This is a genomic window from Parabacteroides chinchillae, from assembly GCF_900108035.1.
GTDB lineage: Bacteria > Bacteroidota > Bacteroidia > Bacteroidales > Tannerellaceae > Parabacteroides > Parabacteroides chinchillae.
The window spans coordinates 57,040-114,710 of sequence record NZ_FNVS01000014.1 but is presented as its reverse complement, the minus strand read 5'-3'; the positions used below and the strand labels follow the sequence as shown (position 1 = coordinate 114,710).

The window sequence follows — 57,671 nt, the reverse complement described above, 5'->3', positions numbered from 1 at the left end:
ATGAATTTCCAGATGGAAGGGGTAGTTATGGTTCCGTGTGATCGTTGTCTGGATGATATGGAATTGCCTATTGATACCCACAATCGTCTGGTTGTGAAATTTGGCAAAGAATATGCCGAAGAAAGTGATGAAGTGGTAGTGATACCGGAGGAAGAAGGAGCTATTAATTTAGCTTGGTTTCTATATGAGTTTATTGCTTTAGCAATTCCTATGAAGCATGTACATGCTCCGGGTAAATGTAATAAAGCCATGTCATCGAAATTAAAGAAACATACCGCCAGAAGTGCGGATGACTCGGAAGAAGAGTTTGAAGAGGAAGTTGGTGATGAAGACATCACTATGGAAGATGAAGTTAATGTTGACACTTCCGATCCTCGCTGGGATGCTCTGAAAGGCTTAATCGAAAATGATAACAATTAAATAAATAAAAACATGGCACATCCTAAAAGAAGACAAGGTAAGACAAGAACAGCCAAGAGAAGAACTCACGACAAGGCTGTAACCCCAACAATGGCTATTTGCCCAAACTGCGGCGCATGGCATCTTTATCATACTGTATGCGGCGAATGCGGCTATTACAGAGGTAAGTTAGCTATCGAAAAAGAAGCTGCCGTTTAAACGTTTGTCGGGACTTGAGCGGTTTTTGATAAACTAAAGAAATAGCCCTAAAAGTATTTTTAGGGCTTTTTTTTAATCAGAAGACGTGTTGTCTTTGTTTTATGCTTGAAAATAATGGATAATATGAATGCAGTAATAACAGGTGTTGGAGGATTCGTTCCGGAAGATGTATTGACAAATGAGGATATTTCCAGAATGGTTGATACAAATGACGAATGGATAATGACGCGTGTCGGTATTAAAGAGCGTCGCATATTAAAAGGAGAAGGGGTAGGTACTTCTTATATGGGGATAGGTGCTGTGAAGCAATTGCTTGAAAAAACAAATGTAAACCCGGAAGAAATCGAAGTGATTTTAACGGCTACTACTACGCCGGATCATCATTTCCCTACAACTTCTTCTATTATAGCTTACCATACAGGTTGTAAGAATGCTATGACATTTGATTTGCAAGGAGCTTGTGCCGGATTTTTATATGCTCTTGAAACAGGAGCTAATTATATACGTTCAGGACGTTATTCGAAAGTGATTGTAATTGCCGGAGATAAAATGACGTCAATAACCAATTATCAGGACCGTACTACTTGCCCTCTGTTTGGAGATGCATGTGGTGCTGTTTTACTGGAACCTACAACCGAAGAAATAGGGGTGATGGATACGATTCTTCGTACAGACGGAGTTGGATATCCTCATCTGATTATGAAATCGGGTGGTTCGGCTTATCCTCCTTCCCATGAGACGGTGGATAACCGGGAGCATTTTGTTTATCAGGATGGCAAGGTTGTATTTAAGTATGCCGTATCATATATGGCTGATGTTGCAGCAGAGATAGCAGAACGCAATCATCTGACACATGACGATATTTCTTGGATTGTACCCCATCAGGCTAATTTGCGTATCATTGATGCTACGGCAAAACGTTTGGGCGTGGATATGGACAAAGTAATGATCAATATCCAGAAATATGGTAATACCAGTGCCGGAACAATCCCTATTTGTTTATGGGAATGGGAAGATCAGTTAAAGAAAGGCGATAACCTTATTCTTGCGGCTTTTGGAGCCGGTTTTACCTGGGGAGCTATTTATTTAAAATGGGGATATGATGGAAAGAAAGCATAAATCCGGATTTGTGAATATTGTCGGTAACCCGAATGTCGGTAAGTCAACTTTAATGAACCGGCTTGTGGGCGAACGTATTTCTATTATTACGTCGAAAGCGCAGACTACGCGCCACCGTATCATGGGAATTGTGAATACCGAGGATATGCAAATAGTCTATTCAGACACCCCGGGAGTTCTGCATCCGAATTATAAGTTGCAGGAGTCTATGCTTAATTTTTCCGAATCGGCGTTGGGAGATGCCGATGTTCTGTTGTATGTGACAGACGTTATTGAAACAGTAGATAAGAATGAAGAATTCCTTCTGAAGGTTCAGAAAGTGGATTGTCCTGTTCTTTTATTGATAAATAAGATAGACCAGACAAATCAGGCAGACCTGGAAAAACTGGTTGCCCAGTGGAAGGAATTGCTTCCGAAAGCCGAGATTATACCTATATCTGCGCTTTCGAAATTTAATATAGATTACGTGAAACAACGGGTGGAGGATTTGATGCCCGACTCTCCCCCTTATTTCGAAAAAGACGCGCTGACCGATAAGCCTGCCCGTTTCTTTGTAACGGAGATTATTCGTGAGAAGATACTTCTTTACTATCAGAAAGAGATTCCTTATTCGGTGGAAGCCGTAGTGGAGCTGTTTAAAGAAGATGATGAAATGATCCATATCAAAGCTCTTATCATTGTGGAGCGTGATTCCCAGAAGGGAATTATCATAGGGCATAAAGGACAAGCATTGAAAAAAGTAGGAGCTATGGCCCGGAAGGATATCGAACGCTTCTTCGGGAAGAAAGTTTTCCTGGAAATGTTTGTTAAGGTAGAGAAAGACTGGCGTAACCGTGATAACATACTGAAGAATTTTGGTTATCAGTTAGACTAGGAAAATTTTGATTATGGGAAATATAGTAGCAATAGTTGGTAGGCCCAACGTAGGAAAATCCACTCTGTTTAATCGTTTAATAGGCACACGACAAGCCATTGTAAACGAGGAAGCAGGTACAACCCGCGACCGTCAATACGGTAAAGTGGAGTGGGGAGGTAGAGAGTTTTCGCTTGTTGACACGGGCGGATGGGTAGTTAATTCGGAAGATGTTTTTGAAGAAGAAATAAATAAACAGGTAGGCATTGCAATTGAAGAAGCAGACCTTATCTTGTTTGTGGTAGATGTATTAAATGGTATCACAGACTTGGATGTGGAAGTTGCAGAAATACTTCGTCGTTGTAAAAAGCCTGTTATTGTTGTATCAAACAAGGCTGATAACTTTGAAATGCATGCGGCGGCGGCCGAATTTTATTCTTTCGGATTAGGTGACCCTTACTGTATTTCTGCTATCAACGGATCCGGTACCGGAGATTTACTAGACAAGATTATTGCTTCTTTGCCTCAGGATACCCCTGATGTTTTAGAAGAAGATTTACCCCGTCTTGCTGTAATAGGACGCCCGAATGCCGGAAAATCGTCACTTATAAATGCTTTTATCGGAGAAGATCGCCATATCGTGACTGATATAGCCGGAACAACCAGGGATTCTATTTATACCAAGTATAATAAATTCGGTTTGAACTTTTATCTGGTCGATACGGCCGGAATCCGTAAAAAAGGGAAAGTAAACGAAGATCTGGAATATTATTCTGTGATCCGTTCTATCCGTGCTATTGAAAATTCGGATGTATGTATTTTGATGCTGGATGCAACCCGTGGTATCGAAAGCCAGGATATGAATATCTTTTCTTTGGTACAGAAAAATAAGAAAGGTTTGGTTGTCTGTGTAAATAAGTGGGATTTGGTGGAAGATAAGAGCCAGAAGGTAATTACCTCATATACCAATGCAATCCGTGAACGTCTGGCGCCGTTTACCGACTTTCCTATTTTGTTTATTTCAGCTCTTACCAAGCAACGTATTTTAAAGGTACTGGAAACAGCCAAAGAGGTATATAATAATCGTAAGAAACGTATTTCGACAGCCAAGTTGAATGAAGTTATGTTGCCTATCATCGAGAATTACCCGCCTCCGGCATGGAAAGGAAAGTACATCAAAATTAAATATATTACCCAGTTGCCTGCAGGAAGTATACCATCGTTTGTATTCTTCTGTAATTTGCCGCAATGGATTAAAGAACCGTATAAACGTTTTCTGGAAAATAAGATACGTGAAAACTGGGACTTTACCGGTACGCCGATCAATATATTTATTAGGGAAAAATAGCAAAATAATATAATACGGAAGGCTCATTTATCTGTCATAGGAGAATGAGCCTTTTTTTATATAATCAGTCTAGTGATAGGCGGACTGTATATATCCATAAAGCGTGGGATCATTGTTCTATTATTGAAGAGTGGGCAGTCGAGAGCCTCAAAGCGGTAATAGACGATGGCTCCCACGCTTCTTCATTTGTTAACGCCGAACGGCGGGGACAGGGAGGTAAAGATTTTTTACGATATGAAAACTACTTTATTCCTGCTTTTTCTGTGCACGACAAGTATTTGTGCACAAAATATCCAAAGATTGGAAGAAAATCCAACATTTAAAGGTATTACATATTGAATATGAAATATATACGTGAATTTACTATCGTTTTAATTATGTCTATTGGGTTATGTTTGAATATTAATGCTCAATCTGTAAATTCTTCTGTTCGATATCAAAGAGGATATGTGAAGAAAGATGGAACTTATGTTCAAGGGCATTATAAAATGCGCTCGAATAAGACAAACTATGATAATTATTCTACTCAATCCAATGTAAACCCTTACACAAAGAAATATGGGGAAAGAGCTAAAGATTATTCAAAGGATGCATATAACTATGGTCAAGGGAAGACGATACATACGGGCCCTAAAGGTGGGCAATATTATACAAACAGTAAAAAGTTTATGTCCCTAAAAGAAAAAAGTAAATGTTTATAAAAAAATATATTTCTTATTATTCTTATTGTTGTTTACTTGTTCTGCATATTCTTAACAACTTCAGAATACAATTTGGGGATGCAAGTATGGATCGAGTAGAGAAGATGTTATTTCCGCAATTAATAAACAAGGATTTGAATATATTGATATGGGACTAAAATAGAGTTAAAGTCCCCTATTTGGGGAGGAATATCATTTGATTATGGATATGTAAAAATACTTATCATGATGGAGCTAAAATGACTTTATATGATGATAATATAAATACTATACGATTGGATCAAGTAGAATTTGATTTTAATAATAAGTCTTTTTATGGAGTTAATATGGTCTATTGTAATTGGTCTATTTTGAAGGAGGTGACAAATGAAATATGAATACGAGATATTTTTGTATAGACTTTTGAAATCTTTTGAAGCTAAAAGAGGGATCATCAAATGCTCTGCATAAATATAACTCCAATGATTTATCAAGAATGGCTAAAACTATTCCTGATAAATCCTCAAAGGTAAATACATTCTTCTTGTTGAATGAAAGTAGTCGTTATTTGTCTGATTCATAAATCCATTTTTGCAGTAAAACTTGTTGGTAGCCGGATTATTCAGCGAATCGACAGTAATAAATTGGCAGCCTGACATTTTGTATTCAATAAACGTGCCGATCACGAAATTAAGGACAAAAGTTCCGATCCCTTTCCCCTGTATATCGCTTCTTACTGTCAGATGTCCGATATTGATTGCCGGAAAAGCAGACTGTCCTACAAATGTTTCAATATATTCTTTATTGATTAAGCCACACGATTCTTCAATGAAATCATCTTTATCTTCTGAGGATTGAAAAACGACCGAATCATGCGCCAATGTGAATAAAGCCAGTATATCATTTTTCTTATTTTTTACAGAGTAAGTGGAAACATATTTATATTTAACACATAAATTTACTTCTTTATGAAAGAATAAGTCGAGTTCTTCGCAACCACAGGAAAACGAGGATAAATCGTCGTAGTCAGTTAATAAGCTTATGGTAAAATCAATATCCGAGAATTGGGTTCTTTCCGCCATTATTACGTCGTATAATTTTTTCAACACGTTTCATTTCTTGTTTACGATTTTGGATTTGGGTTTTTTCGGCGGCCGTAAATTCTCCTTTGACGCATTTACGCATCATTTCACGAAAACGGATGACATCTTCGCGGCTAGTTTCTGGATTTGGAATGGTTCGTATCATCTTTTATTATTAAATAATGAATGAATTTGTCACAAAGATAGGCAATTCATAATAACTTTCCCGGATTTTACTTTAAAATATTCTGGAAGTAAGTTGTTCTAATTTATATTCGTACATTTATCCTGTTAATATTAAACTAATACACCATGATCACCCCATACATGACCGACGAAGAACTGTGGGCTGCCGCCTATAAGGACTTTCAGGAGATAAAAATGAAAGTCGGGATTGCGCTCGAACAGTTTGCACATAATTTGAAACTCCATTCAGGGCAGTACAGAGCGATCCATTCGCTGATGGAAACGAAAACGATTCGTAACAAGACGAAAAATACGTGGAATATCTGCTTTATGAACGATACTCATTGCCTGATGCAGATTGACAGGCACAAAAAACGCAGATAATTTAAACAGTCTTTGCTGTAGATAAATTATCTGCGTTTTTCTGTCTCTGTTCGTTTTTTATCAGAATGAATTCAGAACCTTTCGGGCTTCTTCAACCATTGCTGTGGGGTCTTTCTGTGTTTCGGCAAGACCTTCCGGAGTAAACTGTGAAACCAGTTTGTTGAGTTTGTCCAGTTTGCTTTTATTATTTTTAGTGGCTAGCTCTTCGCGTAAAATACGGATCTTTTCGTAATCCTGAATGCCTTCGATAAGATGTTCCATACGAATGCTGCTACGTTCGGGATAAACAATGTAGCAATCTCCGGCAGCCCAAGTACGGAAGCGTGAATCGCGTAACGGATCGGCTGTCCAGCTGTTATAAGCCCAGCGAAGGTAACCGTCATAATTGCCTGCCATAGCGTGCCAGCCAATCCAGGTTGCTTCGGCTGGTGCCGAAAACGTAAAGGTGTTAGGGAACGGTTCGGCACAACAGGTATAAACTGTACTGATTTTTCCTGCTTTTTCGCGGGTTGCTTTTATATCGGCGGGGAAATTGTTTCCATAACCGAGGCAGTAATCATACAGTTCCGGTTCTATTTCTTTATGATAGTTGCCGGCTAAAGATATTTTGAATTCGGGGTCTGCGTTACGAATAACTTTGATAGCTTCCTGCATAGCTTCCAGCCCACGTTCGTCCATAGCGATAGTTGTTTTATCAAACCAGCCTTTCTGGCGTAGGTGGCGTGAGAAGTCTTTCAGGAAACTGCCCCAGTAATCTTCATAATCGGCCTCGCCAGGTTTGGCCTCTACAAATTGAATACGGTTGGTTGCCTGATCGAAATAGTCGAATTTAAGTGCCCACGGGATCATTGTATAGCAGTTGATCTGCTGGTCGATACCGATTTCGTTCATCATATATTCCACCCATTTGTCGAATATTGTATAATCGAATGTCCAGCTGCCGTCCAGGTTTTTCATACGGAAAACCATGCTGTCAAAATGGTCTTCGGTTTGTCCTGCCCATGGCTTGTGCATGATAGAGGTGGTGATGATTTTTTGTCCTGCATCAGCCAGCATCTTCATTACCGGACGCATAGCATCGAAATGCTCTTTGCTCCACAACGGTACATTATAGAAACGGGCTACCGCATAAGGGTTTTGCCACAGGTCGAGATGAAAGGCCCAGTCTTTAGGGGCAGGCAGAGTGCGGTTTAATACGTTAACTTCAATCTGCAGATTTACGGGAGCAATATCTTTTCCGGAAACAGTAAGGGTTCCTTTGTATTTGCCTGCTTTTGCATCCTGAGGCACCCAGATATTGACCCAGACAGGCTGTGTAGTGCGGGCTTTTATATCACGTACTTTTATTATGTCCAACATATCCGCAACAATGGACGAGTCCCATTCTGCTTTGTTAGCACGTCCGCCGCAAGCTCCTTTACGGTCTTTATTCAATTCATCAGTCATTACATAACGTACAAAATTTGTAGTGATGGCTGATGAAGGAATTACAGTTGAACCGTTTTTCAGATCGCTGACGTTTACTGTTACGTCTTCAATGTTTGTTTTTGTCCACAGAACAGCTTGCGCATTTATTCTTTCACCTTTCCATGCATCTGTTTGCCAACGGATGCTTTTTGTTACATCAGGGATGCTTAATTTGGGATAACGAACGTTTGTATTCCCCCAGCTAAATTGGAGAGTAGCCGGTAGTTTATTCCAAACAGCTTCGTTGTCATGAGGCTTTGTGTCAGTTAACTCCGTGAAATCGGTAGTAGTAGGAAACTGGTTGTTTTGCGCCGCTATGGAACTGCTGAGCGTCAGCATGGCACAAAGGATCATTAAGTTTTTCATGTGCGGAATGTTTAAATTTATATTATTCTTTTATAGTGACAAACTAATAGCTTTCCGTCGTCATCATGCAGATGCATTCCGTTTCCTTCGCAATAACGAAACATATTGCAGTCTGCGCATTCGCCTTGCTTTGCCCATTTACGGTCTCTGTAAGGCTTGAACTTGTTATTCCATACATCTATAAATTTATCTTTGTAGATATTGCCCTGGTGATAATTGGCTCTTATACTCGGACATCCTGATATGGAACCGTCGGCTAATACAGATGCGGTGTTGATACCTGCCGAACATTGGAATAAATGATCCCGTACTTCGGCTTCATAGTTTCCTAAGAAACCTTCGCATCCGTAGCTTGTATGTATCTTTCCTTCCTGGCGACAGTAGCGGATAAAGTTAAGTACCCATGAAAATTGTTCGTTGCTTAACTGCAATTCCGGTATGTTGGCTGCTCTTCCTACAGGAAAGACTGTAAATATACGCCAATTTTTCACACCGATTTCAACTAAGAAGTCTTTAAATAATTTCAGGTCTTTAAAATTGTGCTGGTTCACGCAGGTCACTACGTCCCAGACAATATCTTTTTCTTCGGCTAACATACATATGGCATTCAGCGCGTTTTCAAAACTTTTCGGATGTTGGCGCAGCCAATTGTGAGCTTCCTCAAAACCGTCCAGGCTGATTGTAATAGAGTGGAGGCCGGAAGCCAGTAACGAATCCAACCGTTTACGGGTAAGTAGCAGTCCGTTGGAAACAATTCCCCAGGGGTATCCACGCCGGTATAGTTCCAGTCCGCATTCTTCTATATCTTTGCGAACGAGTGCTTCTCCTCCGGTAAAGATAACCAGTACTTTGTTTGGTTCTACATAAGGGGTGATGTCGTCTATTACTTTTAAAAAATCTTTTACCGGCATATCTGCTTGTTTTGCTGATACATGGCAATCACTTCCGCAGTGCCGGCAAGCTACATTACAACGAAGCGTACACTCCCAAAAAAGTGTACGCAATTCGTGTAGTTTTGCTCGGTTCCGCTTTAAACTTCTGAATAATTCCAGTGCTATACGTTTTCGAAATCCGGGACGTTTATCCATTTTATTATTATTTATAAGCTTTGTCTCTAAGTACAAAATTAAGTTCTTTTTTTCCTTTCCCTATCAGTAAATCTTTGCCTCCCGATAATGGAATATCTGCAAAATTGATGGTAACCGAATCGCCGTAATGGGCTTCCCTATTCCACCAACCCATATATAAAGATGCATAGATCGTATGTTCTGTAGCAGTTGCTTTGTCGTATGTGAGACTATAATTACCGTTGTAGTCGGTTATGGCAGGGTATGAATACGGATCATCCGGATTATTGAATGTGTATGACGGCAAGCTTGTAATCAATATACCTGCTAATGGGTATCCGTTCTTGTCTGTTACTCTGCCATAAACTGTATATAAAGTATACGGTGAAGTATGTGTGTCAACATATTTTTTCAGTGTTATTTTTATATCTTTCTCGACATTCCCTTCAAACCAGCGTTCTCCGTCTTTGAAATCTTCGCGGCTGAATGATACCAGTGTTGTATCATTAGCAAGAAGGCGTTCTTTGCCTTCTTCAGCAGAAGTGATAAAACGGTATTTGCTGACCGGAAAATCACTTTTTTTCAGTTCAAACGCACCTTGTTGGTTTGTATAAAGAGTATCACACTGTAGCCATTCATGGTTTGTATCAGGAGATTTTACCAAAATCTGGGCGTTAGATACAGGATTATTTTGTTCATCTGTTACTTTTCCTTTGATGTAGAAATGAGCATAAGGGCTTCCGTATTCGCAAATTATAATATTCTGATCATCCTCATTAGAGCAAGAGAATCCGAGTATGGTAAGGAGTCCGATTAATATGCTATTGAACGTCTTTAATATGATATAGGATAGATTTTTCATGTTGTTGTGTTTTTAAGATGTCTATTTCTCTTTCATTGTAATCGTGATGTCTTTTGTAACAGTGCCTTCAAACCAGCCCTTACTGCCTTTGTAGTCATCATTTGTTATTTTCATATCTACGGAATCTTTCTCAAAAGAACCATTGTTTATGCCATCTGTATCGGTAGCAATTACAGTAAGGCCGGAGATGGATTCATAACTGAAATTTGTGTCAAATTTTCCCGATTCGTTAGTTAATTCTGTGGCTAATGTATCAGTGTAACTTCCTTCTCCGTAGGGATAGTTGATTGTGCAATCGACTCTTATTCCTGATACCGGTTTACTATTACTGTCCATGACTTTTCCTTTTATTTGGAAGTGAGCATAGGGTGCTCCATATTCTACTACGTTGTTGTTACAAGAGTTAATTCCCATTAATGTTAACAACAAAGCTAGCAAATTACCGATTTTTATCAGCCATGTGTGTTGGAAATTTTTCATGATTTCTCCTTTCATTATAATTAGTATATAATGATAAATACAAATGTAGATTAAATACTGCATACAAATCTTCTTTTTTTCTGATATTTTTATCCCTTAAAATACGTAACTTGCGCCCTCAATTATCCAGTTTAAATTTTATGAGAGATTTTCTGCGCGTATTAAGGCGTTTTGTGCCTCCTTACAAGAAGTTTATGGTAATGAATATCCTGTTCAACTTCTTATCTGCTATTTTGAATTTGTTTTCTTTTGCTCTGATTATTCCGATCTTGCAGATTCTTTTTAAGATCAACAAAGATACCTATGCATACATGGAATGGACATTTAATCCAGCGTCTCTGGAATCGTGGAAAGCAATGCCGGAAATATTGAAGAATAATTTCTTTTGGTTTGTTTCTGATATTATAGAAGTGCATGGAGGGTCATTTGCGTTGGTTATCCTCGGGCTTTTTCTAATTTTGATGACTTTCTTCAAAGTGGCAACAATGTGTCTGGCGTTCTATACCATGATTCCCATTCGTACGGGGGTAGTTCGTGATATACGTAACCAGATAAACCGGAAAATTACCCAATTGCCTTTAGGTTTCTTTTCGGAAGAACGCAAGGGGGATATTATCTCCCGTGTGTCAGGTGATGTAAACGAGATAGAGGCCTCTATAATGAGTTCGCTTGATATGTTGTTTAAGAATCCGATCCTGATTCTGATATACCTTGTCGGTATGGTTATGATTAGCTGGCAGCTTACTTTATTTGTACTGATATTGCTTCCGTTAGCCGGCTATGTGATGGGGCTGGTAGGTAAAAAGCTGAAACGGAAGTCGTTGGAAGGCCAACAGCAATGGGGATTTTTGATGAGCCAGATAGAGGAAACATTGAGCGGACTTCGTATCATAAAGGCTTTTAATGCTGAAAAGAAAATTCAGGAACGTTTCGAGAAAAGCAATGATATCTTTCGCCGTACTACCAATAAAATATATCGTCGCCAGCAAATGGCACATCCGATGAGTGAGTTTTTGGGTACTGTAACAATTGCTATTGTTTTATGGTATGGAGGTACATTGATATTGAGTGCCAATAGTCCGATAGATGCGCCTACCTTTATTTATTATCTGGTTATATTTTACAGTATTATAAACCCAGCCAAGGATTTGAGCAAATCTGTTTATTCTATACAAAAAGGATTGGCCTCTATGGAACGCGTGGATAAGATCCTCAAAGCTGAGACAGATATCCATGATCCTGAAAATCCGAAACCTATAAAACTGAATGAGCGTATTTCTTATAATGATGTTTGGTTCAAATACCAGAATGAATGGGTACTAAAAGGCATTGATCTGACAATAGCGAAAGGAAAGACGGTTGCCTTAGTTGGGCAGTCCGGTTCGGGTAAAAGCACATTGGTAGATCTGTTGCCTCGCTTTTATGATGTAAACAAAGGAGGTATTGAGATTGACGGTGTCGATATACGTGAAGCCACATTATATGATTTGAGAGCTTTGATGGGAAATGTAAATCAAGAAGCTATTCTTTTTAATGATACTTTCTTCAATAATATTGCTTTTGGTGTTGCCAATGCCACTCTGGCACAGGTGGAAGAGGCTGCCAGAATTGCCAATGCACACGATTTCATTATGGCAAGCGAGAATGGATATGATACGAATATTGGTGACCGGGGAGGCAAATTGTCGGGAGGCCAGCGTCAGCGTATCAGTATTGCCCGTGCCATATTGAAAAATCCTTCTATATTGATCCTGGATGAAGCTACTTCAGCTTTAGACACTGAATCTGAACGTCTGGTGCAGGATGCTTTGGAAAAACTGATGAAAAACCGTACTACTATTGTCATAGCCCACCGTCTCTCGACAATACGCAATGCAGACGAAATTTGTGTGATGCATGAAGGACAGATTGTGGAACGTGGACGACACGAAGAACTTTTGGAACTGGATGGTTATTATAAGCGCCTGTGTGATATGCAAAGCTTCTAACTTAAAATCCAACTTAAAATAAAAACGCATGAAAACAAACTACTTCCTGGCATTGATCACAATCTTTTTGCTTTTGTCTTGCGACCGGCTTCCCGAGGTAAGCAAGAATAAATCTTTGTCTTATCATTTTGATCAACCGGCCTGTATATGGGAAGAAACTTTTCCGTTGGGCAATGGCCGGTTAGGTATGATGCCGGATGGCGGGATAGATAAGGAGAATATTATATTGAATGAGATTTCGATGTGGTCCGGAAGTAAGCAAGATACGGATAACCCGGATGCATATTCGTCTTTGGCCGGTATTCGTAAGGCGTTGTTTGAAGGCCGGAATGATGATGCGCAAGAATTGATGTACAAATCATTTGTTTGTAAAGGTACGGGAAGTAATTATGGTAAAGGTGCTGACTCTCCTTACGGGACTTACCAGTTACTTGGGAATCTTTATTTGAATTACAATTATGCTAACAATGATACAGTTTCGGTTTATAGGAGAGAATTGAATTTGAACGATGCGATAGCTTCCGTTTCGTTTCAACGGGGCGGTGTCAATTATTTGCGCGAAGCTTTTACTTCTTTTGCCGGAGATATAGGGGTTGTCCATTTGGTTGCAGACGTTGATAAGGCATTGAATTTTACACTGGCTATGTCGCGCCCCGAACATTATAGTGTTTCAACGGAAGGCAATGATCTGGTTATGCGTGGCCAGTTGCCGGACGGAATAGATACTGCCGTCATGCGTGGAACACAATATGAATCACGCGCCAGAGTTGTTTTACCTAAAGGTGGCCGGATTGTGGCGGGAGATTCTACAGTAACAGTGCAGAATGCGTCGGAAGCGATTATTCTGGTAAGTATGGCAACCGACTATTTTGATAAAGGCTATCGGAACCAGATATCGACTTTGTTGGCAAATGCAGAAAAGAAAGACTATTCGTTATTGAAGAAGGAACATTTGGCTTCTTACCGTAAATTGTTCGAACGTGTGGAGTTGGATTTGGGTAATTCTGTGAATGAGAAACTGCCAATGAACGAACGTTTGCAGGCATTTGCCGCAGATACGGGCAAGACGAAGGATACGGCACTTGCCGCTTTGTATTTCCAGTTCGGGCGTTATTTGCTGATATCATCTACGCGTCCCGGGTCTTTACCTCCTAATTTGCAGGGGCTATGGGCTAATACGATAGATACTCCCTGGAACGGCGATTATCATTTAAACATAAACTTTCAGATGAATCACTGGCCGGCTGAAGTGACGAATTTGTCAGAGTTGCACCTTCCCTTGATAGAATGGACAAAACAGCAGGTTGCCAGCGGCGAACGTACGGCAAAGTCTTTTTACAATGCCCGTGGTTGGGTGACACATATTTTAGGCAATCTCTGGGAGTTTACCGCACCGGGCGAACATCCTTCCTGGGGAGCTACGAATACTTCTGCAGCCTGGTTGTGCGAGCATTTATATACACATTATCTCTATACGAAAGATACCGCCTATCTGCGTGAAGTTTATCCTGTAATGAAGGGAGCGGCTCTTTTCTTTGTCGATATGCTGGTGCAAGACCCGCGTTCCAAATATCTGGTAACCGCCCCTACTACTTCTCCGGAGAATGGCTATAAGTTACCGAATGGAAATGTCGTAAGCGTTTGTGCCGGTTCTACAATGGACAATCAGATATTGCGTGAGTTGTTTACCAATACAATGGATGCTGCAACAATCTTGAACATAGATACTGCATTCGTACAGGAACTGGCCGAAAAGCGTGCCCGGCTGATGCCGACGACGATTGGTGCCGACGGTCGTATCATGGAATGGCTCGAACCTTATGAAGAATCGGAACCGCACCACCGTCATGTTTCCCACCTTTACGGGCTATATCCGGCCAATGAGATTTCAGTAACAAAGACTCCGCAACTGGCGGAAGCCGCCCGTAAGAGTTTGGCTGCCCGGGGCGACCAAAGCACCGGCTGGTCGATGGCGTGGAAGATCAATTTCTGGGCGCGGCTGCATGATGGCGATCATGCTTATAAACTGCTGGGCGATTTGCTTCATCCTTGTGTAGACCAGGGAACCAATATGGTGAATGGCGGAGGTACGTATCCTAATTTGTTCTGTGCCCATCCTCCTTTTCAGATCGATGGTAATCTGGGTGGTTGTGCCGGAATTGCAGAAATGCTGGTACAGAGCCAAAACGGCTATATAGAATTGCTCCCGGCTTTGCCGTCTGTCTGGAAGAATGGCAGCTTTAAAGGTCTGAAAGTACTCGGTGGCGGTGAAGTTTCGGCTAGATGGGTTGAGAACCGGTTGGCAGAAGCAAGCCTGAAAGCCGATGTTGCAGGAATATTCCGTATTAAGCTGCCTGCCGATTCGTCAAACCTGAGCATAAAGAAGAATCAAAAAGCGGTTTCGCTTCCTGTTGTTGATGGCATGCTGTCTGTCGATTTGCAGGCAGGTGATAATTTGCTCTTGGCCTTTTAATACAGAGGCAGGCGGTAAATAAAACCTATAGAAAGGCGTGCGGTGTTTTCGGGAGAGGCACTAAGCGCCTTTGCTTTTTCCGTCAGATTGTAAGCCCGTCCTATTGCGGTAAGGAAAATATGCAAGTTGTCGTCTGCCATCGGATAAAACTCGATTCCTCCCTGATACCCCCATGCGGTACGATATTTCCCTTTTTCAAGCCCTTCGCTGGATTTGTAGACCGAACCTGTTTCATACATCCCCTTGGCAAATAGCTTCCACTTCGGATGGAGACGGCATTGCACTTCGGCTACCAGCGAGAGATAGTCGCAATTCTTAGCTCTTATGGGGATTTCATCTTCTTCATCCGTTGGCGTCAGCTCCGTAATTAATCCTAAGGGATCTAATGCTCCACGTGAATACATTACGTCAAAGTAGGCATAGAAAGGCTCTGCATCTATATTCTGCCCGGCAAAGAAGTTGTACATGTATTTGCCTTGTGCCTGCTGGGCTGCCGAAACGGAATAGCGGAGGTTGATTAGTTCATCCAGATAACTGCTGTCCCAGTTCAATGTATAATACAAGGGGACTTTCGGTTTCTTTATTCCGTCGGGCAGGCGGCCAAAGTCGTCTTCCATTGATCCCAGGCGGCTATTGGTTACCTGCAGCCTGATTTCTTGCGACCGGCTGGCTTCGTACCCCAGGCTTAAGCCCGTAAAGTAGCAAGGCAGGTATTCGTTTATGTCGCTGTATTCATAAATCAGTAAAGGGTTTTCGTCATATTCGTAGCCTCCGAAGAATATTTCCTGCTTGCCGGCTATCAACGTGAACTTATCGGATAGCTTGTAACCGATTAATGCATATTCGATAGATTCGTTCAGGTTTTCGAGTGGTTGGTTTTCATATCCGGCGTTTAACTTCTGGCGGTACCAGTAAAAAAGACGGTCGTTTACCTCACCGTTTATATCCACTTTAATATCTTTCATGCCGAAAGCGGCTTCGTCCGGCTTGCCGGACAAGAAGTCTGCATTGAACCCGGCGTGTATTTCAAGGTCGAGGTTGAATGCGTTGTTGCGTTTTGGTATTTTCGTCGCATACTCGAAAAGAGAAACAGTTGTGGAATCTCTTTCCGGAATTGGAGCTTGTGCCTTTGCCGGCATTACTCCCATGCCTGCTAAAAGGACCGGGAGAAGAAGGACGGATAGTCGTATCATTGTACCTTTACCTTGTTTTCTTGTTTTGTTTACGGGGGCAAAGGTACTAAATAATGTGGGAACTCTTCCTGCTTATAAGGTGACCGTGTCCCACCTTACCGCGTGGCAGTGTCCCACCTTACCGCGTGACAGTGTCTCACCTTACCGCGTGACAGTGTCCCACCAAAAATAGTCTTGTTTCTGCTTTGCGGTGCGACTATTTTTCGGTCTCTTTCTCTGTCTTTCCCATGTGTTTCATCACCTTTGCATCCAGATAGAAGATGAGTTCTTCGGCAATGTTTGTACAATGGTCTCCGAAGCGTTCCATTTTGCGGATGACGCCGGCCATATATAGTCCTGCCAATGCACTGCCGGGATGTTGTTCGATATATTTGGCAATGGTTGTAGTGGAATGGTGGTTGATTTCGTCTATCAGATTATCTTTTATGAAGATGCGTGAAGCGATTTCGGAGCTTTCCTTGTCGAATGCTTCTTGTGCCAGGGAGATCATTTCGAGAAGTTGGTCGAGCATTTCTTGTACGCGTGTCTCTTTGATAAGTTGCGGATCGATAGGCTCACTCTCGGGCAGGTTGCAGGTAAAGCGGGCAATGCTTTCGGCAAAGTCGCCCAGGCGCTCCAGGTTTGTATTGATCTTGTACATGGCAAGCACAAAACGTAGATCTATAGCTACCGGTGCATAAAGGGCAATGATGTCTTCGCAATCGCTGTCTATCTTCAGTTCGAAGGCATTTACGCGGCGTTCGCGGCTGATTACTTTGTAGGCCAGTTCTTTGTCGCCGGTCAGCATGGCTTCGCCTGCATTGTAAATCTGTTGATGAACAAGGCTCCACATTTCGCTGACGCTATTCTTTAATGATACTATTTCATGTTCTATTACTTTCATATCCCATTTAATTATTACTTAACTACTCTCTGACTGCTAAACTCCTCAGACTCCTCAGCCGCCGGTTACCCGAAACGTCCGGTTATATAGTTCTGTGTCGATTCCTTTTCCGGATTGGTGAATATTTTACGCGTATCGCCATATTCGATTAATTCCCCCAGGTAGAAGTAGCCGGTTTTATCGCTTACACGGGCTGCCTGTTGCATGTTGTGGGTAACAATTACGATGGTATATTGCTCTTTCAATTCATGTATCAGGTCTTCGATCTTGCCGGTCGAAATAGGGTCGAGTGCCGAAGTCGGTTCGTCCATCAGCAGAATGGATGGCGAAATGGCCAGGGCACGCGCAATACAAAGGCGCTGTTGCTGGCCTCCCGAAAGTGCGAATGCCGATTCGCGCAGTTTATCTTTTACTTCATCCCAAAGAGCTACTTGTTTGATGGTCTTCACAACAGTTTCCTCGATGTACGATTCATCATTGATGCCATTTACACGAAGACCGTATGCCACGTTTTCATAAATAGTCTTTGGGAAAGGGTTGGGTTTCTGGAATACCATACCTACGTTTTTTCGCAGTTGGTCTACTTTTTCACTCTTATCGTAGATGTTCCGCCCGTCTATGAAAACATTTCCGGTAAGGTGCGTATCGGGTATCAAATCGTTCATCCGGTTAAACAGGCGGAGGAAGGTAGACTTGCCGCAACCCGATGGGCCGATAAAGGCTACCGATGTGTGTGCTTCAATCTGCATCGAGATATGTTTCAGTGCATGAAAGTCGCCATAATAAAAGTCTACGTTTTGAGCATCAATCTTTATCATAATCTTGTTCTTAATTCATTTTTACTTTCTTGGCAAAATAGTTGCGTAAGGCATTTGCCAGCAGGTTTACAACCAATACAATCGCAATCAGTACCAAAGCCGTTCCGTATGCCATTCCGCGCGAAGCTTCGATATCGGTTCCGCTGGTTGAGATCACATACAAATGGTAGGGCAAAGCCATACACTGGTCGAATATACTCTTGGGAAGATGGGGCAGGAAGTAAGCAGCTACCGTGAAAAGGATAGGAGCCGTTTCGCCCGACACACGTCCGATCGAGAGTATCAGCCCGGTGATGATATTAGGGAAAGCCATAGGAAGAACCACACGGCGGATTGTCTGTAATTTGGTTGCTCCCAGAGCCAGGCTTCCGTGACGGAAGGAATCGTCAATGCTTTTAAGAGCTTCCTCCGTGGTGCGGATAATGAGCGGCAGAGACATCAACGCCAATGTGAATGAACCGGCTATAATGGAGTCGCCCCACCCCAGCGTGTTCACAAACAATGCCATGCCAAACAAGCCGAATACTACCGAAGGCACACCGCTCAGGTTATTTGTCATAATGCGGATAAAACGTACGATCTTGCCGTTGGTTGCATATTCGTTCATATAGATACCACTCATAATGCCAATAGGGAAACTGATAAGGCTGCTGCCTAATACCAGATAGAGTGTACCTGCAATAGCCGGGTAGATTCCTCCGGCAGTCATGCCTTCTTCCGGTGCGGTAGTGAGGAAATCCCAACTGATAACACTGGCTCCTTTAATAATGATGAAGCCAAGAATCACAAACAAAATCGCAACTACAGAATAACTGAGGAAGGTGAAGGAACCGAAAGCTGTCTTTTGCGACAAACGTTTCTTGCGGTCTATATTTCCCAAATGCTGTATAGGTGTCATATCTTTTATTTGATTTTACGTTTTGATGAGATATATTCTACGGTAATACTTAGTACCAGTGTGATGATAAACAACACGGCTCCCAGTAAGAAAAGGGCTTCGTAATGGGCGCCTCCTGCCGGAGCTTCTCCTAACTCTGCCGCAATTGTAGCGGGAATGGTACGTACCGGCTCAAAGAATGAGGTTGGAATGATAGCCGCATTACCTGTTACCATCAATACGGCCATTGTTTCGCCTATCGCGCGTCCTATACCTAATACTACGGCCGAAGTAATACCGGATATGGAGTAAGGTATGATTACCTTATAAATAGTCTGCCATTGAGTTGCCCCCAGAGCCAGACTTGCTTCTTTCATAGCCCGTGGAGTGGTACGCATGGCATCTTCTGCTACAGTGATAATGGTAGGTAATGCCATGATTGCTAATACCACGCTACCGGCAAAGGCGGTTTCTCCTACGGGCAGGTCTAATATTTTTTGTATGAGAGGCACGATGACTACCAGTCCGAAGAAACCATATACAACCGAGGGAATGCCTGCAAGCAATTCAATTACCGGTTTCAGGAAAGAACGTGTCTTGATATTGGCTATCTCGGCCAGGTAAATGGCAACGGCCAGTCCGAAAGGAAGGGCTATTATAATAGCTCCGATACTAACTAATAATGTACCGAGCAAAAGCGGAATCAATCCGAAAATCGGCGCAGGGGTTGAGGTAGGATACCATTCGGTTCCGGCAAAGAAATCGGCAGGTGTAATTTTGTCACCCGAGATTACTGTGCCTTGAAAGTCTTTAGCCAGATATTGTTGGGGGAAGAATGCAATAATGCCGGGTTCTTTATTGACCAGTTCGCTTATTTTATCAGGAACGTATTGGAATTCATCGCCAAGTTCTTCTTCCGGATAGTAGTTGGTAAGGTCGGAGAAGCGGAATACAAGAATATCTTCATCTTTACCGCCCAATTCTTTCCAATTGGTTATTTCGGCATCGAAAACGTCCATGATCTTTTCCGGCGATAAATGCTTTACAGGATTGTCTTTATTAAGGGCAAGTACATAACCTTCTTCTACGACCGGGCTATTGAATAATCCCCCGGCTTCTTTGAAAAGGAAGACAATTATAAGTAAAATAGCGAGGCTGCTTATGCTGCCGCTTATCAGTAACCCTCCTTCAACTAGTTTTTCTATAAACTTTCTCACATTCTTTGCTCTTTATTCTAGCGCAAAGGAACGGTACGGATGTTAAGACGGTATTAAATGGGTTTGAAAGATGTATTTCAAGAATGTTACATTCGGATTACACAGACGGGTGCAGTTTTACGCCCGTCTGTGTTGAGTCCTTATTTATTATATTTACTCCAATCTACATTGTGCATGTCTCCGCTTGCTGCCAGTTCTTCGTGGAAAGCAAAACAGCATTTCAGGTTTTGAGGCGTATGCCCTTTTATTCCCATTGCCAGATACTCTTTCAATAATGGCTTGTAATCCGGATGAACACAATTGTCGATAATACAATTTGCACGTTGGATTGGCGATTTGCCACGCAAGTCGGCTACACCGTATTCTGTGATGATGATCTTTACAGAATGTTCGCTGTGATCGAGGTGGGAAACCATAGGTACAAATGCACTGATCTTGCCTTCTTTTGCTGTAGAAGGTGTTGTGAAAATGGATAACATGGCCGAACGGGTAAAGTCTCCCGAGCCACCGATACCATTCATCATCTTGGTGCCTGATACGTGTGTAGAGTTGATATTTCCGAAAATATCCGCTTCCAGAGCCGTGTTGATAGCAATTAGGCCTAAGCGGCGGGCAACTTCCGGATTGTTTGATATCTCTTGTGGGCGAAGCAATAGTTTGTCTTTGAAGAAATCCAGGTTGGCATAAATTTCGCGGATCACTTCGTTGCTTACAGACAAAGAACAACCGCTGGCAAACTTAACGCGGCCTTGTTTCATCAGACCGATAACAGCATCCTGGATAACTTCGGTATATACGTTGAATGCCGGAATATCTTTGTTTTCACCCATACAGCCTAATACTGCATTGGCAACATTTCCTACGCCGCTCTGGAGGGGGACAAATTCTTTTGGTAAACGTCCCGCTTTAATTTCACTTACTAAGAAGTTGGCAACATTCTTACCAATAGCCATTGTAACATCATCCAGCGGAGCGAAAGCACCACCTTCGTTCGGTTCGTCTGTTTTAACAATGCCGACGATCTTTGCCGGATCAACCTTTACACAATCACTACCGATACGGTCGGATGGAGTATAAATAGGGATTTCACGACGATAAGGAGGATCTGCCGGTTCGTAGATGTCGTGCATACCGCGAATTTCTTTTGGATGACGGCTGTTTAATTCTACAATGATGCGGTCGGCCATGCGGCAGATAGTAGGTAAAATACCAACACCACAAGTGGGAACGATTTCGCCGTTTTCTGTTACATCTGCAGCTTCAACAATGGCAACGTCTACTTTTCCCAGGAAGCCATAACGCATGTTTTGTGCCAATTCCGATAAGTGCATATCAAAGTATTGGGCACCGTGTGAGTTTAGAAGGTTGCGCAAGTCTTTGTTTGACTGGTAAGGAGTACGGAATTTGATTGCGTTTGCACGTGCCAGTTGTCCGTCAAGCTTGTCTCCTGTTGAGGCTCCTGTAAACATTCCGATTTGGAAAGGGTTGCCTTTTGCGTGTTCTTCTGCAGCTTTTTTAGCGATAGCACCTGGAACGACTTTCGGGCAGCCGGCTGGTGTAAAACCGCTGAAGCCTACATTATCATCGTGATGAACAAATGCAGCAGCTTCTTCAGCTGTGATAAATTTTAATGCCATGATAATTTGTTTTTATTTTGTAGTGAATCTTTCGGTTTAAAATCCGGGCGCAAAATTACATATAAAATACGATGTAACTAATATTTACGGTTAAGAATCTCGGAGCAAATAATTGCTTTTCGTAATTCTGCCATATCTGTAAATGTTTGTTCCGGTATAATGCCGTTTTCTTCTTCCTGTTGTAGTATTGAGATTGGTGCAGCCTTACTAGATTCCGGAATATTTTCTCCGGATAAAAAGGGGGGATGGACTGCTGTTTTTGCCGGTTGAGAAAATTGTTGTTGTTTGTTTGGCCTGTTCTTAATCACTGTTTGGGGTTGATCGGGGGCGGCTGGTTGAGGTTTTTCCTCCTGCATTTCTTGTAATATCTCCCAGAATCCTTTTTCCTGGGACGGTTCTGAGTCTTCCGGTATATCGTTGCCCGGCCGTCCAAGTATATTCTTTGACTGTTTTTTTTCCTTTCCGGAGCTAAGCAAACCGCTAACTCCGGCAATGATTAGGAAAACAATATATATCCAATCACCTGCGTTATCCATAACTTTGATTATTTTTTACTTCGTACGCTAAAACACTATGTTTTTGCTAATAGAGTTAGACAAAAATACAACTTTTTTCTGAACTTCAATGCTTTGCAATTTTTTAATATGTTGGACATTGGCATAAAACAGATCCCTTGATTCTTTTTTTCTACGCTTTTACAATATGTTCCTCCGCTTATTTTAAATTATTTACCTTTGCCATAATAAAAAGTGGTTATATCCGGAGTTCCGAAGGTTACGACTTTTGGAAGTGTGATTCACTCTTTTATTACGTTATTTACTGAAGTTGAGTTGTATTAGCATTATTACTTCTCTTTCTTCGCCATCACTAAATTTGACATCTACATACACCTGTTCGTAAGTTCCGGTAATGACGTTTGTAGGAAAATTACGGTCTTCACTGGTCGTTTCCCGGTCTTGTTAATTTTCATGGTCTTAGTTTATAAAGTTGCCGATTGACCGCCCTTCCTGTGACGGTATGGTAGTTTGGTTTTCCCTTGTACTATATTTATCAACGAATTGGTATGAATAGATTGTTTAATTAAAAATTTAGGAATCATGAAAAAGGCGAAGAAGTAAAGTAGGTTATGGCGAGAAGCCCGGTTTTATGAGCTGATAGAACCGGGCTTCTACATATTAATTATTGAAGATGTAAACTTTATACTGAGTAATATATGATCTTATGAATAACAAATTGAGATAAGTCGTATGTTTATCCTGTAAAAATATAAATTTTTCATAGTTAAGTTTAGGAGCGTCTGGATAGTAATATCTAGACGCTTTTTATCATATTGCTATTTTACAACAAGTTTTGAACGGAATAGAGAGCTATGTTTTTTTATTTGTTTATCGTTTTGTGGAATGGAAGTTTGCCAGTATCTTTACCAAAATTTCAGAAGGAAGATATTAGACTGTCAAAAGGTTTGAAGATCACTCGATTAAATAGCATTTATTGTTTTTGCACTTTAGATGTAGGAATAATTATTGAAAAGTAAATCAACAGACTGGTATAAAAGTAAATAAGGGTAACTTCACAGCCACCCTTATTTGATTTAACCAAAACCTTAACTATGAAAAAATTTACGTTTTTCGTATGCAAATATAAGCGTGTAATTTGAATCATGCAAATATTCTCTCGTTTATTTTTTAGAGAAATTATTATTTAAACTTTATTAGTAATTAAGATGATTGAACAAGAAAATGGCGCAGACTTAAAATCTGCTGTCGTAAATGAAGAAAAGAAATTGTTTATTGAGACTTACGGATGTCAGATGAATGTTGCTGACAGTGAGGTTGTGGCTTCTATCATGCAGATGGATGGTTATTCCATGACGGAAAATATTGAAGAAGCAGATGCAATTTTTGTAAATACCTGTTCTGTGCGTGATAATGCCGAACAACGTATTTATGGACGTTTGCAGTATTTTCAATCGTTAAAGCGTAAGAAGAAGTCGCTTATTGTTGGTGTATTGGGTTGTATGGCTGAGCGGGTTAAGGAGGAGTTGATAAATGAACATCGCGTAGATTTGGTTGCTGGCCCGGACTCTTATATGGATTTACCAAATCTGATTGGTGCCGTAGAGCATGGAGAAAAAGCAATTAATGTGGAATTGTCGACACAGGAAACATATAAGGATGTAATTCCTTTAAAGTTGGGTGGTGTGAATATCGGCGGATTTGTTTCCATTATGCGCGGGTGTAATAACTTTTGTTCCTATTGTATCGTTCCTTATACGCGTGGACGTGAAAGAAGCCGTGATGTTGAAAGTATATTGAATGAAATACAGGATATGCGTCAGAAAGGTTTTAAGGAAGTAACATTGCTGGGACAAAATGTGAACTCCTATTTGTTTGAAAAAGACGGGCAGCAGATAACATTTCCTGTTCTGTTGGAGCAAGTAGCCCTGGCTGCTCCTGATATGCGTATTCGTTTTGTCACCTCCCACCCAAAAGATATGAGTGATGATACATTGCGCGTGATAGCTGCTCATACTAATATATGTAGGTATATTCATTTGCCGGCTCAGTCCGGAAGTTCGCGTATGCTGAAGGTTATGAACCGTAAATATACGCGCGAATGGTATTTGGATCGTATTGCGGCTATCCGCCGTATCCTTCCTGATTGTGCAATCTCTACCGATTTGTTTTGTGGTTTCCATTCGGAGACAGAGGAAGATTACCAGGAAACATTGTCTTTAATGCGAGAAGTGGGATATGACAGTGCATTTCTTTTCAAATACTCTGAACGTCCGGGTACTTATGCTTCAAAGCATTTGGCTGACGATGTTCCTGAAGAAGAAAAGGTACGCCGCTTGCAAGGTATGATCGATTTGCAAAATAAACTTTCCGAAGAAAGTAATCTGCGTGATATAGGTAAAGAATTCGAAGTTTTGATTGAAGGTTTCTCTAAACGCTCAAGAGAACAGTTGTTTGGCCGTACAAGCCAGAATAAAGTGGTAATCTTTGATAAGAGGAACTATCACGTCGGACAATTTATCAAAGTGAGGATATTACGTGCATCTTCGGCTACTTTATTCGGGGAACCCGTAGATAATTAATCAAAAGTATAGGATGTTTTTTGTTTTTGACCTGGGTGGAATTTGATTTTGACCCAGGTCGAAATTAATTTTTAGCTAGGTCAAAATTGATTTTGGGCGGCTCAAAAGAATAATTCTTCCCGTACTTCAGCCTAAAAGTAGAGGATTCCAATATTAAAAAAACGGTATTGATTCTTATGTAAGAAGTAATTCTCTATGGTTAAAGATTTGTAAATACGTATGGCGTTACGCAAATAATTCGTTCTTTTGCAGAAAAATTGGGAGGTGTGTTCTCTTTACGCATCTCCCCAATTTATTTAATTCAATTAAGAGCGTGTCTGATGGCTGAAAATAAAAAGGTTAGTACTGTATCTTTCTTTAATTCTCGTCTTACTTCTGTAATCAGTATAGCATTGGTGCTTTTCTTGTTAGGACTGATTCTCTTGATGGGATTATTAAGTAATAAGCTTTCTGTTTATGTAAAAGAAAATATAGCATTTTCCATATTGTTAAAAGATAACCAGAAGGAAGCCGATATTAAGCGAATGCAAAAAAGTCTGGATGCATTGCCTTTTATTAAATCAACAGAATATATTTCGAAAGAACAAGCTGCAAAGGAATTGGAAGAAGAGCTTGGCGAAAATCCCGAGACTTTTCTTGGTTTTAACCCGCTGCAAGCATCTATGGAGGTAAAACTGCATTCGGAATATGCTAATCCAGATAGCCTCAAACTGATAGAGAAACAAATAAGAACCTATACTTCTGTTACAGATTTGCTTTATCGTAAGGATATGATGGAAATGGTTCATAATAATATGAAGCGGGTTGGAATAATATTGCTGACATTGGCGGTTGTACTGATGTGCATATCCTTTGTCCTTATCAGTAATACGATTCGTTTACTTATTTATTCGAAGCGTTTCCTTATCCATACAATGAAGTTGGTTGGTGCTACGCCCGGCTTTATTCGCAGACCTTTTGTAAGGTATAATGTGATAAGTGGTATTTTTGCATCTATACTTGCAATATTGATGTTGACCGGTGCGTTATACTATCTACAGAATGAATTGAAAGGTTTCATTCAGATATTGGATGTTCAATCGTTGCTTATTGTATATGCTGCCGTGTTGGGATTAGGGATTTTATTATCTGTCGTAGCAACAATATTTGCGGTGAACAAATATCTCAGAATGGGCGTTGATAAATTGTATTATATATAATATTAGAGAGATAGAAAGATGGCAAAGAGAGATTTTGCATTTGGTAAAGAAAATTTTATACTGATTGCAATTGCAATCGTATTTATTGTTGTGGGCTTTATGTTGATGAGTGGTGGTGGCTCTGTAGACGGAGTTTCTTTTAACCCGGAAATATTTAGTACCCGCCGTATTGTTGTCGCTCCGATTGTGACTGTATTGGGCTTTGTAATTATGATTTTCGGCATACTGAAGAAAAGTAAAGAAGTAGCCGAATGAGCTGGTTTGAAGCATTAATCTTGGGTATAATACAAGGTCTTACTGAGTTTTTGCCGGTTAGCAGTAGCGGACATCTGGCCATAGGTAGCGCTCTGTTTGGTATTCAGGGAGAAGAGAATCTGACATTTGCCGTAGCGGTGCATGCTGCTACAGTGTTGAGCACCATTGTGGTTTTGTGGAGCGAAGTGTCCTTCTTGTTCAAGTCCTTTTTCTCCTTTAAATGGAATGAAGGAACAAAGACAGTCTGTAAAATATTATTGTCTATGATTCCGGTTGGAATTGTGGGCGTTTTCTTTAAAGATTATGTGGAAGAAATATTTGGCAGCGGATTGTTGATAGTAGGCTGCATGCTTCTTGTTACGGCTGCGTTGCTGGCATTTTCTTATTATGCAAAACCGCGCCAGAAAGAAGAAATATCTTTTAAAGATGCATTTATTATCGGTATAGCACAGGCTTGTGCAGTATTGCCGGGCTTATCGCGTTCGGGTTCAACAATTGCGACCGGACTTTTGTTAGGCGATAAGAAAGAGCAGGTTGCTAAGTTTTCTTTTCTGATGGTGATTATTCCGATTTTAGGAGAAGCCTTTCTGGATCTGATGAAAGGTGGTTTTTCTCCTGAAGAGTCAGGAATATCGTCAGTTGCTTTGATCACTGGTTTTATAGCAGCTTTCGTATCGGGAGCGATCGCTTGTAGATGGATGATTAATCTGGTGAAGAATGGAAAGCTTATTTATTTTGCTTATTACTGTGTGGTTGCCGGATTATTTACGATTATATATTCGCTTGTTTAATGGATTTTATTGCAGGAGAGGTTCTTTGTTTTAATAAGCCACTGCGGTGGACTTCTTTTGATTTGGTAAATAAGTTTCGCTATAAATTATCGCGTAAACTTAAGGTGAAGAAAATAAAGGTGGGACATGCCGGTACGCTTGATCCGTTGGCAACAGGTGTGATGATCGTGTGTACGGGTAGGGCTACTAAAAGAATTGATGAACTTCAATATCAGACGAAAGAGTATGTGGCAACCCTGAAATTGGGTGAAACCACTCCTTCTTTTGATCTGGAAAAAGAGGTAGACGGGGTTTATCCGACAGAGCATATTACTTGTAAGATGGTGGAAGATGTTTTGCAATCGTTTGTGGGAACGATACAACAGATACCGCCGGTCTTTTCTGCTTGCAAGATTGAGGGAAAGCGAGCGTATGAACTGGCCCGTAAAGGGGAAAAGGTAGAGTTGAAAGCAAAAACATTGGTGATAGATGAAATGGAATTGCTGGAATGTAATTTGCCGATAGTAAAAATACGGGTTGTGTGTAGTAAAGGCACATATATTCGTGCTTTAGCCCGTGATATCGGGGTTGCATTACACTCGGGTGCCCATCTGGTTGCATTAGAGCGTACGCGAATTGGTGATGTTACTTTGGATATGTGCATGTCGCCGGAAGATATAGATGATTTTCTGGAAAAGAATGTAGATATAGAAATAAAAGAAAATAAATAGAATAGCATTATGAAGCTGTCGAAATTCAAATTTAATTTGCCGTCGGAACAGATAGCATTGCATCCGACAAATAACAGAGATGAATCGAGAATGATGGTCGTAAACCGTAAGACCGGAGAGATTGAACATCATGTTTTCAAAGATATACTGAATTATTTCGGAGAAAAAGATGTATTTATCTTCAATAATACAAAAGTATTTCCCGCACGTTTATATGGGAACAAGGAAAAGACGGGGGCACGCATTGAAGTCTTTTTATTACGTGAACTGAATGAAGAATTACGTTTGTGGGATGTGCTGGTGGATCCGGCCCGTAAGATTCGTATCGGTAATAAATTGTATTTCGGTGAAGACGATTCTATGGTGGCAGAGGTGATAGATAATACTACTTCACGCGGCCGTACGCTTCGTTTCTTATATGATGGTAATCATGACGAATTCAAGAAAGCTTTATACGCTTTGGGCGAAACTCCGCTTCCAAAGTATATAGACCGCCCGGTAGAAGCAGATGATGAAGATCGTTATCAGAATATTTTTGCAACAGAAGAAGGCGCTGTTGTTGCTCCGGCAGCCGCTTTGCATTTTAGCCGTGAGTTAATGAAACGCCTGGAGATAAAAGATTGCCGTTTTGCTTTTCTTACATTGCATTCGGGTTTGGGTAACTTCCGTGAAATAGACGTAGAAGACCTGACTAAACATAAGATGGATTCGGAACAAATGGTTGTTGATACGGATGTTGTGAATATTGTGAATACGGCAAAAGACGACGGACATCAGATTTGTGCGGTAGGGACATCGGTTATGCGTGCTGTTGAGACAGCTGTAAGCACAGATGGCCATTTGAAGGAATTTGAGGGATGGACGAATAAGTTTATCTTCCCGCCTTATGATTTCAGTGTTGCTACAAGCATGGTGACAAACTTGCATATGCCATTGTCTACATTGTTGATGATGACTGCTTCTTTTGGTGGTTACGACCTGATAATGGACGCTTATGAAGTTGCTCTGAAAGAAGGCTATCGCTTTGGAGCCTATGGTGATGCAATGTTAATTCTGTAAATATATTACGAATGGCAACAGCATACCTTAGTTTAGGAGCGAATATAGGAAATAAACGAAGAAATTTAATAACAGCGGCAGCGTTGTTAGCCGAAAGGGTGGGAGATATTCTCGCCCTTTCTGATATATATGAAACAGAGCCTTGGGGCTTTGAATCGGAAAATACATTTTTGAATGCGGCTTTAGCGCTTCGTTCCTTACTTTCACCATTAGAGCTGCTTGATGCAACCCGCTTGATAGAGATTGAAATGGGGCGTGTGGAAAAAAGTAATGGTACATATCAGGATCGTATTATCGATATAGATATATTAATGTACGACGACATTGTGATGCAGACTTTGCAACTTACTATTCCTCATCCTCTAATGCACAAACGTTCTTTTGTGATGGAACCGTTGGCAGAGATAGCTCCGGATGTGGTTCATCCGGTTTTTCATAAAACAATTGCCGAACTTGCCGGTTTTAAGTATAAATAATTTTACCCGTAAATACAGATAAATATGGATATAAATAAAATACTGACAGAAGGTATGGTCTTTAAAAAGGCCAAACAAGAACCATCAAAAGATGGTAAGAAGATTAAGTTTTCGGACTTCCTGAAGGGTACACATGGCTCAGACTCTGCAAAAAAGAAGGCGGAATATAAGTATAAAAGAGCTATGCGTAATAAAAAGAACAGAGGATAGGCTGAAAGTAAATGTGTGTTTGCCAAAACATTTACTTATATAAATAGTGTTCTTAATAATAGAAGTGAATGTTTAATTATTGAATCGAGTATGAAAAAGATTGTTGTTTTGTTATGTTCTTGTTTTCTTATGACGGCTTGTGTAAACAGCTCAAAGACAAATAAGGAAGAAAAGAAAAGTGAAACGGTTGCAGATATGCATAATGCCGAGAATTCGTTGGATGTTGATGGTGTTTATACCGGTACGTTTCCTGCTGCGGATTGTCCGGGTATAGAGACGACTCTGACGCTGAATAAGGATAACACCTTTACTTTGCATTCTGTATATATTGACCGGAAAGATGGGACTTTTGATGATAAAGGAACATATACACTTGATAAAAACCTGCTTACCCTTAAAGTCGATGGTGATAGTGATCAATATTATAAAGTTGGTGAAAATAAACTGTTCCGTTTAGACAGTGATAAGAAAGAAATTACAGGTCCGTTGGCCGAACATTATATTTTAACAAAAGAATAAAACTTAAAATATCCAGGTTTGACAAATTTTGTATATATTTGCAACCGAATTGATGTGGATAGATTTGTATTGCTTGCAACCACAGGAAAAAATGCTAAAAACAAACCTCTTTTCTAAGCCGTTCGGCAAACAATTCCTCCTAAATCAATTCATTACTAATATACATATTTAATCATTGAAGTAATGAGTTATTTATTCACCTCCGAATCGGTGTCTGAAGGACACCCCGATAAAGTAGCCGATCAAATATCGGATGCTTTGCTTGATGAGTTTTTGGCTTATGACAAAAACTCGAAAGTTGCTTGCGAAACCCTTGTTACAACCGGGCAGGTTGTCTTGGCTGGAGAAGTTAAATCAAGTGCATATGTAGATGTGCAGGAAGTAGCGCGTGGCGTGATTGAAAAGATCGGCTATACGAAAAGCGAATACCAGTTTGAAGCTAAATCATGCGGTGTATTTTCTTCTATCCATGAACAAAGCGGTGATATTAACCGTGGCGTGGAACGTGAAGATCCGTATAATCAGGGCGCCGGAGACCAAGGTATGATGTTTGGTTATGCCACAAACGAAACCGAAAACTATATGCCTCTTGCATTAGACCTTTCTCACAGCCTGTTGTGGGAATTAGCTTCTATTCGTAAAAATGAACCGGATCTGATGCCTTATCTTCGTCCGGATGCAAAGAGCCAGGTTACAATTGAATATGACGACAATGGCAAACCTTTGCGTATTGATACAATTGTAGTTTCTACGCAACATGATGAGTTCATCAGCCCTAAAGGTATTTCACAGGAAGAAGCCGATATTGCTATGCAAAAGAAGATTGCTGCCGACGTGAAAAATATTCTTGTACCACGTGTTAAAGCTCAATATCCGGCTCATGTCCAGTCTTTGTTTAGTGATGAAATTATCTACCACGTAAATCCAACTGGAAAGTTTGTGATTGGTGGCCCTCATGGCGATACAGGTTTAACCGGCCGTAAGATTATTGTAGATACTTATGGTGGAAAAGGTGCTCACGGTGGTGGTGCTTTCTCTGGAAAAGACCCTTCGAAGGTAGACCGTTCGGCTGCTTATGCAGCACGTCATATTGCAAAGAATATGGTTGCAGCTGGTGTTGCCGATGAAATGTTGGTACAGGTATCTTATGCTATCGGTGTTGCAAAACCTATGAATATCTTTGTAAATACATTTGGCCGTGCCAAAGTGAATATGACTGATGGCGAGATCGCTGCTAAGATATGGGATTTATTTGATATGCGTCCGAAGGCAATTGAGGAACGTTTGAAATTACGTAATCCGATTTATTTGGAAACTGCATCTTATGGACATATGGGACGTAAGCCTGAAGTTGTAAAGAAAACATTTGTGTCTCGTTACAACACGAAGCCTACTACTTGTGAAGTTGAGCTTTTTACTTGGGAAAAGCTAGACTATGTTGACAAAGTAAAGAAGGCATTTAGCTTGAAATAAGAATATTTCCTGTTTAATTCATGAAAAGCCGTTTTCGTATGCTTTATGTATGCGATAACGGCTTTTCTTTTGAAAAATAGGGAAATAAATGCTTTAACTTGTATTATAAGACTTGGTATGTACCTAATAATATGGCAATCTGTTTGTCATCCTTCTTCGTGCTGCATTTCTATTTCCTTTACTTTCCGGAATAAATCGGATGCGAAAATAAAATCATTCAGAGCTTTATTACTGGACGTGATTACTTGTTCTTTCGTTCCCTGCCATTCTTTTACTCCTTCTTTTATGAAAATAATATTTTCTCCAATATTCATTACGGAGTTCATATCATGTGTATTAATGATAGTTGTCATCTTATATTCAACTGTAATGTCGTGAATCAGATCATCAATAATCAATGATGTCTTTGGGTCCAGACCTGAGTTTGGTTCGTCACAAAACAAATATTTAGGGTTCAGGGCTATGGCACGTGCTATGGCGGCACGTTTCATCATACCTCCACTAATTTCGGATGGGAACAGATGCCCGGCTTCCGACAGATTTACGCGATCCAAACAAAATTGAGCTCGTTTTTGGCGCTCTTTTGCAGAATCATTGGAAAACATATCGAGTGGAAACATAACATTTTCCAGGACGGTCATGCTGTCAAACAATGCGGAACCCTGAAAGAGCATACCCATTTCGCGGCGGAGCATATTCAGTTCGTGCTTATTCATTGTAAGCAGGTTGCGTCCGTCATACAATATTTCTCCCTTATCCGGTTTCATCAGTCCGATGATGTTTTTGATAAGAACAGTCTTTCCCGAGCCGCTCCGACCTATAATCAGGTTCGTTTTGCCGTCTTCAAAGACCGTATTAATATCATGGAGTACAACACGCCCGTCAAAAGACTTTGTTATATTTTTTACTTCAATCATCTTATGTTAGCATTAAATGGGTTAATATTACGTCGGCAAGCAGGATCATAATACTACTCATTACTACTGCATTTGTGCTGGCTTTACCGACTTCCAGTGCTCCGCCTTTCACATAATAACCGAAGTAAGCAGCTATGGATGAAATGATGAAAGCGTAAACTACGGATTTGATAATAGAATACCAAATATAAAATTCGTTGAAATAAAATTGCAATCCATATTCGAAAGATGCGGGAGTCATCCCTGTCCCTGTTGAGTAGCTGGCAGCAATACCTCCCAGGATACCGGTAAACATACTGAAGATAACTAAAACGGGGATGAAGATCATTAGACCAATCATTTTAGGAAGAATCAGGAAGTTTGCAGAGTTAACCCCCATAATTTCCATAGCATCGATTTGTTCGGTGACACGCATTGTCCCTATTTCCGATGCGATATTACTACCTACTTTGCCTGCCAGAATCAAACACATGATGGAGGAAGAAAACTCCAGTAATATGATTTCACGTGTTGTATAACCAATGGTAAATTTAGGAATTAATGGCGAGCTGATATTTAATGATATCTGAATGGCTATAACGGTGCCGATAAAAATGGATATAATAATTACAATCCATAGCGAATCAACTCCCAGCTTGTAAACCTCTTTTATCAACTGTTTGAAAAACATACTCCACCTGTCAGGTATGGTAATACTTTTCATCATTAATTGGGTGTATTCACCCACTCTATGTAATGCTTTATTCATTATCTGATTGCTATTCAATTACAGTCTGCAAATATAACGCAAATATGGCAACAACGGTTCATTTCTTACTTGATACTTCTGGTTTGAATTAAATATAAATCGGAGCTAAGCTTTTTGCAGAATATGAATTGTCTGTCTCTTTCTTGCTTGTAACTGATTTATTCTGTTTCTTTGTGCCAAAGATTTAAGGTATGTCAGAAGAAGAACAAATGATTCTCCGGACGGAGGATTTGGTGAAAAAATATAGGACACGTACGGTAGTAAACCATGTTTCCATTAATGTGAAACAGGGAGAGATTGTTGGTTTGTTAGGGCCTAATGGGGCAGGCAAGACAACTACGTTTTATATGACAGTAGGATTGGTTACTCCTAATGAAGGCAAAATCTTTTTGAATGATATGGAGATAACGAAATTCCCGGTTTATAAGCGTGCCCGCAATGGGATTGGCTATTTAGCCCAGGAAGCTTCTATCTTCCGGAAAATGACGGTTGAAGATAATATTCGTTCCGTACTAGAGATGACAGACACGACTGCCGAATACCAGAAAGAAAAACTTGAAAGTTTGATTGCCGAATTTGGTTTGAATAAGGTACGGAAGAATTTGGGAGACCAACTTTCGGGAGGAGAACGCCGCCGTGCAGAGATAGCGCGCTGTCTTGCCATTAATCCGAAGTTTATTATGTTGGATGAACCTTTTGCAGGTGTAGACCCTATTGCTGTACAGGATATTCAAACTATTGTAGCAAAATTAAAGCATAAGAATATCGGTATTTTGATTACAGACCATAATGTATATGAAACACTGAGTATTTGCGACCGGGCTTATTTGTTGTTTGAGGGTAAGGTGTTGTTCCAGGGGAGTGCGGAACAGTTGGCCGAAAACGAAATTGTCCGTGAAAAATACCTGGGTAAAGATTTTGTTTTGCGGAAAAAGGACTTATGAATAGTAGGAGAATTTGATCCTGATCATTTTGCAAAAACATCCCGATGATTTAATCAAATCATCGGGATGTTTTTGTATTGAATCAATTGCCTTTTATTAATTCTTTCCGGATATATTTATTTAATATGATAAAGGATATCAGCGTGACAAAAGCCATGCTTGCGAAAGATAATAAATGAGCATCTGAAATATCACCGGAAACCAATTCCAGATTTTTCCACCGGCTGTTCGACATGCCTATAACTGCTGTTGCATTGTTTACAAAATGGGCAAAAACAGGTATCCAGATACATTTACTCCAATAAAGCAAGTAACCGAAATAGGCACCTAATAACAGACGTGGTATGAATCCGAAGAACTGCATATGGAATGCGCTGAAAATAAATGCGGCACTCCATATTATTATGTGGTGGTTGGGGCTCCATTTGCCGATTATTCTCTGTATGGTTCCGCGAAAAAGGAACTCTTCTGTTATGGCTGCTGTTACTGCTATAACAATCAGATTGGAAAGCAAAGTAAGTATTCCTCCTTCTGATAATAATAACTCTGTCATGTGTTCGGCTGCATCCTCTTGTGTTCTCATCCAATTTTCTATGGGAGCCAAAATAGAAGGCAATTCCATTTGTTTGTTTAATACGCCTGTGAGCGTAATCGTGGGTGAAAACAGATACATGCTGATAAGTATCAATAGCATGATTCGAACGTTCGGTGTCTTTTTTATTGACAAATACCAGGAAGGTCTGTTACTGCACGTCCAGGCTACGGCAATTGCCGGAAAAAGGAACATTCCGATGGAAGAAAGAAATTGCAATGTTCGCATTATACCGGGATACTGGTATATATCAGCCTTTACTCCATGGGTAAGGAATAAGACTCCCATACCTAAAACAGAAGATATAAATCCTCCGGCCAGCATAAAAAGCAATAGTAAGAAAATTTGGAACAAGGCCGGTTTGCCGGCGTAAAAACCTTTTAAATTCATATTTTCGGGCATAAAAAAACTTCTGCCCAAAGATAGACAGAAGTTTTTATTTTTTTAGGAAGAACTGATTACATTCTGGGTCTGGCTTCTTTAACAACCATCTGGCGACCTTCGAATTCAGCTTCGTTTAATTCTTCGATAGCTTTTTTTGCTGCAGAATCATCCGGCATTTCAACAAAAGCAAAACCTTTAGACTTGCCAGTTTCACGGTCCTTGATAATCTTTACAGAATCAACTGCACCGTATTCTTCCATTACTTGTTTCAAATCATCTTCCCGAACACGATAGTTCAGGTTTCCAATGTAAATGTTCATAAAAATAGAAAATTAAAAAAAATAAAATTGTTACTTAAATGAAAGTGTTATTAAACCGGAATTTCGTAACAATGAGATAATTTATTCGACAAGTAAATGCGGAAAAATCAACAAGTAGATGCAGAAATAAAAAACAATGTTATGTACGTTCAAGGTAAATTTCCTTTCACGCTACAAAGGAATACAAATATTTTAGATAAACAACTATTTATTTGAAAATAAAATGTGGAAATAGATACTTTTTTAATTGTGCTGAAACAAATTAGGTTAACTATTTGCGATATTGAAAGAATAAATCTAATTTTGCACCCTAAATTTTTGATACAGTATATTAATTAAATAAATAATCCAGAATGAACATTTCGCTGAAAAACAATGATGCCCTGAGTGGTATTATAAAATTAGAAATAGTGAAAGCTGACTACGAAAGTCAGGTTGAAGGAAATTTGCGTAAGCTCCGTCAGAAAGCTAATGTACCAGGATTCCGCAAAGGTATGGTTCCGGTCGGTATGGTAAAAAAAATGTATGGTAAACACGTTTTAATAGAAGAGATTAACAAAATTGTATCTGAGAATCTTTTCAAATATATCCGTGAAAATAATTTGGCTGTTCTGGGAGAACCATTATCAAGCATGACGGAACAAAAAGATATTGATTTTGATAAGGATGAAGATTTCGAGTTCTGCTTTGATGTTGCTTTTGCTCCTGCATTTAATATTGAATTAGACAAAAATGATAAATTAGTATACTATCAGGTTGCTATTGATGATGATATGCTGAATAAGCAGGTAGAATCTTATACTTCTCATTTCGGTTCTTATGACCAGGCCGAAGAAGTTGAAGAAAGAGATTTGGTGAAGGGTACTGTTGCGGAACTGGAAAACGGGGCTCCGAAAGAAGGCGGTATCGTTGTGGAAGATGCAGTTTTGATGCCATCATATATGAAAGATGAAGCAGAAAAGGCTAAATTTATTGGTTCAAAGGTTAATTCGGTAGTTGTATTTAACCCTAATAAGGCTTATGAAGGTGCGGAAGCCGAAATCTCTTCGTTCCTGAAGATTGGAAAAGAAGATGTTGCTAACCATACCGGTGATTTCAGCTTTGAAATTAAGGAAGTGACACGTCATAAAAATGCAGAACTGAATCAGGAGTTATTCGATAAAGTCTTCGGTGAAGGTGCTGTTACTAACGAAGAAGAGTTTAAAAATAAAATTAAAGAAGCCTTGGCCGAACAGTTTGATCCTCAGAGCAACTTTAAATTCCTGACAGACGCCCGCGAGTTGTTGTCTGCAAAAGCAGGTGAAATGGAAATTGCGGATGATTTGGTAAAACGTTGGTTGCTTGTTGCAAACGAAAAGAATACACCGGAAGCTATTGAAGAAGATTATCCGAAAATTAAAGAGGATTTGAAATATCACTTTATCAAAGATGCTTTAGTGAAAAAGTATAACCTGAATGTAGAGCGTGAGGATATTGAAAACTTTGCTAAACGTGTAGCGAAAGCCCAGTTCGCTCAATATGGCATGCTTTCTGTTCCTGAAGAAATGCTGGACAATTATGCGAAGGATATGTTGAAAAATCAGCAGACTATGCAGAATATTGCAGAACGTGCTATGGAAGAAAAGCTGGCTGCATGCTTGAAAGAACAGGTCGATCTGGAAATTAAAGAAATTTCGGCTGACGAATTCAATAAACTTTTTGAATAAAAAAGGAAAAATAAGGGCTTTTGCAAATTAGCCTGTTTCTTGAAAAAAGGGGATTTCTCTCTAAAAATATCTTAGCGGACAACAAATAAGTTGTTTCTTTCAGAAATTTATTTATAACTTTGTTTTTCCGTTAAGTCTTGAGAGGAATCCCTTTTTATGTCTTCTCGGAAATAATTATACAATAGAGAAATATGGAAGATTTTAGAAAATATGCTACGAAGCATTTGGGAATGAGCGGTACGGCTCTTGATAGCTATATGAATATCTCCAGTAGTTATATTTCGCCGACAATTATTGAAGAACGTCAGCTAAATGTTGCTCAGATGGATGTTTTTTCACGTTTGATGATGGATCGTATTATCTTTTTAGGTACACAGGTCGACGATTATACAGCTAATGTGATTCAGGCACAACTATTGTATCTTGATTCCAGTGATCCGGGAAAGGATATATCTATTTATATTAATTCTCCTGGTGGTTCTGTTTATGCGGGATACGGAATTTATGATACAATGCAGTTTATCAGTTCAGATGTTTCTACTATCTGCACGGGAATAGCAGCATCTATGGCCTCTGTGTTGCTGGTTGCGGGAAAGAAAGGAAAACGTTTTGCTTTGAAACATTCTCGTGTGATGATCCATCAACCGTTAGGAGGTGTTCAGGGGCAGGCATCTGATATAGAAATAACGGCTCGCGAAATCTTGAAAGTGAAGAATGAATTGTATACAATCATTTCTGAGCATTCGGGTAAGTCATTCGAAGAAGTTGAACGTGATGGTGATCGCGACTTTTGGATGACTGCTGCCGAGGCAAAGGAATATGGTATGATTGATGAAATTCTTGTTCGTAAATAATAAACTAAAAAGACAAGGCTTGGAAGCAGGCCTTGTCTTCATATTATAAGAAAGGAATATATATGGCCAAACCAACAGGCGATACTTGTACGTTTTGCGGGCGTAGTTCCCGGGAAGTAGATTTGTTAATAAATGGTATATCGGGTGCTATATGCGATAATTGCGTAAAACAAGCTTATGAAATTGTGAAAGAACAGATGCCGGCTAGTAAAACCTCTTTTGGATTGAACCAGAAAGATTTGCCGAAACCGGAAGATATAAAGACTTTTCTTGACCAATATGTAATAGGCCAGGATGAAGCTAAACGCTATTTGTCAGTATCTGTATATAATCATTATAAGCGTTTGTTGCAGAAAATAAATCCGGACGATGTAGAGATTGAAAAATCTAATATAATAATGGTGGGTGCAACGGGTACTGGGAAAACACTGTTGGCACGCACTATTGCCAAATTACTTCACGTTCCGTTTTCTATAGTAGATGCAACGGTGCTTACCGAAGCGGGTTATGTTGGAGAAGATATAGAAAGTATTTTAACCCGTCTTTTGCAAGCTGCCGATTATGACGTAGAAGCTGCTCAGAGAGGAATTGTATTTATTGATGAAATAGATAAAATTGCCCGTAAAGGGGACAATCCTTCAATTACGCGCGATGTTAGCGGGGAAGGAGTGCAGCAAGGTTTATTGAAATTATTGGAAGGTTCTATTGTAAATGTTCCTCCTCAGGGTGGGCGTAAACACCCGGAACAGAAGATGATTGCTGTTGATACAAAAAATATTTTATTTATTTGTGGCGGAGCTTTTGATGGCATAGAAAAGAAGATCGCACAGCGTTTAAATACTCGTGTGGTTGGTTATGCTGCAAGTAAAGATACTGCGGCAGTAGATAAGAATAATCTGCTGAAATACATTACTCCTACAGATTTGAAGTCATTTGGCTTAATACCCGAAATAATCGGGCGTTTGCCTATTTTGACTTATTTGAATCCTTTGGACCGAAATACGCTACGGAATATTCTTACAGAGCCTAAAAATTCTATAATAAAACAATATATTAAATTGTTTGAAATGGATGATATAAAGCTTACCTTTGATGAGTCCGTTTATGAGTATATCGTGGATAAAGCTTTAGAGTTTAAATTGGGAGCTCGTGGATTACGTTCAATTGTAGAGGCCGTCATGATGGATGCCATGTACAGTATGCCATCTGAAAATAAAAAAGAATTGCATGTAACTCTTGAGTATGCAAAAGAAAAATTTGAGAAATCGGATGTAAACCGTTTACAGGTTGCATGATTTAGAACGGTCTGTTTAAAATATTACAAGGTATGGCGAAGAAGGATAATTTAACTGAAGAACTGAAAAAATACTTTGGGTTTGATACCTTTAAAGGAAACCAGAAAGCTATTATTGAAAATGTACTGGCTGGAAATGATACGTTTGTACTAATGCCGACCGGAGGTGGAAAATCTTTATGTTACCAATTGCCTTCTTTATTAATGGATGGAACGGCAATTGTAATTTCACCTTTGATAGCACTGATGAAAAATCAGGTAGATGCTATGCGTAACTTTAGCGAAGAAGACGGGGTTGCGCATTTCATCAATTCCTCTTTAAATAAATCTTCGATTGACCAGGTTAAAAATGATATTTTGTCGGGACGTACAAAGCTGTTGTATGTTGCCCCGGAATCTTTGACAAAAGATGAAAATGTAGAATTTTTACGGCAGGTTAAAATATCATTTTATGCAGTAGACGAGGCACACTGTATTTCTGAATGGGGGCACGATTTCCGTCCGGAATACAGGCGGATACGTCCTATCATAAATGAAATTGGTAAACGTCCGCTTATAGCTCTTACTGCTACAGCTACGCCAAAAGTGCAACATGATATTCAGAAAAATCTGGGTATGATTGATGCTACAGTATTTAAATCATCATTTAATCGTCCTAACTTGTATTATGAAATTCGTCCTAAAGGTACGAATATAGACCGTGACATTATTAAATATATAAAATCCAACGAAGGTAAATCCGGTATTGTATATTGTTTAAGCCGTAAGAAAGTAGAAGAATTTGCCGATATATTGAAAGCAAATGGAGTTAAGGCTCTTCCTTATCATGCCGGAATGGATTCGCAATTGCGTTCTACTAATCAGGATGCATTCCTTATGGAAAAAGTAGATGTTATTGTGGCAACCATAGCCTTCGGTATGGGAATAGATAAGCCGGATGTACGTTATGTAATTCATTACGACATACCTAAAAGTCTTGAAGGTTATTATCAGGAAACCGGGCGTGCAGGCCGTGATGGCGGTGAAGGCCATTGTATAGCTTTTTATGCATATAAAGATTTGCAAAAACTTGAAAAGTTTATGCAGGGTAAGCCTGTTGCCGAACAAGAAATAGGACGCCAGCTATTACTTGAAACTGCAGCTTATGCGGAAACATCGGTATGTCGTAGAAAAGTATTATTACATTATTTCGGGGAAGAGTTTTTGGAAGATAATTGTGGTAGTTGTGATAATTGTTTGAATCCTAAGAAACAAGTGGAAGCGAAGGAATTGTTGAGTGCTGTGCTGGAAGTAGTTAGTACATTAAAAGAAAAGTTTAAGACAGAATATATTGTAAACATGTTGGTAGGAAACGAGACGTCTGAAATTCAGTCGTATAAACATAATGAATTGGATGTTTTCGGCTCCGGTCAGGATGAAGATGAAAAAACGTGGAATGCTGTAATACGCCAGGCATTAATAGCTGGTTATCTGATAAAAGATATTGAAAACTACGGTCTGTTGAAAATATCCGATAAGGGGAAGGGATTTGTAGAAAAACCGGTTTCGTTTAAGATTACAAAAGATAATGAATTTGAAGAAGAAGAGGAAGAAGTTCCCGTACGTGGCGGTGCATCTTGTGCTGTAGACCCTGTTCTTTATTCGATGATGAAAGATTTGCGAAAAAAACTTTCTAAAAAACTGGAAGTTCCTCCTTTTGTTATTTTTCAGGACCCGTCGTTGGAAGCAATGGCTACGACCTATCCGGTTACGTTGGATGAGTTGCAGAATATCCCGGGTGTAGGAGCTGGCAAGGCAAAACGTTATGGTAAAGAGTTTGTCGAATTAATTAAGAAACATGTAGAGGAAAATGAGATAGAAAGACCTGAAGATTTACGTGTACGCACGGTGGCCAATAAGTCCAAATTAAAGGTTTCTATTATTCAACGTATAGATCGTAAAGTTGCCCTGGATGAAATTGCAATGACTAATGGTTTGGAATTTAGTGAATTGCTGGATGAAATAGAAGCTATAGTCTATTCGGGGACACGTATTAATATAGATTATTTCTTGAATGACGTTATGGACGAAGATCATATTGAAGATATTTATGAATACTTCAAAGACTCGGAAACTGATGCTCTGGAAGATGCTATAGAAGAATTGGGCGGTGATTATACGGAAGAAGAAATACGCTTGGTTCGTATTAAATTCCTTTCGGAGATGGCAAATTAAATACCTGTTTGAAAAGATAGTTTGGAATTCCTTTCGGATGAATTTTTGATTTCTTCCGAAAGGAATGTTTTTTTGATCCGCCAAAAGTTTGTATATTTGCACGCAATAATTTTTTAAAGCATAAATTCTATGTCATTTATTGCAGACAGGGTTGTTATGGATGGATTAACGTTTGACGATGTGTTGTTAATCCCTGCTTATTCGGAAGTTCTTCCACGGAATGTCGATCTCACGACAAAGTTTTCACGTAATATTGTATTGAATATACCAATGGTTTCGGCGGCGATGGATACGGTAACCGAAGCTAAGATGGCTATTGCTATAGCCCGCGAGGGAGGTATTGGTGTGATTCATAAGAATATGACTATTGCAGAGCAGGCAAAGCAGATTCAGAGTGTGAAACGCGCAGAGAATGGTATGATTTATGATCCTGTTACCATAACCAAAGGAAAGCATGTTGCCGATGCATTGGCAATAATGGCAGAATATAAGATTGGAGGAATACCTGTTGTTGACGAAAGCGGTTATTTGGTAGGTATTGTAACAAACCGTGATTTGCGTTTTGAAAAAGACATGGATCGTTCGATTGAAGAGGTGATGACTAAAGATAATTTAGTGGTGGCTGATCAATCGACTAATTTGGAAACGGCAGCTCAGATACTTCAGCAACATAAGATTGAAAAACTACCGGTTGTTGACAATCATAATAAATTGATAGGTCTGATTACGTATAAAGATATTACACGTGCAAAAAACAAACCGCAAGCATGTAAAGATGCTAAAGGCCGTCTTCGTGTTGCTGCCGGGGTTGGGGTTACTTTCAATACATTTGAACGTGTGGAAGCTTTGGTTGAAGCTGGTGCTGATGCTTTAGTAATTGATACGGCGCATGGACATTCAAAAGGCGTGGTAGATGTTTTGAGGCAGATAAAGGCGCGTTATTCCAATATTGATTGTGTGGTTGGTAATATCGCAACAGGCGAAGCTGCCAAGTATTTGGTAGATGCGGGAGCTGATGCGGTGAAAGTTGGTATCGGTCCTGGTTCTATTTGTACGACACGCGTGATAGCGGGAGTGGGCGTGCCGCAATTATCCGCTATTTATGATGTGGCTAAAGTGTTGCAAGGAACAGACGTGCCCTTAATTGCAGATGGTGGCTTGCGTTATTCCGGAGATATTGTGAAGGCAATTGCAGCCGGAGGGTCTTCTGTAATGATGGGATCTTTGTTGGCTGGCGTAGAAGAGTCTCCGGGAGAAACTATTTTGTTTAACGGGCGTAAGTTTAAATCTTATCGTGGAATGGGATCGTTGGAAGCTATGCAAAAAGGTTCGAAAGATCGTTATTTCCAGGATGTGGAAGATGATGTAAAGAAATTAGTGCCCGAAGGTATTGCAGCCCGTGTCCCTTATAAGGGATTGCTTTATGAAGTTATCTATCAGATGGTAGGTGGTTTGCGTGCCGGAATGGGATATTGCGGAGCTCATAATATAGAAGAATTGCATCATGCAAAATTCACCCGTATTACAAATGCGGGAGTGTTGGAAAGTCATCCGCACGATGTTGCGATTACCCGGGAAGCTCCGAATTATAGTCGCGGAGAATAGTAAATTCATGCCTTGTATTTTATAAAAAACACTAATTTAATGGTATAGCATACTTTTCTTAGCCGGCAACCGTTAGATTAGTGTTATTTTTGTAATGTATAATAGCAGTATGGTAAAAGAGTTTTTGATGAAAAAGTTACTTGTATTATCTTTGATATTTGCTTGCTACACGGGAAAAGCACAGACTCTTCCGGATTCTGTGGTAATGACCATAGCCGGCAAACAAATACCTTTATCGGAATTTGTTTTTATAGCAGAGAAGAATAAGGAGGTCGATTTATCAGACAGCAAATCTGTAAAGGCGTATGTTGAATTATTTAAAAACTTCAAATTAAAAGTAGCAGAAGCGGAAAATTTGGAGTTAGATAAAACAGATGCTTTTAAAGAAGAGCTTGACGGTTATCGTACACAGCTTATTGCAAGTTATTTATCAGACAAAGATGCAGAAGAAGCTGTTGCCCGTGAAGTCTATAATCGCGGAAATGAAGAGCTTGAGTTGAGTCATATACTATTTCGTTTGAAAGGTAATATTGTTTCTAAAGATACGGTTGATGTTTATAATAAAGCCTTGCAGGTATATAACCGGATTAGTAAAGGAGAAGATTTTGATGTTGTCGGCAAAGAAATAAATGGACAGGAGAACGATAATATTCATTATGAATATGTGCATTGTTTATTGCCGATGCAAACATTGAAAGCGTTTGAAAATGTAGCTTATTCAATGCCGGTTGGTGCAATTTCCAGACCTGTCCGTACGAATATGGGATTTCATTTGATTAAAATACATAACCGTAGGGCAAACCGGGGAAGAATTCATATAGCACACATATTGATCGCTTTTCCAAAAGACACGGTTGCTAATAGTCAATCTGAGGTATTGGAAAGGGCACAGGAGGTTTATCAAAAAGCAAAGAACGGAGCAGACTTTGCAGAGCTTGCAAAACAGTATTCGGATGATACTGCTTCTGCGCAGAAAGGAGGAGAATTACCAATAACCGGGCCCGGTGAGATGGTTGATTCTTTCGAGGATGCAGCATTTGCCTTAACCACCCCGGGACAATTGTCCGGTTTGGTGAAAACGCCTTTTGGTTATCATATAATAAAACTGATAGAAAAGCTAGACAGATCTCCGTTTGAAGCCGAAAAGAAAAAGTTGGTGCGTGCTATGGGACAAGGAGAGCGTAATTTTGAATTATATAAGGTTTTTGATGACCGTATGAAAAAAGAATATGGTTATGTTTTTTACCCTGAAGCTTATGCAGAGTTGCAGGCATTATGCAATGATCATTTCCCTACAGATGCCTCCTTTTATGAAAAGGCGAAGCAGATGAATAAGACCTTGTTCCACGTAAACGGTATTGATTTTCCGCAAAGTGAATTTGCTTATTATATCCAACGTTGTCCTTTTTCTACAAAAATCTATGCCGGCGACTTTATGCAAGATGTTTATAATCTTTTTGTTCGTGATATTGTGACAACGGCAGAGCGCGGGAATTTGTCGCTAAAACATCCTGAGTTTGATCATTTGATGCAGGAATATAGAGATGGTATATTATTATTTGATGTAAGTAACCGGGAGATTTGGACAAAGCCTGTTAACGAACAGAAAATGTTGGAAAAACAGTGGATAAAAAGCCTGAATGAGAAATATCCGGTTGTAATTAACTGGAAATTGATAAATAAGGTCAAGAAATAAAATATAAATCGATGAAATATAGCTTCATTTTTATAGCGTTTGTATCTTTGCTGTGTGCATGTAAGGGAACACAGCCGATGGATGATACGGATGTATTGGTAAGAGTGAAGGATCGTACGCTGAAACGTTCGGAAGTAACGAGTCTTATTCCCAAAAGTGCGACGTCGGAAGATAGTTTGTTGTTGGCGGAGAGTTATATAAAAAAATGGGTAAAAGATGCCTTGGTTTATGATGTGGCTCTACGTAATTTGGGTGATGATAAAGATGCTGTAGATAAATTGGTGGATGAGTATCGTAGTTCTTTGGTTCGTTATCGTTATTTGGAACAGTTGGTGAATGAACGCTTATCTGCAAATATTCCCGAAACAGATAAGTTAAGTTATTACGAGGAGAACCAACAGAAATTTATTTTGGATAAGAGCCTTATTAAAGGTCTGTTCCTGAAAATACCACAAGATGCGCCGGGAATATCCGATGTGAAAAGCTGGTATAAATCAACTTCTGAGGCTTCATTGGAAAAAATAGAGAAGTATAGTGTGCAGAATGCTGTAATTTATGATTACTTTTACGACAAATGGGTCGACTTTGATGAAGTGATGGATAATATACCTGTTCATGTGGCTAACTCGGCTGATTATTTGAAAGTAAATAAGTTCGTGGAGGTTTCTGATAGTAGCTATTGTTATCTGTTGAATATTAAGGAATACCTTTCAGTGGGAAGTGTGGCTCCTTATGATTATGCAACCCCTCAGATTACCGAGATGTTGATTAATCGACGAAAAGTAGATTTTTTGAAAAAATTTGAAGACGAATTATATAACGATGCTATCAGAGGCGGCGATGTCAAATTTTATGACGGCTCTGATAAATGATTATAAAACGGTAGACATGATGAAAAAGTTTTTAGTAGTATTTTTTCTTGCCTGTTGGACTTGTGCAGCGATGGCGCAAGACAATGTTATTGATGAAATTGTGTGGGTGGTAGGAGATGATGCGATTTTACGTTCTGACGTCGAAGCCCAGCGTTTGTATTTGGCAAATGAAGGACAGCGTCTGGACGGTGATCCCTATTGTGTGATTCCGGAAAGGATGGCTATTGATAAACTATACTTGAATCAGGCAAAAATAGATAGTATAGAAGTTAGCGAATCACAAATTATTCAGCAAGTAGACCAATGGATGAATTTTGCTGTAAATCAGATTGGATCAAGGGAAAAACTGGAAGAATATTTTAATAAAAAATATTCGCAGATTAAAGACGAACGTAAAGAAATGGTTCGTGAGCAGCAGATCGTGCAGCAGATGCAACATCAATTAGTTGGTGAAATTAAGTTGACACCCTCTGAAGTTCGTAAGTATTATAACCAGTTGTCGAAAGATAGCCTGCCAAATATCCCTACGACGGTAGAAGTACAGATAATTACAATGGAACCTAAAATTCCTTTTGAAGAGACGGATGCTATCAAAGCCCGTTTGCGTGATTTTACAGAACAGGTAACAAGCGGAAAAATGGAGTTTTCTACATTAGCACGTTTATATTCTGAAGATCCGGAATCGGCAAAACGTGGTGGTGAATTAGGTTTTATGGGAAAAGGTATGTTAGCCCCAGAATTTGCAAATGTGGCATTTAACCTGACAGATCCGAAACGTGTATCTCAGATTGTGCAGACAGAATATGGTTATCATATTATCCAATTGATTGAAAAACGCGGAGACCGTATTAATTGCCGCCATATTTTGTTAAAACCAAAAGTGTCGGATAAAGAATTGAATGAAACAATGGCTCGTATGGATTCTTTATATAATGATTTACAGGATAATAAATTCTCGTTTGAAGATGCTGCAACGTTTGTATCTTATGATAAGGATACCCGGAATAATAAGGGATTGATGGTAAATCAGAATTATGAAAGTGATCATGTCAGTACGCCTAAATTCGAGATGCAGGAATTGCCGCAGGAAATAGGTAAGATTGTATATAATATGAAGGTGGGTGATATATCAAAACCGTTTACGATGATTACAAATAAGCAAAAAGATGTTGTTGCTATTGTAAAACTGAAAGCCCGTGTGGAAGGCCACAAAGCAAACTTGTCGGATGACTACCAGGCATTAAAAGCAATCGTGGAAGGACGGAAACGTGAAGAACTTTTGAATGACTGGATTGCGAAGAAACAAAAAACAACTTATATCCGTATTAGCGACGGATGGAGGAATTGCGATTTCCGCTATCCGGGATGGATTAAAGAATGAAACTATTTACTAAGTTATTATTAATACATTTGCTATGTATGTTCACTGTCTGTGTTTTTGCACAGGCAAGTGATAGTATTCCTCCTAAAACGACCAAGGTTTTTTTGGAGCATACTAATACTTTATCGTATGATAAAGAGGTGAATGCCGATGCTCAGGTGCTGGTTGGTGATGTATGCTTCCGCCATGATAGTTCGTATATGTATTGCGATAGTGCTTACTTCTTTGAATCAACTAATTCGCTGGAAGCATTTAGCAACGTTAGAATGGAACAGGGAGATACCCTGTTTGTCTATGGAGATTATCTGTTCTATAATGGAAATACGGAAATTGCTTATCTGCGCGATAATGTCCGTATGGAAAACGGGCAGGTCACGTTGTTTACCGACAGTCTTAATTATGAACGTATTCCGGATATAGGCTATTACTTTGAGGGAGGGATGATTGTAGATTCCCTGAATCAATTATCCTCTTTTTACGGACAATATTCACCGGCTACGAAACTTGCCGTTTTTAATGATAGTGTACGTCTGGAAAACCCTCAGTTTACACTTTATTCGGATACACTGCATTATAATACAATGTCTAAAATTGCTACAATATTAGGCCCGTCTGTTATAGTATCGGATAGTGGTACTATTTATTCTTCCCTTGGTTGGTATGATACGGTAAATAACACCTCTTTGCTGTTGGATAATTCCCAGGTTGTTTCAGGTGACCGGATTTTAACGGGAGATTCAATTGCTTATAATCGCGAAATCGGCTTTGGTGAAGTTTTCGGAAATATGAGTTTGCAGGATACGATAAAGAAGATTACTCTGGAAGGCCAATATGGTTATTATAATGAAACGACCGGATATGCTTTCGCTACAGATAGTGCTCGGATGCTGGAATATTCGCAGGGTGATACATTATATTTACATGCCGATACGTTGCAAATGGCAACAATAGATTCCGTCTACCGTGAGATTAAAGCATATTACGGTGTTCGTTTTTACCGTACCGATATGCAGGGTGTCTGTGATTCCATGCAGTTTAATACGCGTGATTCTGTATTATATATGTATAATGATCCGATTTTGTGGAATGAGCAGTACCAGATATACGGAGATACGATTCTGATTTATATGAACGACAGTACAATTGACTATGCACACGTGAGACAATTTGCGTTTGCGGTTCAATATGTCGATTCTTCTTATTATAACCAATTGAAAGGGAATGACCTGAAAGCTTGTTTTGAAGGGCAGGCTGTCCGGCAAATAGATGTTGCAGGGAATGCGGAATCTATTTTTTATCCTCTGGAGAGTGATGGAGCTATGGTGGGAATGAACCAGACCCAAAGCGGCTTTATAACTATATGGGTAAAAGATAATAAATTGGAAAGGTTGAAATTAACACCAGCATCTCAGGGTACGCTTACCCCGATTCCGGACCTGAAACCTGATCAAAAAACATTAAAAGATTTCTATTGGTTTGATTATATCCGCCCTAAAAACAAGGATGATATTTATCAGGTGGTGAAAAGAAAAGTTAATGAAGCACCCAGAAGAAATAATAAATTTGTACATTAGCGAAGTTTTCACAATGTAATTCAATTAAACATGGCACTTTTCTCATTTTATAATGTGCGTAAACCGCGTCAGTTTGAACATAAGCCTATTTATTGGGATCCTCACAGAGAGGCTATGCAAGAACGTGTGAGTAAAATCAAACGTGAAATGGGAATGGAAGAACCTCTTGAGGAATATAAGCCGCAGATAAAGGGCAGTTTTGTTGAAGGCACTTCCCATTTGAAAAAGAGCATGGACAAAGGAGTCGATTCTCGGAGTTTGAAATATAGGAATGTAAAACTGCTGGTAGCCTTAGCTGTATTGGCTGCCTTGTTTTGGTTTTTGTTTTGGCAATGAGTGATATAATACATTTGCTCCCCGATAGCATTGCAAATCAGATAGCAGCCGGCGAAGTTATCCAACGTCCGGCTTCTGTTGTTAAAGAATTGGTTGAAAATGCGATAGATGCCGGAGCTGCTAATGTCCAGGTAAACATAAAGGATGCAGGTAGAACCCTGATACAAGTTGTAGATGATGGGAAAGGGATGTCGGAAACAGATGCCAGAATGGCTTTTGAGCGGCATGCCACTTCCAAAATAACTACGGCAGATGATCTTTTTTCGCTCCATACTATGGGATTCCGCGGTGAGGCTCTTGCCTCTATAGCAGCTGTTTCCCATGTAGAATTACGGACAAGAATGCGTGGCTCTGAATTAGGTACACGTTTGGTTTTAGCTGGGTCCGTCGTGCAGGAATCCGAGGCCGACGCTTGTAATGAAGGTTGTATCTTTTCTGTAAAAAACCTGTTCTTTAATGTCCCGGCGCGCAGGAAGTTCTTAAAGTCCAATGAAACGGAATTTCGTAATATCATTACGGAATTTGAACGTATAGCATTGGTTAATCCGCAAGTGTCTTTATCATTGCATCATAATGATACCGAAATATATAATTTACCAGTTTCGGGTCTTCGTCAACGTATTATTAATATATACGGAAAAGCGTTGAACCAGAAGTTGCTTACCCTGGAAGCAGATAGTTCATTGGTTACAATTTCGGGTTTTGTGGGACGACCGGATTCTGCCAAAAAACGAGGCGCGCTTCAATATTTCTTTGTGAACGGGCGCTTTATGAAACATCCTTATTTTCATAAAGCGATAATGCAAGCTTATGACCAGTTGATTCCGGTAGGAGAAATGCCGAATTATTTTGTTTATTTCACTTTAGATCCGGCTACTATAGACGTAAATATACATCCTACTAAAACAGAAATAAAATTTGAGAATGAGCAGCCTATTTGGCAAATCCTGATGGCAGCTACACGTGAGTCTTTGGCTAAATCAAGTGCTATTCCTTCAATTGATTTTGATGTGGAAGATGCAATAGATATTCCCGTATATAATCCGGTACAGGAAAACACAAATTTTAAAGCTCCTCAAATTCAGGTAAACTCCGGTTATAATCCTTTTGAAACATCTTCGTCCTCATATAAGAGGTCGGAATTTGATTGGGCTAAATTGTATAAAGGTTTTGAAGAAGACCGGGCTTCAGTACAACTCGAACAGACCTCTCTTAATGAATTTCCACAAGAGGAGTTAATTGAAACAAACGTTTCGGATAAGATGTTTGCCGAAACATCCAATCCTTGTTACCAATACAAGGGAAGGTATATTATAACTTCTTTGAAATCTGGCTTAGCATTAATTGACCAGCATAGGGCGCATGTACGTATTCTGTTTGATCGGTATTTGGATAATTTACGTCAACAAAAAGGGGCGTCTCAGCAGGTGCTATTTCCGGAAATTATTGAATTTTCAGTAGCCGAGGCTGCAATATTGCCTACTTTATTAGATGATCTTCATTCGATAGGGTTTGATCTGAGTAATTTGGGAAACGATAGTTATGCCATTAATGGGCTTCCTTCCGGATTGGAGAATGTAGCCCCATTGACTCTATTACGGGATATTGTAGACCGTGCTATAGAAGTCGGTTCGGAGATAAAAGAAGAGATCCGTAAGACAATAGCATTGTCTTTGGCTAAAGCAGCTGCTATCCGTCCGGGTAAGTCGCTTTCAAATGAAGAAATGGATCATTTGATTGCCACACTTTTTTCTTCTCCGGAGTCTAATCTTACACCAGATGGCAAGACGATCATATCAATGCTTACAGATGATGAATTAGAGAAACGTTTTAAATAAGTTTGTTTTACTCTATTGTAGTTGGTATAGGTGTTTGTCTTGCGCATGTTTGCCGACTCCACTTTGTCACCTTCTGTCACCATCTTCGGGGCTTATCCCCAAATTGCAAAACGATCTAAATTTGGTTATATATTATTGTTTCACATATCATTACACCATTATCTCGAAATCACACCTGTGACGCTTTAGTGCTTCCCGCGAACACTTTTTTATTACTTTTGGCTTGACCCAAAAGTAACCAAAAGGTCAAGGCTACACCGTCCGGGCTACTCCGGCAAAAGACTTCGCTGAACCAGCGGAATTCGCTTCGCTCAGACAACCGCTGGTTTCGTTGCTGCATCTTTACCTGCGTTTAACGCCCGGCCGCTGATGCCGCTAACAAGGGAGCAACGCTCCCTCTATGGATGGCCGATAGAGCCTGTTCTTTTATGGCTTTAGCCAAATCTCTTTCTGGAATTTCTACGCCATATACATGCAATAAACAGCTTATTCAGGCATCAGGGAAAGTGTTTGCGGAAGTGTTAAAATGAAATCCGCATTGACTGTTTTAGGAGTTTGAAAAACGCGTTTGTGTGTTGTAATATTATCTATATTAGTAAATTGTATACTTGTGTGGAATGTCTATAGATAATTTTTCACATTTTGGAATACCCCCTCCTCTGAAGAAAGTGACAGAAGGAGACAAAGTGAATCCTTAAACATCCCTTTATTGAGACTATGATCTGATACTTTTTAGGTAAGCTACTAAATTGAATAAGGTAGACAATTAAACGACAAAGGGTAGGCGATTAAAAAAAGTCCGGTACAAATAAAATTGCTGCTATAATGTTCTGTAATACTGAATAAGTTCTGTTTTAATTGTTAATTATGTATAAATACTTAAAGGTCTTAACTTGTAGAACGGGAACAAATACGTAACTTTGCACCGTTTTTAGCGCAGATTATATGCAAAAAGTGTGGCAACTAATTGATAGTCCGAATTAAAATGTATATCTTTGCAGCTCAAAATTTGAAAAAAGAGATAATTAAATAATAACACATTCAAAGTTTAAAAAAAGAAAAGAAATGCCTACAATTCAGCAATTAGTTAGAAAAGGAAGGGAAACTTTGGTGGTTAAAGGTAAATCACCCGCATTGGATTCATGTCCTCAGAGACGTGGCGTATGTGTACGTGTGTATACTACAACCCCTAAAAAACCTAACTCTGCAATGCGTAAAGTAGCGAGAGTACGTTTGACAAATGGTAAAGAAGTAAACTCTTACATTCCGGGAGAAGGACATAACTTGCAGGAACACTCAATCGTGTTGGTTCGTGGCGGTCGTGTAAAAGACCTTCCTGGTGTACGTTACCATATTGTTCGCGGTACTTTGGATACAGCTGGCGTGAATGGTCGTACTCAGCGTCGTTCTAAATACGGAGCTAAACGTCCTAAACCAGGTCAGGCAGCAGCAAAAGGGAAGAAGTAATTAATAACCTTCCAGACTGAGAAATTAAATTAAGTATTAAAGCTGGTTTTAGTTATTTGGATAGGCTAGGTTGAGTAAATGGTTCAGCGGAACCGTTGAAGACGATAAAAGAGGCAACCAAAAACAAGATCGAAATTTTTGAAACAAAATGAGAAAAGCAAAACCAAAGAAAAGACAGATCCTGCCGGATCCTGTTTTCGGTGATGTAAAGGTTACGAGATTCGTAAACCATTTGATGTATGATGGCAAGAAGAATACTGCCTTCGAAATTTTTTATTCTGCGTTGGAAAACGTAAAGGCCAAATTGCCTAACGAAGAAAAATCCTCTCTCGAGATTTGGAAAGCTGCGCTCGATAATATTACTCCCCAGGTAGAGGTTAAATCTCGCCGTGTCGGTGGTGCAACATTCCAGGTGCCTACAGAAATCCGCCCGGATCGTAAAGAATCCATTTCAATGAAAAATCTTATCCTGTTCGCTCGTAAGCGTGGTGGTAAGACGATGTCTGATAAGTTGTCTGCAGAGATTGTAGATGCTTTCAATAACCAGGGTGGCGCATTCAAAAGAAAAGAAGATATGCATCGTATGGCTGAAGCTAACCGTGCATTCGCTCACTTCAGATTTTAATTAGCAATTTAAGGAGACAATAAAAAAGATGGCAACAAAAGCTGACGAACAATTAAAATATACCAGAAACATCGGTATCATGGCGCACATCGATGCGGGAAAGACTACGACTTCAGAGCGTATTCTTTTCTACACAGGTCTGACTCACAAAATTGGTGAGGTTCATGACGGTGCTGCTACTATGGACTGGATGGAGCAGGAGCAGGAACGTGGTATTACCATTACTTCTGCTGCTACTACTACTTTCTGGAATTACAATAATGACAAGTATAAAATTAACTTGATTGACACTCCGGGGCACGTAGACTTTACTGTTGAAGTAGAGCGTTCATTACGTATTCTGGATGGTGCCGTTGCTGCTTTCTGTGCTGTAGGTGGTGTTGAACCTCAGTCTGAAACTGTATGGCGTCAAGCTGATAAATATAATGTACCTAGAATTGGTTACGTTAATAAAATGGACCGTTCCGGCGCAAACTTCTTTGAAGTTGTTCGTCAGGTAAAAGATGTATTAGGTGCAAATCCTTGTCCTATTCAGATTCCTATCGGATCAGAAGAAAAATTCCAGGGTGTTGTGGATCTTATCACAATGAAGGCTATTTTCTGGCACGATGAAACTATGGGTGCTGAATATACAACAGAAGAAATACCTGCAAATTTAATGGCAGAAGCGGAGGAGTGGAGAGAAAAAATGCTTGAAACTTTGGCGGAATGCGATGATGCTTTGATGGAAAAATATTTTGATGATCCTTCTACAATTACTGAAGAGGAAATTAAAAAAGCTATCCGTAAAGGTACAATCGCTATGCAGATCAATCCGATGATTTGTGGTTCTTCATTTAAGAATAAGGGTGTTCAGACATTGCTGAATGCTGTTTGTGCATACTTGCCTAGCCCTGCAGATACAGAAGCTATTGAAGGTACAGATCCTAAAGATCCCGAGAAAGTGATCGTTCGCAAACCTCTGTTTGAAGAACCGATGACAGCTCTTGCATTTAAGATCGCAACAGACCCGTATGTAGGTCGTTTGTGTTTCTTCCGTGTTTACTCAGGTTCTTTGCAGGCTGGTTCTTATGTTTACAACTCTCGTTCAGATAAGAAGGAACGTATTTCCCGCTTGTTCCAGATGCATTCAAATAAACAGAATCCGATGGAAGCTATCGGTTGTGGTGATATAGGTGCAGGTGTTGGTTTCAAAGATATCCGTACTGGTGATACACTGTGTGATGAAGCACATCCGATTACACTGGAATCTATGGAATTCCCGGATCCGGTTATCGGTGTTGCTGTAGAGCCTAAAACTCAGAAAGACTTAGATAAGTTGGGCATAGGCTTAGGTAAGTTGGCTGAAGAGGATCCTACATTCCGTGTTCAGACTAACGAAGAAACAGGCCAAACTGTAATTAGTGGTATGGGTGAGCTTCACTTGGATATCATTATCGACCGTTTGCGTCGTGAATTTAAAGTTGAATGTAATCAAGGTAAACCTCAGGTTACTTATAAAGAAGCTATCACAAAATCTGTTGAACTTCGTGAAGTTTACAAGAAGCAATCCGGTGGTCGTGGTAAGTTCGCTGATATTATTGTTCGTGTTGAACCGGCTCCTGCCGACTTTGAAGGAACTTTGCAGTTTGTTGATGAAGTAAAAGGTGGTAACATTCCTAAAGAGTTTATCCCTTCTGTTCAGAAAGGTTTCGAAAAGGCTATGAAGAACGGTATTCTTGCTGGTTATCCGCTGGATAAATTGAAGGTTACTTTGATTGATGGTTCTTTCCACCCGGTTGACTCTGATCAGTTGTCATTTGAAATTGCAGCTATTCAGGCATTCAAGAATGCTTCAGAAAAGGCCGGTCCTGCTTTGATGGAACCGATTATGCAGATGGAAGTTGTGACTCCAGAAGAAAGCATGGGTGATGTGATTGGCGACTTGAATAAACGTCGTGGCCAGGTAGAAGGTATGGAGTCTAGCCGTACAGGTGCCCGTATTGTAAAAGCTAAAGTTCCATTGGCTGAAACATTTGGTTATGTAACAGCTTTGCGTACTATTACTTCGGGTCGTGCAACTTCTTCTATGCAGTTCTCACATTATGCTCAGGTATCTTCTTCTATCGCTAAACAAGTGTTGACAGAAGTTCAAGGTCGTGCTGATTTGATCAAATAATTTAGAAACATATATAATAATATGAGCCAAAAGATCAGAATTAAATTAAAGTCTTATGATTATTCTCTGGTAGACAAGTCTGCAGAGAAGATCGTAAAGACTGTAAAGGCTACCGGTGCTGTAGTAAGCGGTCCTATACCTCTGCCTACACACAAACGTATCTTTACTGTGAACCGCTCAACTTTCGTTAACAAGAAATCTCGTGAGCAGTTCGAACTCTCTTCATATAAGAGATTAATCGATATCTACAGCTCAACTGCTAAAACAGTTGACGCATTGATGAAGCTGGAATTACCCAGTGGTGTTGAAGTAGAAATTAAAGTGTAAGTTAATTAACAATTAGTGAAATGCCAGGATTATTAGGAAAAAAAATCGGAATGACATCCGTTTTCAGTGCCGAGGGAAAAAATCTTCCATGCACTGTTATCGAAGTGGGTCCTTGTGTAGTTACACAGGTTAAGACTTTGGAAAAAGATGGCTATCAGGCAGTACAGTTAGGTTTCGAAGACAAAAAAGAGAAACACACAACTAAGCCGGAAATGGGTCACTTTCAAAAAGCAGGTGTAGCTCCCAAGAGATACTTGGCCGAGTTCAAGAATTTTGAAACTGAATACAAGTTGGGTGATGTAATCACTGTAGATTACTTGGATAATGCAGGTTTCGTAGATGTAATTGGTACATCTAAAGGTAAGGGATTCCAGGGTGTAGTAAAACGCCATGGTTTTGGTGGTGTAGGCCAGACTACTCACGGTCAGCATAATCGTGCTCGTAAACCGGGTTCTATTGGTGCTTGTTCTTACCCTGCGAAAGTATTCAAAGGTATGCGAATGGGCGGCCAGATGGGTAACGAACGTGTAACAGTTCAGAACCTGCAGGTGATCAAGGTAATGCCGGAACATAATCTTTTATTGGTAAAAGGATCTGTTCCAGGAGCAAAAGGTTCAATCTTATTAATTGAAAAGTAATGGAACTGAGCGTATTTAATATTAAAGGTGAAGATACCGGAAGAAAGGTAACTTTGAACGATGCAATTTTCGGCATTGAACCCAATGATCATGCTATCTATTTGGATGTAAAGCAGTATTTGGCTAATCAACGTCAGGGAACGCATAAGTCAAAAGAGAGAAGCGAAGTATCAGGTAGTACACGTAAGCTGATCCGCCAGAAAGGTGGAGGTGGTGCACGTCGTGGTGATATAAACTCTCCGGTATTAGTAGGTGGTGGCCGTGTATTCGGTCCTAGACCTCGTGATTATGAGTTTAAGTTGAACAAGAAAGTGAAATCTTTGGCTCGTAAGTCTGCATTGGCTTATAAAGTAAAGAATAACGCAATTGTAGTTGTTGAAGACTTCGTAATGGAAGCTCCTAAAACTAAAGAATTTGTAACAATTGCTAAAAACCTGAAAGTGGCTGGTGAAAAGTTGCTTATGGTTTTACCGGAGAAGAATAATTTTGTATATTTGTCGGCTCGTAATTTAGAAAAGGCAAATGTTATAACAGCTTCTGAGCTAAACACATACGGAGTATTGAATGCTGCGAATATGGTTGTTACCGAGAGTTCAGTTGCTGCTATAGAAAAACTTTTTAACGCATAAGGAGTGAAGAGATGGGAATTATTATTAAACCTATAGTAACAGAGAAGCAAACAGCGATTACAGAAAAGATGGCTAATCGCTATGGTTTTCGTGTTTCTCCTGATGCCAACAAGTTAGAGATTAAGAAAGCTGTAGAAGATATGTATAATGTTACCGTAGTTGATGTTAACACCATCAACTACTCTGGTAAATTAAAAAGTCGTTATACAAAGTCTGGTGTGATTAATGGCAAGCAGGCTGCTTTCAAAAAAGCGATCGTAACGTTGAAAGAAGGAGAAACAATTGATTTCTTTAGTAATATCTAAAAAAAGAAATGGGAATACGTAAATTAAAGCCCACAACACCGGGGCAGAGACACAAAGTTATTGGTGCATTTGATAAAATCACTGCAAGTACACCAGAGAAGTCTCTTGTAACAGGTAAGAAGAGTTCAGGTGGTCGTAACAACACAGGTAAGATGACAATGCGTTATCTTGGTGGTGGCCACAAACAGAAGTACAGATTTATCGATTTCAAGAGAAACAAAGATGGCATTCCTGCAACAGTAAAGTCTATCGAGTACGATCCAAACCGTACTTCACGTATTGCTTTATTGTATTATGCTGACGGAGCAAAGAGCTATATTATCGCTCCGAACGGCTTGGAAGTTGGCCAAACAGTGGTTTCAGGTAGCGATGCCGCTCCTGAGGTAGGTAATACTTTGCCTATGGCAAATATTCCCGTTGGTACTATTATTCACAACATTGAGCTTCGTCCTGGACAGGGTGCTAAAATGGTACGTTCTGCAGGTGCATTTGCTCAGCTGACATCTAAAGAAGGTGCTTATGCAATCATAAAGATGCCTTCTGGTGAAACAAGAAAGATTCTTGCAGCTTGTAAAGCTACAATTGGTGCGGTAGGCAATTCAGACCATGGTCTTGAAAAATCAGGTAAAGCCGGTCGTTCTAGATGGTTAGGTCGTCGTCCTCGTAACCGTGGTGTTGTTATGAACCCGGTTGATCACCCAATGGGAGGTGGAGAAGGTCGTGCTTCCGGAGGTCATCCTAGATCTCGTAATGGCTTATATGCTAAGGGCTTGAAGACAAGAGCTCCGAAGAAACATTCTTCAAAATATATTATTGAAAGAAGAAAGAAATAATCTGATTAATTAAGTAAACTATGAGTC

58 protein-coding genes (2 of these 58 only partly in view) are annotated in these 57,671 nt (G+C 39.8%); 41 read left to right on the top strand and 17 right to left on the bottom strand.

The features are described from left to right. The 7 genes from C4S38_RS11960 to C4S38_RS11935 form a co-directional block, all read left to right on the top strand. Window positions 1-420, top strand: the 3' portion of a protein-coding gene (locus C4S38_RS11960) for a YceD family protein (protein ID WP_103983897.1). 171 nt of this gene lie to the left of the window's left edge; only the last 420 of its 591 coding nucleotides appear in the window; its start codon lies off the left edge, out of view; the stop codon is at window positions 418-420. Window positions 421-432: 12 nt separating this feature from the next. After that, the gene (gene rpmF / locus C4S38_RS11955) at window positions 433-618 is read left to right on the top strand and encodes a 50S ribosomal protein L32 (protein WP_099463619.1); all 186 of its coding nucleotides are present in this window, start codon (window positions 433-435) and stop codon (window positions 616-618) included. Between the two features lie 114 nt (window positions 619-732). After that, window positions 733-1,737: a beta-ketoacyl-ACP synthase III gene (locus tag C4S38_RS11950; protein WP_099463618.1), complete on the top strand. Its 1,005-nt coding sequence runs from the start codon at window positions 733-735 to the stop codon at window positions 1,735-1,737. Then, the gene (era, locus tag C4S38_RS11945; RefSeq protein WP_103983896.1) at window positions 1,721-2,611 is read left to right on the top strand and encodes a GTPase Era; all 891 of its coding nucleotides are present in this window, start codon (window positions 1,721-1,723) and stop codon (window positions 2,609-2,611) included. Before C4S38_RS11950 ends, era begins: the two co-directional genes overlap by 17 nt. A gap of 13 nt (window positions 2,612-2,624) precedes the next feature. Further along, entirely contained in the window at window positions 2,625-3,938 is a 1,314-nt protein-coding gene (gene der, locus C4S38_RS11940; RefSeq protein ID WP_103983895.1) for a ribosome biogenesis GTPase Der, read from the top strand. 44 nt (window positions 3,939-3,982) lie between these two features. Beyond that, window positions 3,983-4,261 (top strand): hypothetical protein, encoded by a 279-nt coding sequence (locus tag C4S38_RS15740; protein WP_146059481.1) that lies wholly within the window; start codon window positions 3,983-3,985, stop codon window positions 4,259-4,261. Between the two features lie 18 nt (window positions 4,262-4,279). Next, entirely contained in the window at window positions 4,280-4,639 is a 360-nt protein-coding gene (locus C4S38_RS11935) for a hypothetical protein (protein WP_103983894.1), read from the top strand. 485 nt (window positions 4,640-5,124) lie between these two features. Here C4S38_RS11935 and C4S38_RS11930 read toward each other — a convergent pair whose 3' ends face one another. Together C4S38_RS11930 and C4S38_RS11925 are read right to left on the bottom strand one after the other, a co-directional pair. Further along, complete coding sequence (locus tag C4S38_RS11930) at window positions 5,125-5,700, bottom strand: GNAT family N-acetyltransferase (protein WP_103983893.1); 576 nt, start codon at window positions 5,698-5,700, stop codon at window positions 5,125-5,127. Then, window positions 5,669-5,866 carry a hypothetical protein gene (locus tag C4S38_RS11925; protein WP_103983892.1) on the bottom strand — a complete coding sequence of 66 codons (198 nt, stop codon included), beginning with the start codon at window positions 5,864-5,866 and terminating at the stop codon, window positions 5,669-5,671. Before C4S38_RS11925 ends, C4S38_RS11930 begins: the two co-directional genes overlap by 32 nt. A gap of 146 nt (window positions 5,867-6,012) precedes the next feature. Between C4S38_RS11925 and C4S38_RS11920 the strand changes: the two genes are divergently transcribed. After that, on the top strand, window positions 6,013-6,270 hold the full coding sequence (locus C4S38_RS11920) for a hypothetical protein (RefSeq protein ID WP_103983891.1): 258 nt from the start codon (window positions 6,013-6,015) through the stop codon (window positions 6,268-6,270). A 60-nt stretch (window positions 6,271-6,330) separates the two neighbouring features. On the opposite strand, the gene C4S38_RS11915 is transcribed toward C4S38_RS11920, so the two are convergent. From C4S38_RS11915 to C4S38_RS11900, 4 genes are read right to left on the bottom strand one after another with little or no spacing between them, the layout of a single operon-like run. Then, window positions 6,331-8,103, bottom strand: coding sequence for a DUF4091 domain-containing protein (locus C4S38_RS11915; protein ID WP_103983890.1), 1,773 nt, complete (start codon window positions 8,101-8,103; stop codon window positions 6,331-6,333). Window positions 8,104-8,120: 17 nt separating this feature from the next. Next, window positions 8,121-9,191 (bottom strand): TIGR04133 family radical SAM/SPASM protein, encoded by a 1,071-nt coding sequence (locus C4S38_RS11910; RefSeq protein ID WP_103983889.1) that lies wholly within the window; start codon window positions 9,189-9,191, stop codon window positions 8,121-8,123. Window positions 9,192-9,198: 7 nt separating this feature from the next. Then, a complete protein-coding gene (locus C4S38_RS11905; RefSeq protein WP_103983888.1) occupies window positions 9,199-10,032 on the bottom strand; it encodes a radical SAM-associated putative lipoprotein in 834 nt (277 codons plus the stop codon). Window positions 10,033-10,053: 21 nt separating this feature from the next. Next, window positions 10,054-10,512 (bottom strand): radical SAM-associated putative lipoprotein, encoded by a 459-nt coding sequence (locus C4S38_RS11900; protein WP_160034724.1) that lies wholly within the window; start codon window positions 10,510-10,512, stop codon window positions 10,054-10,056. Between the two features lie 140 nt (window positions 10,513-10,652). On the opposite strand from C4S38_RS11900, the gene C4S38_RS11895 reads away from it, so the two are divergent. Both C4S38_RS11895 and C4S38_RS11890 read left to right on the top strand, forming a co-directional pair. Then, on the top strand, window positions 10,653-12,500 hold the full coding sequence (locus C4S38_RS11895; protein ID WP_099463610.1) for an ABC transporter ATP-binding protein: 1,848 nt from the start codon (window positions 10,653-10,655) through the stop codon (window positions 12,498-12,500). Window positions 12,501-12,528: 28 nt separating this feature from the next. Further along, window positions 12,529-14,973, top strand: a complete 2,445-nt coding sequence (locus C4S38_RS11890) for a glycoside hydrolase family 95 protein (protein WP_103983886.1) — start codon at window positions 12,529-12,531, stop codon at window positions 14,971-14,973. Here the strand turns inward: C4S38_RS11890 and C4S38_RS11885 are convergent. The 7 genes from C4S38_RS11885 to C4S38_RS11855 form a co-directional block, all read right to left on the bottom strand. Next, the gene (locus tag C4S38_RS11885; protein ID WP_394340850.1) at window positions 14,970-16,166 is read right to left on the bottom strand and encodes a porin; all 1,197 of its coding nucleotides are present in this window, start codon (window positions 16,164-16,166) and stop codon (window positions 14,970-14,972) included. The genes C4S38_RS11890 and C4S38_RS11885 overlap by 4 nt on opposite strands. 196 nt (window positions 16,167-16,362) lie before the next feature. Next, window positions 16,363-17,049, bottom strand: a complete 687-nt coding sequence (phoU, locus tag C4S38_RS11880; RefSeq protein WP_099463607.1) for a phosphate signaling complex protein PhoU — start codon at window positions 17,047-17,049, stop codon at window positions 16,363-16,365. 65 nt (window positions 17,050-17,114) lie between these two features. Beyond that, complete coding sequence (gene pstB / locus C4S38_RS11875; RefSeq protein WP_099463606.1) at window positions 17,115-17,867, bottom strand: phosphate ABC transporter ATP-binding protein PstB; 753 nt, start codon at window positions 17,865-17,867, stop codon at window positions 17,115-17,117. A 10-nt stretch (window positions 17,868-17,877) separates the two neighbouring features. After that, complete coding sequence (gene pstA / locus C4S38_RS11870) at window positions 17,878-18,765, bottom strand: phosphate ABC transporter permease PstA (RefSeq protein ID WP_103983885.1); 888 nt, start codon at window positions 18,763-18,765, stop codon at window positions 17,878-17,880. Between the two features lie 5 nt (window positions 18,766-18,770). Beyond that, the gene (gene pstC / locus C4S38_RS11865) at window positions 18,771-19,961 is read right to left on the bottom strand and encodes a phosphate ABC transporter permease subunit PstC (protein ID WP_103983884.1); all 1,191 of its coding nucleotides are present in this window, start codon (window positions 19,959-19,961) and stop codon (window positions 18,771-18,773) included. Between the two features lie 140 nt (window positions 19,962-20,101). Next, on the bottom strand, window positions 20,102-21,598 hold the full coding sequence (locus C4S38_RS11860; protein WP_103983883.1) for an acetyl-CoA hydrolase/transferase family protein: 1,497 nt from the start codon (window positions 21,596-21,598) through the stop codon (window positions 20,102-20,104). A gap of 77 nt (window positions 21,599-21,675) precedes the next feature. Then, window positions 21,676-22,134, bottom strand: coding sequence for a hypothetical protein (locus C4S38_RS11855; protein WP_103983882.1), 459 nt, complete (start codon window positions 22,132-22,134; stop codon window positions 21,676-21,678). Between the two features lie 1,187 nt (window positions 22,135-23,321). Here C4S38_RS11855 and miaB point away from each other — a divergent pair. The 10 genes from miaB (at window position 23,322) to metK (ending at window position 31,387) form a co-directional block, all read left to right on the top strand. Next, complete coding sequence (gene miaB / locus C4S38_RS11850; protein WP_103983881.1) at window positions 23,322-24,695, top strand: tRNA (N6-isopentenyl adenosine(37)-C2)-methylthiotransferase MiaB; 1,374 nt, start codon at window positions 23,322-23,324, stop codon at window positions 24,693-24,695. A 320-nt stretch (window positions 24,696-25,015) separates the two neighbouring features. Beyond that, window positions 25,016-25,894, top strand: a complete 879-nt coding sequence (locus tag C4S38_RS11845; protein ID WP_103983880.1) for a cell division protein FtsX — start codon at window positions 25,016-25,018, stop codon at window positions 25,892-25,894. 18 nt (window positions 25,895-25,912) lie between these two features. Continuing rightward, window positions 25,913-26,149: a DUF3098 domain-containing protein gene (locus C4S38_RS11840; protein ID WP_103983879.1), complete on the top strand. Its 237-nt coding sequence runs from the start codon at window positions 25,913-25,915 to the stop codon at window positions 26,147-26,149. Further along, window positions 26,146-26,940 (top strand): undecaprenyl-diphosphate phosphatase, encoded by a 795-nt coding sequence (locus C4S38_RS11835; protein ID WP_103983878.1) that lies wholly within the window; start codon window positions 26,146-26,148, stop codon window positions 26,938-26,940. Before C4S38_RS11840 ends, C4S38_RS11835 begins: the two co-directional genes overlap by 4 nt. Further along, a complete protein-coding gene (truB, locus tag C4S38_RS11830; protein WP_103983877.1) occupies window positions 26,940-27,650 on the top strand; it encodes a tRNA pseudouridine(55) synthase TruB in 711 nt (236 codons plus the stop codon). Before C4S38_RS11835 ends, truB begins: the two co-directional genes overlap by 1 nt. 9 nt (window positions 27,651-27,659) lie before the next feature. Then, window positions 27,660-28,709: a tRNA preQ1(34) S-adenosylmethionine ribosyltransferase-isomerase QueA gene (queA, locus tag C4S38_RS11825; RefSeq protein ID WP_099463595.1), complete on the top strand. Its 1,050-nt coding sequence runs from the start codon at window positions 27,660-27,662 to the stop codon at window positions 28,707-28,709. Between the two features lie 11 nt (window positions 28,710-28,720). Then, entirely contained in the window at window positions 28,721-29,185 is a 465-nt protein-coding gene (gene folK / locus C4S38_RS11820; protein ID WP_103983876.1) for a 2-amino-4-hydroxy-6-hydroxymethyldihydropteridine diphosphokinase, read from the top strand. Window positions 29,186-29,209: 24 nt separating this feature from the next. Beyond that, a complete protein-coding gene (locus C4S38_RS11815) occupies window positions 29,210-29,395 on the top strand; it encodes a hypothetical protein (protein WP_099463593.1) in 186 nt (61 codons plus the stop codon). Between the two features lie 90 nt (window positions 29,396-29,485). Beyond that, window positions 29,486-29,914: a copper resistance protein NlpE gene (locus C4S38_RS11810; RefSeq protein WP_099463592.1), complete on the top strand. Its 429-nt coding sequence runs from the start codon at window positions 29,486-29,488 to the stop codon at window positions 29,912-29,914. A gap of 183 nt (window positions 29,915-30,097) precedes the next feature. Further along, a complete protein-coding gene (metK, locus tag C4S38_RS11805; RefSeq protein ID WP_103983875.1) occupies window positions 30,098-31,387 on the top strand; it encodes a methionine adenosyltransferase in 1,290 nt (429 codons plus the stop codon). A gap of 146 nt (window positions 31,388-31,533) precedes the next feature. On the opposite strand, the gene C4S38_RS11800 is transcribed toward metK, so the two are convergent. Both C4S38_RS11800 and C4S38_RS11795 read right to left on the bottom strand, forming a co-directional pair. Continuing rightward, entirely contained in the window at window positions 31,534-32,304 is a 771-nt protein-coding gene (locus C4S38_RS11800) for an ABC transporter ATP-binding protein (RefSeq protein ID WP_103983874.1), read from the bottom strand. Between the two features lies 1 nt (window position 32,305). After that, window positions 32,306-33,052, bottom strand: coding sequence for an MlaE family ABC transporter permease (locus tag C4S38_RS11795; protein WP_099463589.1), 747 nt, complete (start codon window positions 33,050-33,052; stop codon window positions 32,306-32,308). 191 nt (window positions 33,053-33,243) lie between these two features. Between C4S38_RS11795 and lptB the strand changes: the two genes are divergently transcribed. Beyond that, entirely contained in the window at window positions 33,244-33,996 is a 753-nt protein-coding gene (gene lptB / locus C4S38_RS11790) for an LPS export ABC transporter ATP-binding protein (protein ID WP_099463588.1), read from the top strand. An 82-nt stretch (window positions 33,997-34,078) separates the two neighbouring features. Here lptB and C4S38_RS11785 read toward each other — a convergent pair whose 3' ends face one another. Both C4S38_RS11785 and C4S38_RS11780 read right to left on the bottom strand, forming a co-directional pair. Next, the gene (locus C4S38_RS11785) at window positions 34,079-34,978 is read right to left on the bottom strand and encodes a CPBP family intramembrane glutamic endopeptidase (RefSeq protein WP_103983907.1); all 900 of its coding nucleotides are present in this window, start codon (window positions 34,976-34,978) and stop codon (window positions 34,079-34,081) included. Window positions 34,979-35,046: 68 nt separating this feature from the next. Continuing rightward, a complete protein-coding gene (locus tag C4S38_RS11780; protein ID WP_099463587.1) occupies window positions 35,047-35,292 on the bottom strand; it encodes an RNA recognition motif domain-containing protein in 246 nt (81 codons plus the stop codon). A gap of 353 nt (window positions 35,293-35,645) precedes the next feature. On the opposite strand from C4S38_RS11780, the gene tig reads away from it, so the two are divergent. The 20 genes from tig to rpsS form a co-directional block, all read left to right on the top strand. After that, window positions 35,646-36,998, top strand: coding sequence for a trigger factor (gene tig, locus C4S38_RS11775; protein WP_103983873.1), 1,353 nt, complete (start codon window positions 35,646-35,648; stop codon window positions 36,996-36,998). A gap of 191 nt (window positions 36,999-37,189) precedes the next feature. Continuing rightward, complete coding sequence (gene clpP, locus C4S38_RS11770) at window positions 37,190-37,852, top strand: ATP-dependent Clp endopeptidase proteolytic subunit ClpP (protein WP_103983872.1); 663 nt, start codon at window positions 37,190-37,192, stop codon at window positions 37,850-37,852. A 62-nt stretch (window positions 37,853-37,914) separates the two neighbouring features. After that, on the top strand, window positions 37,915-39,147 hold the full coding sequence (clpX, locus tag C4S38_RS11765; protein WP_103983906.1) for an ATP-dependent Clp protease ATP-binding subunit ClpX: 1,233 nt from the start codon (window positions 37,915-37,917) through the stop codon (window positions 39,145-39,147). 32 nt (window positions 39,148-39,179) lie between these two features. Further along, the gene (gene recQ, locus C4S38_RS11760; RefSeq protein WP_103983871.1) at window positions 39,180-41,360 is read left to right on the top strand and encodes a DNA helicase RecQ; all 2,181 of its coding nucleotides are present in this window, start codon (window positions 39,180-39,182) and stop codon (window positions 41,358-41,360) included. A 129-nt stretch (window positions 41,361-41,489) separates the two neighbouring features. Further along, window positions 41,490-42,965 (top strand): IMP dehydrogenase, encoded by a 1,476-nt coding sequence (gene guaB, locus C4S38_RS11755; protein WP_103983870.1) that lies wholly within the window; start codon window positions 41,490-41,492, stop codon window positions 42,963-42,965. 109 nt (window positions 42,966-43,074) lie between these two features. Beyond that, complete coding sequence (locus tag C4S38_RS11750) at window positions 43,075-44,661, top strand: peptidylprolyl isomerase (protein ID WP_103983869.1); 1,587 nt, start codon at window positions 43,075-43,077, stop codon at window positions 44,659-44,661. Between the two features lie 11 nt (window positions 44,662-44,672). Continuing rightward, window positions 44,673-45,533, top strand: coding sequence for a hypothetical protein (locus C4S38_RS11745; protein ID WP_099463580.1), 861 nt, complete (start codon window positions 44,673-44,675; stop codon window positions 45,531-45,533). 16 nt (window positions 45,534-45,549) lie between these two features. Beyond that, complete coding sequence (locus C4S38_RS11740; protein WP_103983905.1) at window positions 45,550-46,914, top strand: peptidylprolyl isomerase; 1,365 nt, start codon at window positions 45,550-45,552, stop codon at window positions 46,912-46,914. Window positions 46,915-46,952: 38 nt separating this feature from the next. Continuing rightward, complete coding sequence (locus C4S38_RS11735; protein WP_394340851.1) at window positions 46,953-48,488, top strand: OstA-like protein; 1,536 nt, start codon at window positions 46,953-46,955, stop codon at window positions 48,486-48,488. 30 nt (window positions 48,489-48,518) lie between these two features. Beyond that, window positions 48,519-48,824, top strand: coding sequence for a hypothetical protein (locus C4S38_RS11730; RefSeq protein ID WP_099463578.1), 306 nt, complete (start codon window positions 48,519-48,521; stop codon window positions 48,822-48,824). Continuing rightward, entirely contained in the window at window positions 48,821-50,662 is a 1,842-nt protein-coding gene (mutL, locus tag C4S38_RS11725) for a DNA mismatch repair endonuclease MutL (RefSeq protein WP_103983904.1), read from the top strand. The genes C4S38_RS11730 and mutL overlap by 4 nt, the downstream gene beginning before the upstream one ends. 1,065 nt (window positions 50,663-51,727) lie before the next feature. Beyond that, window positions 51,728-52,129 (top strand): 30S ribosomal protein S12, encoded by a 402-nt coding sequence (gene rpsL, locus C4S38_RS11720; protein ID WP_099463574.1) that lies wholly within the window; start codon window positions 51,728-51,730, stop codon window positions 52,127-52,129. A 148-nt stretch (window positions 52,130-52,277) separates the two neighbouring features. Further along, on the top strand, window positions 52,278-52,754 hold the full coding sequence (rpsG, locus tag C4S38_RS11715) for a 30S ribosomal protein S7 (protein ID WP_099463573.1): 477 nt from the start codon (window positions 52,278-52,280) through the stop codon (window positions 52,752-52,754). Between the two features lie 28 nt (window positions 52,755-52,782). After that, window positions 52,783-54,912 (top strand): elongation factor G, encoded by a 2,130-nt coding sequence (gene fusA / locus C4S38_RS11710; protein ID WP_103983867.1) that lies wholly within the window; start codon window positions 52,783-52,785, stop codon window positions 54,910-54,912. A gap of 21 nt (window positions 54,913-54,933) precedes the next feature. Beyond that, the gene (rpsJ, locus tag C4S38_RS11705) at window positions 54,934-55,239 is read left to right on the top strand and encodes a 30S ribosomal protein S10 (protein ID WP_005634728.1); all 306 of its coding nucleotides are present in this window, start codon (window positions 54,934-54,936) and stop codon (window positions 55,237-55,239) included. 20 nt (window positions 55,240-55,259) lie between these two features. Further along, window positions 55,260-55,877 carry a 50S ribosomal protein L3 gene (gene rplC / locus C4S38_RS11700; RefSeq protein ID WP_099463571.1) on the top strand — a complete coding sequence of 206 codons (618 nt, stop codon included), beginning with the start codon at window positions 55,260-55,262 and terminating at the stop codon, window positions 55,875-55,877. Then, a complete protein-coding gene (gene rplD, locus C4S38_RS11695) occupies window positions 55,877-56,506 on the top strand; it encodes a 50S ribosomal protein L4 (protein WP_103983866.1) in 630 nt (209 codons plus the stop codon). The genes rplC and rplD overlap by 1 nt, the downstream gene beginning before the upstream one ends. Window positions 56,507-56,517: 11 nt before the next feature. Then, window positions 56,518-56,811, top strand: a complete 294-nt coding sequence (rplW, locus tag C4S38_RS11690) for a 50S ribosomal protein L23 (protein ID WP_099463569.1) — start codon at window positions 56,518-56,520, stop codon at window positions 56,809-56,811. Between the two features lie 8 nt (window positions 56,812-56,819). Beyond that, a complete protein-coding gene (gene rplB / locus C4S38_RS11685) occupies window positions 56,820-57,644 on the top strand; it encodes a 50S ribosomal protein L2 (protein ID WP_099463568.1) in 825 nt (274 codons plus the stop codon). A gap of 20 nt (window positions 57,645-57,664) precedes the next feature. Beyond that, window positions 57,665-57,671, top strand: partial view of a 30S ribosomal protein S19 gene (rpsS, locus tag C4S38_RS11680; protein ID WP_005634738.1) — the beginning only. Its footprint extends 263 nt past the window's final position; only the first 7 of its 270 coding nucleotides appear in the window; it begins with the start codon at window positions 57,665-57,667; its stop codon lies beyond the right edge, outside the window.

Bases quoted from the DNA above. Each gene is read 5' to 3' on its own strand.
- C4S38_RS11810 (WP_099463592.1), top strand. From the start codon at position 29,486: ATGAAAAAGATTGTTGTTTTGTTATGTTCTTGTTTTCTTATGACGGCT.
- C4S38_RS11780 (WP_099463587.1), bottom strand. From the start codon at position 35,292: ATGAACATTTACATTGGAAACCTGAACTATCGTGTTCGGGAAGATGAT.
- C4S38_RS11785 (WP_103983907.1), bottom strand. From the start codon at position 34,978: ATGAATTTAAAAGGTTTTTACGCCGGCAAACCGGCCTTGTTCCAAATT.
- folK (WP_103983876.1), top strand. From the start codon at position 28,721: ATGGCAACAGCATACCTTAGTTTAGGAGCGAATATAGGAAATAAACGA.
- pstA (WP_103983885.1), bottom strand. From the start codon at position 18,765: ATGACACCTATACAGCATTTGGGAAATATAGACCGCAAGAAACGTTTG.
- C4S38_RS11735 (WP_394340851.1), top strand. From the start codon at position 46,953: ATGTTCACTGTCTGTGTTTTTGCACAGGCAAGTGATAGTATTCCTCCT.
- C4S38_RS15740 (WP_146059481.1), top strand. From the start codon at position 3,983: ATGAGCCTTTTTTTATATAATCAGTCTAGTGATAGGCGGACTGTATAT.
- C4S38_RS11840 (WP_103983879.1), top strand. From the start codon at position 25,913: ATGGCAAAGAGAGATTTTGCATTTGGTAAAGAAAATTTTATACTGATT.
- C4S38_RS11890 (WP_103983886.1), top strand. From the start codon at position 12,529: ATGAAAACAAACTACTTCCTGGCATTGATCACAATCTTTTTGCTTTTG.
- C4S38_RS11930 (WP_103983893.1), bottom strand. From the start codon at position 5,700: ATGGCGGAAAGAACCCAATTCTCGGATATTGATTTTACCATAAGCTTA.
- mutL (WP_103983904.1), top strand. From the start codon at position 48,821: ATGAGTGATATAATACATTTGCTCCCCGATAGCATTGCAAATCAGATA.
- rplB (WP_099463568.1), top strand. From the start codon at position 56,820: ATGGGAATACGTAAATTAAAGCCCACAACACCGGGGCAGAGACACAAA.
- C4S38_RS11900 (WP_160034724.1), bottom strand. From the start codon at position 10,512: ATGAAAAATTTCCAACACACATGGCTGATAAAAATCGGTAATTTGCTA.
- C4S38_RS11800 (WP_103983874.1), bottom strand. From the start codon at position 32,304: ATGATTGAAGTAAAAAATATAACAAAGTCTTTTGACGGGCGTGTTGTA.
- rplD (WP_103983866.1), top strand. From the start codon at position 55,877: ATGGAACTGAGCGTATTTAATATTAAAGGTGAAGATACCGGAAGAAAG.
- C4S38_RS11885 (WP_394340850.1), bottom strand. From the start codon at position 16,166: ATGATACGACTATCCGTCCTTCTTCTCCCGGTCCTTTTAGCAGGCATG.
- C4S38_RS11935 (WP_103983894.1), top strand. From the start codon at position 4,280: ATGAAATATATACGTGAATTTACTATCGTTTTAATTATGTCTATTGGG.
- pstB (WP_099463606.1), bottom strand. From the start codon at position 17,867: ATGATAAAGATTGATGCTCAAAACGTAGACTTTTATTATGGCGACTTT.
- metK (WP_103983875.1), top strand. From the start codon at position 30,098: ATGAGTTATTTATTCACCTCCGAATCGGTGTCTGAAGGACACCCCGAT.
- rplW (WP_099463569.1), top strand. From the start codon at position 56,518: ATGGGAATTATTATTAAACCTATAGTAACAGAGAAGCAAACAGCGATT.
- C4S38_RS11915 (WP_103983890.1), bottom strand. From the start codon at position 8,103: ATGAAAAACTTAATGATCCTTTGTGCCATGCTGACGCTCAGCAGTTCC.
- C4S38_RS11845 (WP_103983880.1), top strand. From the start codon at position 25,016: ATGGCTGAAAATAAAAAGGTTAGTACTGTATCTTTCTTTAATTCTCGT.
- clpX (WP_103983906.1), top strand. From the start codon at position 37,915: ATGGCCAAACCAACAGGCGATACTTGTACGTTTTGCGGGCGTAGTTCC.
- C4S38_RS11750 (WP_103983869.1), top strand. From the start codon at position 43,075: ATGGTAAAAGAGTTTTTGATGAAAAAGTTACTTGTATTATCTTTGATA.
- C4S38_RS11950 (WP_099463618.1), top strand. From the start codon at position 733: ATGGATAATATGAATGCAGTAATAACAGGTGTTGGAGGATTCGTTCCG.
- C4S38_RS11835 (WP_103983878.1), top strand. From the start codon at position 26,146: ATGAGCTGGTTTGAAGCATTAATCTTGGGTATAATACAAGGTCTTACT.
- C4S38_RS11730 (WP_099463578.1), top strand. From the start codon at position 48,519: ATGGCACTTTTCTCATTTTATAATGTGCGTAAACCGCGTCAGTTTGAA.
- C4S38_RS11740 (WP_103983905.1), top strand. From the start codon at position 45,550: ATGATGAAAAAGTTTTTAGTAGTATTTTTTCTTGCCTGTTGGACTTGT.
- C4S38_RS11895 (WP_099463610.1), top strand. From the start codon at position 10,653: ATGAGAGATTTTCTGCGCGTATTAAGGCGTTTTGTGCCTCCTTACAAG.
- miaB (WP_103983881.1), top strand. From the start codon at position 23,322: ATGATTGAACAAGAAAATGGCGCAGACTTAAAATCTGCTGTCGTAAAT.
- queA (WP_099463595.1), top strand. From the start codon at position 27,660: ATGAAGCTGTCGAAATTCAAATTTAATTTGCCGTCGGAACAGATAGCA.
- C4S38_RS11855 (WP_103983882.1), bottom strand. From the start codon at position 22,134: ATGGATAACGCAGGTGATTGGATATATATTGTTTTCCTAATCATTGCC.
- rpsL (WP_099463574.1), top strand. From the start codon at position 51,728: ATGCCTACAATTCAGCAATTAGTTAGAAAAGGAAGGGAAACTTTGGTG.
- C4S38_RS11905 (WP_103983888.1), bottom strand. From the start codon at position 10,032: ATGAAAAATCTATCCTATATCATATTAAAGACGTTCAATAGCATATTA.
- C4S38_RS11925 (WP_103983892.1), bottom strand. From the start codon at position 5,866: ATGATACGAACCATTCCAAATCCAGAAACTAGCCGCGAAGATGTCATC.
- recQ (WP_103983871.1), top strand. From the start codon at position 39,180: ATGGCGAAGAAGGATAATTTAACTGAAGAACTGAAAAAATACTTTGGG.
- guaB (WP_103983870.1), top strand. From the start codon at position 41,490: ATGTCATTTATTGCAGACAGGGTTGTTATGGATGGATTAACGTTTGAC.
- C4S38_RS11745 (WP_099463580.1), top strand. From the start codon at position 44,673: ATGAAATATAGCTTCATTTTTATAGCGTTTGTATCTTTGCTGTGTGCA.
- rpsG (WP_099463573.1), top strand. From the start codon at position 52,278: ATGAGAAAAGCAAAACCAAAGAAAAGACAGATCCTGCCGGATCCTGTT.
- era (WP_103983896.1), top strand. From the start codon at position 1,721: ATGGAAAGAAAGCATAAATCCGGATTTGTGAATATTGTCGGTAACCCG.
- C4S38_RS11795 (WP_099463589.1), bottom strand. From the start codon at position 33,052: ATGAATAAAGCATTACATAGAGTGGGTGAATACACCCAATTAATGATG.
- der (WP_103983895.1), top strand. From the start codon at position 2,625: ATGGGAAATATAGTAGCAATAGTTGGTAGGCCCAACGTAGGAAAATCC.
- truB (WP_103983877.1), top strand. From the start codon at position 26,940: ATGGATTTTATTGCAGGAGAGGTTCTTTGTTTTAATAAGCCACTGCGG.
- rpsJ (WP_005634728.1), top strand. From the start codon at position 54,934: ATGAGCCAAAAGATCAGAATTAAATTAAAGTCTTATGATTATTCTCTG.
- tig (WP_103983873.1), top strand. From the start codon at position 35,646: ATGAACATTTCGCTGAAAAACAATGATGCCCTGAGTGGTATTATAAAA.
- C4S38_RS11920 (WP_103983891.1), top strand. From the start codon at position 6,013: ATGATCACCCCATACATGACCGACGAAGAACTGTGGGCTGCCGCCTAT.
- C4S38_RS11860 (WP_103983883.1), bottom strand. From the start codon at position 21,598: ATGGCATTAAAATTTATCACAGCTGAAGAAGCTGCTGCATTTGTTCAT.
- phoU (WP_099463607.1), bottom strand. From the start codon at position 17,049: ATGAAAGTAATAGAACATGAAATAGTATCATTAAAGAATAGCGTCAGC.
- fusA (WP_103983867.1), top strand. From the start codon at position 52,783: ATGGCAACAAAAGCTGACGAACAATTAAAATATACCAGAAACATCGGT.
- lptB (WP_099463588.1), top strand. From the start codon at position 33,244: ATGTCAGAAGAAGAACAAATGATTCTCCGGACGGAGGATTTGGTGAAA.
- rpmF (WP_099463619.1), top strand. From the start codon at position 433: ATGGCACATCCTAAAAGAAGACAAGGTAAGACAAGAACAGCCAAGAGA.
- clpP (WP_103983872.1), top strand. From the start codon at position 37,190: ATGGAAGATTTTAGAAAATATGCTACGAAGCATTTGGGAATGAGCGGT.
- rplC (WP_099463571.1), top strand. From the start codon at position 55,260: ATGCCAGGATTATTAGGAAAAAAAATCGGAATGACATCCGTTTTCAGT.
- C4S38_RS11815 (WP_099463593.1), top strand. From the start codon at position 29,210: ATGGATATAAATAAAATACTGACAGAAGGTATGGTCTTTAAAAAGGCC.
- C4S38_RS11910 (WP_103983889.1), bottom strand. From the start codon at position 9,191: ATGGATAAACGTCCCGGATTTCGAAAACGTATAGCACTGGAATTATTC.